Source organism: uncultured Actinobacillus sp. (assembly GCF_945915845.1).
Classification (GTDB): Bacteria; Pseudomonadota; Gammaproteobacteria; order Enterobacterales; family Pasteurellaceae; genus Exercitatus.
Map to the genome: position 1 here is coordinate 1 of NZ_CAMEFX010000001.1, position 57,671 is coordinate 57,671.

Here is a 57,671-nt window from a genome sequence, read left to right on the forward strand (position 1 = left end):
ATCTGCACCTTAATTAGTTGGTTGTTTAGTCCAACTTTTGGGGTGCAGATCATTTCACCGCACTTTTTTGCTCTACACAATCTCAACCGGTTTCACAATTTCACTTGGGTAACAACCTAGCACTTTCAAAAACGAGCTATATTCTTTTAACTCATTCAACGCCTGCTGTGTCGCTTCATTATGAATATTTGCCTCAATTTCCAAATAGAACATTTCTTCCCAAGGTTTTCCATAAATCGGACGAGATTCCAATTTGGTCATTTTAATTTGGTGCTTTTTGAACACCAATAACGCATCTACTAACGCCCCGGCTTTTTGCCCGGTTGTCATTAACAACAAAGTTTTGCTGGTAATTTGGGGGGAAACCGTTAAAGGCTCACGAGCGATTACAATAAAACGTGTAATATTATTTGGCTGATTAGCAATATCAGTTTTCAGCACTTTTAAGCCATATAAATGTCCACCATCTTCATTACCCAATGCGGCAATATTCGGTTTATTGAGGCTTGAAACCAACTCCATCGCATGGGAGCTGCTTTCGCAATATTCAATATGCACGCGATCTAAACGTCGAATAAATTGACTACATTGTTGAATCACTTGCGGATGGCTATAAAGTGTATCAATTTGGCTTAAATCATCTTGATCATTGACCAATACACAATGCTTAATCGGATAAGCTAACTCGCCAACTAAAGATAAGTCGGTATGTTGCAATAAGTCATAAACCTCATTGATCGATCCTGAAGTCGTATTCTCCAGTGGCAACACACCAAGATCTGCCTCACCTGACCGGACTTTGTCAAAAACCTGATCAAAGGAAGCGCAACTTAACTCAATAAATTGTTTTTGATAGCGATTAGCATAAGCTCGTGCGGCTAAATTAGAATAGGAGCCGCGTTTACCAAGAAATGCAATATGTACACTATTCTCACGTTGCTCATTAAGCTTATTCTGCAAGTAAGCCTGCTGTGTTAGAACCGAATCTTCGATAATGCGTTGGAAAATCTGGGTCACATATTGTGCATCAAGTTGATAATTTTCACTTTCCGCAAATTTCACTAGCTCTTGTAACAATTGCTGCTCACGCACTTCATCACGTAAAGCTTTTTGCGTGATTTCCTTACTACGCACAACATCATAAGCTAAACGATGACGTTCTGATAATAATTTCAACAAACTACGATCAATACGCGTAATCTGCTGACGAATTTCAGTTAAATCTAATGCCATAAGAATTCCTTAGGAAAAATAAGTGCGGTCATTTTAGCAGATATTTTTTAAAGTTGGCGCAAAAAACCGAACCTTTCGGTTCGGTTAGCCGGGTTATTTATAAATAATTTCCCCTTTCGGTTCAAACTTCGACGCATCAATTGGTGAGTTTTTCTCGAAGAAATCTTTTAATACATCCGCATCAATAAAGCCTGAATCCACATAGGTTGGGTGCGATTTAATATTCGGATAACCATCACCACCTGACGCGCTATAGTTTGGCACAGAAATACGGTATTTTTTGTCCGTACTTAAGGGTTCGCCTTTAATTTTGACATCAGTAACCGTTTTATTTTTGAAGTCAATGATCATGCTAATATCGCCTGTAAATTGCGGATAACCGCCTGAATCAACTTCTTTCAACGCCACCACATTCAAATAATCCTGTAATTCTTTGCCATTGAAATCCACATAGCTTACCGCATTACCAAATGGCATAACGGTTAACACATTGCGATAAGTAATATCGCCATTTTCAATAGAGGCACGAACCACGCCGGAATTCACAATCCCCACATCGGCATTCACACGTGAACGTTGTGATTCGGCAATTAAACGGCCTAAGTTCGTTTGTTGGAAACGCACTATATTACGATCGCCTTCCAACTTGCCTTTCGTTTCGCCCACTTTAACATTAAGCAGTTTACCGCCCTCATCTTGATAATGTTTTAATTTTGCGAGCAATGCTTCATCTTGTGGGATTTCTTCCGTGTAGTAACGATATTCTGTTTTACCGTCCGCCGTTTTAATTTTCTGTTTTAAGTTCACCGGAATTAATTGATAATTCACCAATTTGGTTTCACCATTTTTAAACTCAAAATCAGCCCGACCTAAGAATTTTCCCCATTCCCACGCTTGCATAATCCAAGTACCATTTTGGAAATCAGGGCGACAAGGCTGACCCGGTTTATAATCTTTAATCCATACCCCTTTCTCATCTACACAAACCGCATCATGACTATGGGCACCAACGATCATATCAAAGGCACCTTTATCTAATTTACGTGCCATTGACACATCGCCAGGTGCATTTGAACCAAAATTCCCATCATAATAATAGCCCATATGGGTCAACGCGATTTTGACATCAGGCTTTTCCGATTTATTTAAGTCAGCCAAAACCTTACGTGCGGTTTCTGTTGGATCATCAAAACGCACTTGGTTCATATATTCAGGATTACCCAATTTTGCCGTATCTTCCGTAGTTAATCCCACTACAGCCACTTTCAAACCATTTTTATTTAAAATCGTATAAGGTTTTACTAAAGGTTTCCCTGTTTTGGCGTTAAATACATTCGCCGACAATAATGGAAACTTCGCCCATTTTTCTTGCATATCAAGTAGTTGTAACGGATTATCAAACTCATGATTTCCTAAGGTTACCGCTTCATAACCAATTTCATTCATCGCTTCAATATCAGGACGTGCATTTTGCATATCTGATTCAGGTACACCCGTATTAAAATCCCCCGCATTCAATAAAATCACTGAGCCACCTTTGGCTTCTACTTCTTTCTTAATGCGATCAATCAATGTTTTCTGCGCGGCAAAACCATATTCACCTTTATCATTCGCCCAGAAATGACCGTGAATATCATTATTATGCAGCACGGTGAAATGATAGGTTTTATCTTTTTCATAGGCTTGCGCTGTGGCCGCCATTAACGCGAAAGAAAGTGCGGTGAGTTTGAGTTGTGTTTTCATGTTTTCTCCTTTAAACACTATCGAAAATTTGATGTATATTAGGGTCTTTTATTGAAAGATAAACAGCCCCCTAGAGTGCCATATATAAAATTTGTTTCGCTACGGTATTATCAATATTCTTATGCTCCCCTAAAGGCTGTGGACGATGTTCGGCGAGTTTTTGTAGCACCAGAGAAAATTGACTGTCATCAATACCTAAGTCGCTAAAACGCGTTTTTAAGCCCATTTGTTCAAAAAATTCTCGTGTCTTTTGAATGGCAAATTCTGCGCCTTGCGCGTTGTCACCTTGATAATTGAAAACACGCTGAGCCATTTGGGTGAGTTTCTCTCGTTTGTGTTCAATTTGATGAGTAAACAATGCCGGAACAATGATAGCTAAGGTTTGAGCATGATCCAAACCATAAACCGCTGTCAATTCATGCCCGATTGCATGCGATGACCAGTCGCCAGGCACCCCAACACTCAGAATATCATTTAATCCTTGCGTTGCTGCCCACATCACGTTGGCTCGTGCATCATAATCTATTGGGTTATCCAATAATTTAGACCCATCTTCTAACAGAGTTAATAGTACCCCTTCCGCAAAACGATCTTGAATTTTGCCGTTCACCGGGTAAGTCGCATATTGCTCTAAGGTATGCACAAAGGCATCCACAACCCCATTTGCCGTTTGGCGCGCCGGTAATGAAAATGTTGTTGTTGGATCAAGTATCGCAAATTGTGGGCGTATCAAATCAGAATAAAGTGAAACCTTATCTTGTGTTGCTCGACGACTTACCACGGCTCGATGATTCATTTCTGAGCCTGTTGCCGGCAAAGTCAAAACACAGCCAATAGGAAGTGCGGTCGAAATTGGGGCTTTTTTGTAAGGAATATCCCAGGGTTCACCATCAAAAGGCACGGCGGCTGCAATAAATTTACTACCATCTAAAACGGAACCGCCACCCACGGCAAGGATAAAATCTAATTTTTCTTTGCGTACCAACTCAACCGCTTTCATGAGGGTTTCATATTCCGGATTCGCTTCGATTCCACCAAATTCAATGTAAAAATGCGCGTTAAGTGCCTGTTGTACTTGATCAAATACACCATTCTTCTTAATACTGCCACCACCATAAGTTAATAAAATACGTGCTGTTTTAGGAATAGCAGTGGTTAATGTTGCGATTTGTCCTTTACCAAAATAGGCCTTCGTTGGAAGGTAAAAACTGAAATTACTAATCATATAATATCCTTAGCATCTCGGGGTAACTGCATATGTCGGTAAAAAATAAAAAAGCCATACCAACATGGTATAGCTTTTTATTGTTTTATCAATTAGATAAGCACTTGAGCTGCTGCCACATAACCTTGTGGCACTTCTTCTTTGTCTTCAAAAGTAACAAATTCCCAAGCTTCTTGGTTTTCTAATAATGCACGAAGCAATTTATTATTTAAGCCGTGACCTGATTTATATGCACTAAAATCACCAATAATGTTGAAACCGCACATATATAGATCGCCGATTGAGTCTAGCATTTTGTGACGGACAAGTTCATCTTTGAAACGTAAACCATCTTCATTGAGCACACGGTAGTTATCCAATACGATAGCATTATCCAAACTTCCGCCTAAAGCTAAACCTTGAGATTGAAGATATTCAATATCTTTCATAAACGCAAAGGTGCGTGCGCGACTGATTTGTTGCACAAATTTTTGTGCTGAAAAATCCAATGTGTATTTGCTTAATGATTTTGGAATAGCCGGATGGTTAAAATCAATCACAAAATTTAAACGGAAACCGTTATATGGCTTAATTTCTGCCCATTTATCTCCATCTTCTACACGGACTGTTTTTTTCACGCGAACAAATTTCTTCGCTGCATTTTGCTCTTCAATTCCTGCGTCTAATAACAAATAAACAAAAGGACTCGCGCTACCATCCATAATCGGAATTTCAGGCGCATCGACTTCGATAATGACATTATCAATACCTAAACCGGCTAAAGCCGCATTTAAATGTTCAACTGTTGAAATACGAACACCTTCGTCATTAACCAGTGCAGTACAAAGCATAGTATCACGTACTGCTTTGGCATCTGCCGGGAAATACACCGGAGGATTGAGATCAGTACGACAATAAACCACACCGCTATTGGCAGGTGCAGGACGCAGATTTAAAGTCACTTTGTTACCGCTATGTAAACCAACGCCGGTTACTTTAATACTTTGTTTTAATGTTCTTTGTTTAATCATAATTTATCTCTTACATAATCATGAAAGATTATGAACATATATTACTGATTATTGCCACGCAAAAATGCCGGAGTAAAACGATTATCTTTGTTCAACGAAGTCGGCGCCGTAGATTGAACTTGCTCAGGTTGAACAGGAGAACGCGGTGCTTCTAAAGTAGAATCCACATGCATCGTATCTGAACGAAGCGTTCTCGGTGGAAGTTGAGCTAATTCTTCGTTTGCACCAATTCCTGTTGCAACTAGCGTGACGCGAATCTCACCTTGCATTTCAGGATTTAAACTGGTTCCCACCACAACAGTCGCTTCTTCGGAAGCAAAAGATTTAATGGTATTACCAATAATTTCGTATTCATCTAAGCTTAAATCCAAACCTGATAAAATATTAACAATAACGCCTCGCGCACCGCTTAAATCCACATCTTCCAATAATGGACTTGCTACCGCTTCATTTGCCGCTTTTTCCGCGCGGCCATCATCAGTTTCCCCTTGTGCAATACCTGTCCCCATCATAGCACGTCCCATTTCTGACATAACGGTACTTACGTCCGCAAAGTCCACGTTGATCATGCCCGGAGTTGTAATCATATCTGAAATACCTGTTACTGCATTACGTAACACGTTATTAACGGCAGCAAAGGCATCAATTAATGAGGCACCTTTTGGTAATACTTTCTTTAATTTATCATTTGGAATAACAATTAATGAATCAACATATTGTGATAACGCCTTAATCCCTTGCTCTGCAAAAGACATGCGTTTTTTACCCTCAAATGAGAACGGTTTAGTTACAACAGCAACCGTGAGAATACCTAATTCTTTTGCCACTTGCGCAACAATTGGTGCGGCACCTGTACCTGTACCACCGCCCATACCTGTTGCGATAAAGACCATATTGGCACCTTCTAACATAGCGCGGATAGCATCACGATCTTCTTCTGCCGCTTTTTGTCCGACATTTGGATTGGCTCCTGCACCTAACCCACGTGTCACCTCTGCACCAATCTGAACCGTTTGTTGCACTTTACTTTTACGCAACGCTTGAGCATCTGTATTTACTGCATAGAAAATGATTTCACCATGTTCATCATTTGTTAATGAATCAATACCTAATTCTGCACCATGGTTTTGTAATTGCTCAACCATATGGTTAACGGCATTACCGCCACCACCGCCAACACCAACCACCTTAATCAGCGTGCGACCGACTTCATCATCATAATCATATTGTACAGGTTCAAACATTCGTATTCTCCGTGGAGTTAGATTTCCTAACGCTAAATATTTCTAAATTCTTTCTATTGTAGATTAAAAATCAAAATTTATCAAAATTCTGACCGCACTTTATTGCCAATTTTTTTCAATTTTTTCCAAATTGAACCCAAAACACCTTCACCATTCGCAACTTGAGCTAATAACGGCGTATTTTCTTCATCATTATGATGGGTATATTGTAACAATCCAAGCACTGTTGCATATTGTGGTTTACTCACATAATCCGTTAACCCCGTAATATTGAGTGGGCTACCAACACGAACATGAGAACCAAAAATTTCTGTAGCGCATTTCGCAATATCTTCCATTTGCGCGCCACCGCCTGTTAACACAATACCTGCGATTAAATCATTTTTGATGCCTTTCGAGGCTAACTCTGCCCGTAAAGCAACCAATTCGTGCTGAACCACACGTAACAAATCAGCATAACATTGCGATGTCACTTCCATAATTTGTTTTTTAGTGAACATTCTTGGTGAAGTCCCACCTAAACCTGCTACTTCGACTTTTTTCTTCGCAAAATGTTCCGCTAATTCTTCACTTGGACTAACCGCACTCCCATAATTAATTTTAATACTTTCTGCTTCATGACGAGAGGTTGTTAAACTTTGCGCAACGAAATCAGTAATATCATTACCACCATAAGGAATCACCTTGCTATAACGTAGCGCGCCATTAGTGTAAACCATGATATCCATTGAACCGCCGCCAAAATCAATCATGCAAACGCCTAATTCTTTTTCGTCTTCGGTTAACACGGAATAAGTTGAGGCAAGTCCGGAAAACACCACTTTATCGACTTTTAAACCACAGCTTTCTACTGCTTTTTGTAAATTATTCACCCAAGACTGATGACAACCGATTAAATGAACCTGCGCTTTCAAACGCACGCCCTGAAGCCCTAATGGACTTTTGATATTTTGCTGTTTATCAACGGCATATTCTTGTGGAATCACATGTTGTAAGTTTAGTCCATCCGGCAATTTTACTGATTTTGCGGTATTCATTGCATTATCAATATCATCTTGTGTCACTTCACCGCTGATAATCGGCACAAATCCACTCTCATTAATACTGTGAATATGCTCCCCTGTAATCGCCAAAGTCACCGACATAATGGTGCAATCCGCTACCGACTCTGCATTTTCAATGGCACGTTGAATTGAATTCACCACTGCAGAAAGGTCAGTAATATTCCCTTTATCAATTCCTTTAGACGGGCTACTTCCTACGCCCATAACATTGACCACCCCATCAGGCAAGACTTCGCCGACTACCGCGACAACCTTGGATGTACCAACTTCTAACCCAACAATCGTTTTTGATTCCACCATTTTTGCCATTTTGTTCACTTCACCGTTAACTTAATTATTTTTATTTATCAATAAAACCCACTGATGCCCCGACTTTATAACGTAAATCCACATAATCGATACGTTTGTTTTCAGGAATTTCAATTTGTGGATAAATCGTCACGAAATTATCAATTTTTGTTTTCCATTCCCCACGGCCCAGTTTTAGACGAATATCATTATCAAGCGTAATTTCCCACGCTCCACGTTCATCAATCGATACAGATTTTAAAGCCAACTTTCTCGACTCAAGTTCTTTATAAATTTTATACCATGCTTCAAGGACTTCTGAACTTTTATAATCAGGTCCAAATAAACGTGGCATAGTCGTATTTTTCAGCTTATCAGCAGGTAATTTAAATACCACGCCATCGCTCGATAAAAACTGATCACCATTCCAATAAGCAATGGGTTGATATTCTGATACCACAATACTCAAACGATTAGGCCAGATTTTTCGCACCACCGCCCCTTTAATCCAAGGCATGGATTGAATTTGCTCGCGAATCATATTCACATCTTGACCGAAAAAACCTTTTAGCTCCCCCATTTTCAAAATCATTTCGCGAATATCCGCATTGGTGGTGTACGATGGCGTACCTAATAAAGCAAAGGAACTAATCGGTTTATCATCAAGCTTTTCTAGCCAAGACTGCCAATTTGCATAAGCAAAATACATTATACCTACACATAATAACACAAGTATAGGCTTAATCTGAATGAGGCTTTTGGCATTAAAATCAAAGGATTTCGATTTTTTCTGCGAACTATTGTGCTTAATTACCGCCATTAAACACTCAACTCCAAAATTTTAGCAACCAGTTGCTCAAAGCTAATCCCCACTGTTGCCGCTGATTTCGGGAATAAACTATGGCTAGTCATGCCCGGGGTGGTATTCACTTCAACCAAACGGAAATTGCCTTGACTATCCGTCATCACATCAATACGACTCCAACCGCGACAACCCACGACTTCATAAGCTGTTTTGACTAATTTCTTCAATTCTTCCCAACGAGATTCAGCCATTGGCATTGGACAGACATACTGAGTATTATCCGAAATATATTTTGCATTGTAATCATAAAACTCGCCATCCGGAATAATTTGCACCGCTGGTAATACTTCCCCACCTAATACAGGCACAGTCAATTCATCACCCGCTAACCACTCTTCGATTAATACGGTATCATCATGAGTTAAAGCTAATTCTACTGCAGCTTGCAACTCTTCTACCTTATTCACCTTAGTTAACCCCACACTTGAACCTTCACGTGATGGTTTGACCATTAACGGTAAGCCAAGACGTGCAACTATCGCCTGCGGATCCAAATCAACAACCGTGGTTTTTGTCACAATTTCCATCTCTGCGATAGGCAATCCAAAACCTTTCCACAACATTTTAGTGCGCATTTTATCCATGGTTAATGCTGACGTCATCACACCACAACCTGTATAAGGTAAACCAATTTGTTCAAGCATGCCTTGTACCACACCATCTTCCCCACCGCGACCATGTAAAATATTAAAAGCGCGGTCAAATCCTTGCTCTTTTAGGGTCGCTACGGAGGTTTCTTTCGGATCAATAGGATGGGCGTCATAACCTTGGTGACGTAATGCGGCTAATACTGCCGCCCCAGAATTTAATGAGACTTCACGCTCTGCTGATGTACCGCCTAATAATACGGCAATTTTTTGTTGTTTTAATGGTTTCATTTTTATATTCCGTAAACTGTATTTTTCAATACGTAAAATGCAAAATAAATCAAATACTGTGATATTGGTAACACAGCCTACAATTATTCTTTTGTCCAAAGCTCTACAAGATGACGAGACAAACGACTGACATTGCCCGCACCTTGCGCCAAAATTAAGTCGCCATCCTGTAACACCTGATCCATAATCTCAGGCAATTGACTATGATCAGCCACAAAAATCGGATCCACTTTCCCCAAATTGCGAATTGAACGTGCTAAAGAGCGACTATCTGCCCCAGCAATCGGTGCTTCACCTGCTGCATAAACATCCAACAAAATCAACACATCCACTTGGGAAAGGACTTGTACAAAATCATCGAACAAATCACGTGTACGTGAATAACGATGCGGTTGGAATACCATGACAATACGTTTATTTTCCCAACCGGAACGCGCCGCTTGAATGGTGACACCCACTTCTGTTGGGTGATGTCCATAGTCATCCACCAGCATCACCTTACCGCTTGGACGAATAAACTCGCCTAGTTGGTCGAAACGGCGACCTGCCCCTTGGAAGTCCGCAAGTGCGGTCAAAATCGGATCATTTTCAATGCCCTCTTCCTTCGCTACCGCCAAAGCCGCTGTTGCATTAAGTGCATTATGTTTCCCCGGTACATTTAACAACACATGGATACGTTCACCTGTTGGGGTAATCACATCATAATGCCCCTGAAAACCTGTTTGCTCATAGTTTTCAATACGATAATCCGCCTTTTCACTAAAACCATAAGTTATTACTTGACGACCAACTTGTGGCACTAATTCCATTAACACCGGATCATCCGCACACATCACTGCCAACCCATAAAACGGCAAATTATGTAAGAAATTCACGTAAGTACGTTTCATCTCCTCAAAATCGCCGTGATAGGTATCCATATGATCCGGTTCAATATTCGTGACCACCGATACCATCGGTTGTAAATGTAAGAATGATGCATCACTTTCATCTGCTTCCGCGATAAAATAACGACTCGCCCCTAAATAGGCATTGGTTCCGGCTGATTTCACCAATCCGCCATTCACAAAGGTTGGATCAAGGTTCGCTTGAGTATAAATCATTGAAATCATCGCAGTAGTCGTTGTTTTTCCGTGTGTACCTGCAATGGCAATCCCATGACGGAAACGCATTAATTCTGCCAACATTTGCGCACGTTGAATCACCGGAATACGTTTAGTATGGGCTTCAACAACTTCAACATTATCCGATTTAATGGCACTCGAAACGACCACGACACTTGCATTTTGAACATGCTCAGCAGAATGCCCAATAAAAATATCTGCACCCAAAGAGCTCAAACGCGCCGTCACGGCATTTTCAGCAATATCCGATCCCGTTACTTTATACCCTTCGTTCAGCAACACTTCCGCAATACCGCCCATACCGGCACCGCCAATTCCCACAAAGTGAATTTGCTGAATACGGCGCATACTTGGCACAACCTGTCTAATTTTTTCTTGTTTTTGTTTCATTGTTTTATTCTCTTAAATTGAGCGCAAATCACACGCCCAAAAAATCAATTATTTCGCATTTTCAATAATCACTTCCGCCACACGTTGAGCGGATAATGGCGTGGACATCGCTTTCGCTTTTACTGCCATTTCCAGTAATTTTTCACGGTTTAAACCGGCCACTAAGTTTACCAAAATTTCAGGGTTAAGTTCAGCTTGTTCCACAATTTTTGCAGCGCCGGCATTGGCCAAATAAGTGGCATTTAAATATTGCTGACGATCTTTATGTTGGAAAGGCACAAAAATCGCCGGCGTACCGACCGCCGCTAATTCACACACTGTCAATGCGCCCGAACGACAAATCACCAAATCAGCCCAAGCATAAGCTTCAGCCATATCATCAATAAATTCCGTAATGTTAACCGCGCTTTCAACATTCACCCCTAACTCACGATAAAGTGCGGTGACGTTTTCCACACTTCCGGCCCCCACTTGATGACGTACTTCTAATTTATCCGCCAGTTGCGCGACCATTGGAGGTACGTTCTGATTTAATACGCGCGCCCCTTGACTACCGCCCACCACAAGAATACGCAATTTACCCTGACGTTCGGCAAAGCGTATTTCAGGGGCTGGCATTTGAAATAAATCTGCACGAACAGGATTCCCTACCACTTCCCCATGAGGGAATGCTGTTGGAAAGGCTTGTAACGTACGCTTCGCAATTTTCGACAGCCAAACATTGGTTAAACCGGCCACCGCATTTTGCTCATGTAAAATCACAGGCACGCCACATAATTTCGCAGCAATACCGCCCGGCCCCGACACATAGCCCCCCATTCCCAAAACAGCATCAGGTCGATAAGTTTTAATAATTTTACGGGCTTGCATGACAGCACGAAAAATAGCAAAAGGTGCTTTCAATAACGCTCCTAAACCTTTTCCACGCAACCCGGAAATTTGAATAAAATTAATTTTAATCCCATGTTTTGGTACAAGCTGGGCTTCCATACGATCCGCTGTACCTAACCACTGAATTTCCCAACCCTGTTGTTGAAGATATTGAGAAACGGCAATGGCAGGGAATACATGCCCCCCTGTGCCACCTGCCATGACTAATAATTTCTTGCTCATTTTCTACTTATTCTCATCTATATCATTAATCATCACGCAAATGTGCATGTCCACCACGACTGAGGCGATTTTCATGGTCAATACGTAATAACACCGCAATGCTAATGGTCATAATCACCAGACTCGACCCACCGTAACTCACCAATGGAAAGGTTAAACCTTTGGTTGGTAATAAGCCTAATGCCATACCTAAATTAACAAAGCCTTGGAAAATAATCCAAAAGCTAATTCCAAAAGCAAAAAAGCCTTTAAAACGTTGTTCTAACAGTAAACTTTCACGCCCAATTTTCATCGCACGCAAAACCAATGCCCCCAGCAAAAACACCATGACCAGCACACCAACAAAACCAAATTCTTCGCCAATCACTGCCATTACAAAGTCAGTGTGTGCTTCAGGCAAATACTCCAGTTTTTGGATAGAGTTTCCCAGCCCTTCTCCGGTAAACTCACCGCGACCAAATGCCATTAATGAGTTAGATAACTGGAAACCTGTACCATAAGGGTCTTTGAAGGGATCCATAAAACCTGTAATCCGCTTCATTCGATAGGCTGAAGATAAAACGAGTACCACAAATAAAAAGGCCCCCACGCCAATTAAGCCCACGAACTGCATAATATGTGCCCCAGCCACAAAAAGTAAGCCAAAGGTAATCACAAATAATACAACCGTACTCCCTAAATCAGGTTGCAAGATCAAGAAAATACCGAAGAAACCCATGACCATTAAAGGCTTGAATGCACTCAGTTTTTTGGACCGCACTTCATCGTAACGGCGCGTAAAATAACTAGATAAAAAACAAATTAACGCGAATTTGGCAAATTCTGCCGGCTGAAAATTAAATAGCCCCATTGGAATCCAACGGCGTGCCCCATTAATGGTTTTTCCCACACCGGGAATCAACACCAACAAAAGAAAAAATAAGGCGATACCAAACACCCATGCGTAGCGTTTTTCCCAACGAGCCATAGGAATTTTTAAGAAGAAATACAAAGTAACAAAGGATAACACCAAATAGACCGCATCCCTTGTGGCAAAATAGAAAGGATCATTATACAGGCGCGTTCCCACAGGAATAGACGCCGATGTCACCATAATAAAGCCAATAAAGAGCAAAATCACATACAACCAAAATAACCAACGATCATACAACAGATTACTGGGTGTGACCGTTGTCCAACGCTGCCAACTCGCTTTAAATTCTTCAAATAATCGCATGACTTATCCTAATTTCGCTAAACGCGTAAATTCTTCACCGCGCTTTTCAAAAGAAGTAAATTGATCCAAACTGGCACAAGCGGGTGAAAGCAACACCATATCCCCTGATTTTAATGTTGGACGTAAGGCATTAATCCCTTGTTCCATGGTGTCAAATAATTGGCTTTGTGGTGATAATTTCGCCAACGCCGCCCCATCTTGTCCAAAGCAATAACAGAAATAATTCGGTTTGTTAATAAGCTTAGCTAACTCGCTAAAATCCGCCCCTTTACCGTCTCCACCTAATAATAGATGAAGATTCCCCTCGACTTGCAAGCCGGTTAATGCCGCAACGGTACTCCCTACATTCGTTGCTTTACTGTCATTAATCCAACGCACACCCTTGTCAAAATGTGCCACTTGGAAACGATGATCTAAACCACCAAATGTACGAAGTGCGACTTGAATAGCCGGGGTTTTTACGCCTACCGCTTGAACCAGTGCAATCGAAGCCAAGGCATTCATATAATTATGACGACCTGTAATCAACATATCATCCACAGGCAAAATCATCTCCTCTTTTGCCATGAGAAACTGTTTGCCATTCTCCGTTTTTAACCAGTAATCCGCATCATGTTCACCAAAACTCAACTGTATCTGCGCACTTTGTTTATCGTCTTCAAGCGTTAAAGGATCTTCTGCATTTACAATCGCCGTTTTAGCATTGATATAAATATTGAGTTTCGCTTGACGATAATCCTCCAAATCTACATAACGATTCATATGATCTTCTGTCACATTCAACACCGTTGCAGCAGCCGCTTTTAGGCTGTAAGTGGTTTCTAACTGAAAACTGGATAACTCAAGCACATACAAGTCAAACGCTTCATCCAACAAGGACAAAGCCGGAATACCGATATTCCCCCCCATGCCGACACGTAGCCCATCTGCTTTTGCCATTTCCGTGGTCAAGGTCGTCACCGTACTTTTGCCATTTGAACCCGTAATCGCAATGACCGGTTTATCTTGTGCATTGGCTTCTCGAACAAACAGCTCAATATCCCCAATCACTTCCACGCCTTGCGCAAGTGCGGTCTGAATTTCAGGGGTTTTAACAGCAAGACCCGGGCTAATCACAATAGTATCCGCCCCATTGAGCCATTCTTGGTTTAAACCACCCGTATGAAGCGGAATATTTTCATCCAATTGTTCCGCACCGGCAGGATTAACACGCGTATCAATCACTTTAACTTTCGCTTGTTTTTTCACAAGGAAATCCACCACAGATAAACCTGTTTTACCTAAACCAATCACAAGGATATTTTTATCTTTATAGCTTGCCATTTTTTCAACCTGTAGATATGCAAAAGGGTGGGAATCTTCCCACCTACAAAATTAACGGAGTTTGAGGGTCACTAAGCCGAATAATACGAGCATCAAAGAAATAATCCAAAATCGGATAATTACCCGTGGCTCCGGCCAACCTTTTAATTCGTAATGGTGATGAATCGGTGCCATTCGGAAAATGCGCTTTTTACGTAGTTTGTAAGAGCCTACTTGTAAAATAACGGAAATAGTTTCCATCACAAACACACCGCCCATAATCACCAGTAAAAATTCTTGGCGAACTAATACCGCTAATGTACCTAATGCGCCACCTAACGCAAGGGAACCCACATCCCCCATAAACACCTGTGCCGGATAGGTATTAAACCAAAGAAAACCTAAACCTGCGCCCACAATCGCTGTACAGAAAATGACTAACTCTGAAGTCAAACTAATATACGGAATGTACAAGTATTTTGAAATTTCCACATTCCCTGTTGCCCAAGCAATAATCGCAAATGCCCCCGCCACAAACACCGTTGGCATAATCGCCAAACCATCTAAGCCATCGGTTAAGTTCACTGCGTTACTGGTTCCCACAATCACGAAATAAGCCAACACAATATAGAATAAGCCTAATTGTGGCATGACATCTTTAAAGAAAGGCACGACCAAGCGCGTCGCATCCGTATCTTTTCCTACAACATACATGCCTACTACAGCAATTAATGCAACCACAGACAACCAGAAATATTTCCAACGGGCAATTAAACCATCCGTATTTTTATATTTAATTTTGCGGTAATCATCCACAAAACCTACCGCACCATAACCTAATAAGACAAATAAACTAAACCAAATATAAGAATTCGTTAAATCGCCCCAAAGCAAGGTACTGATCGTAATGGTCGCCAAAATCATAATACCGCCCATGGTCGGTGTACCACGTTTTTGAAAATGGCTTTCAGGACCGTCATTACGCACTTCTTGACCAAACTTAAAAATCTGCAAACGTTTGATCATTTTCGGGCCAATCCATAATGACAATAACAACGCGGTCATTAGAGAAAGTACCGCTCGAACGGTTAAATAGGAAATAACATGAAAACTACTTAAATATTGCTCTAAATAAGATGCTAACCAAACTAACATTATTATTCCCCCTTAAAGTGAACAGTTAACAACTCAATAACTTGTTCCATTTTTTGGCTACGAGAACCTTTTGCCAATAAAACAACACGTTGATTTTCTTTTAATTTTTCTTCGATAAGTGCGATTAAAAATGCGGCCATTTTTTCTTTATCAGTAAAATGGTTGCCATTGCTAATCACACTGGAAAACTGACCGAAACTTGCAATGCAATCCAAATTCGCAGCTTTAGCGTGATCCGCCACTTGCTGATGACAGAATGCCGTATCTTCCCCCAATTCGCCCATATCGCCAACGGCTAAAATTCGAAATGCCCCATAGCTTTTCAACACATTAATCGCTGATTTCAAGGAATCTACATTGGCGTTATAAGTATCATCCAACAACAATAAATTTTCCTTCACTTGAATCGGAAATAAACGGCCTTTTACTTGGGAACGATGTTCTAACCCGGCTTTAACTTGTTCAAGGGTTGCACCCACATTCATGGCTAACGCCGTTGCTGCCAAAGCATTGCTCACATTGTGTGCCCCAAGATAAGGTAAATGAATTTCAATGCTACCGGTCGGACTATGCAACAAAAACTCTGCCCCTTGTTCACTCAACCGCACATTCTCCGCCCAATAATCGGCCGGTTGCGTACTGGAAAAAGTTTGGACTTTTCTCTCATCAATCTCCGCTGCCCAAAATGAAGGATAACAACAGTCTAAATTGAGAATCGCTACACCGTCTTCAGTCAAACCACGATAAATCTCGCCTTTCGCTTGCGCCACCCCTTCAATAGAACCAAACCCTTCCAAGTGAGCTGGTGCTACATTATTAACAAGGGCAACATTGGGATGCACTAAATTCGTGGTATAAGCAATTTCATTTTGATGATTTGCACCTAATTCGATAACGGCAAATTGATGTTTAGCTTCTAAACGTAACAAGGTCAAAGGGACACCAATGTCGTTATTAAAATTCCCTTGGGTAAATAACACGCTTTCAGGATTTTTTGCGGTTTGTTGCAAAATGGAAGCCGTCATTTCTTTCACGGTAGTTTTACCGGAAGAACCTGTCATCGCAACGGTTAAGGGATTAATTTCCGCTTTCACCCAAGCACCAAGTTGTCCCAAAGCGATACGCGTATCCGCCACCACAATTTGCGGCACAGGAATATCACAAGGATGCTCCACGACTAGCGCGATACAACCTTGTTCTACCGCTGCATTTAAATAATGATGGGCGTCAAATTTCTCGCCTTTTAAGGCAAAAAATAATCCATTTTGCGTTTGCCGGCGTGTATCGGTACTTACGTTCTCTACGGTGATATTTTCATCACCCAATAATTGCCCGTCTAAGATTTCGGCAAGTTTTTTTGTTGTTATTGTTATCATGACAAATATTTCTTCGCTGTTTCTTGATCAGAAAAATGGTGTTTTTCTGTACCAATAATTTGATAATCTTCGTGCCCTTTGCCCGCCACTAAAATTACGTCATTTTTATCCGCACTTTGAATGGCAGTTTTAATCGCGTCTTCACGGTTGTGAATAAATTGTACATGTTCAGGATGAGCAAAACCGGCTTTGATGTCCGCCATAATTTGAGCGGGATCTTCCGTACGTGGATTATCATCGGTGGCAATCACTTTGTCGGCGATTTTCTCTGCCATTTCTGCCATAAGCGGACGCTTACCACGATCGCGATCGCCCCCACAACCAAACAAACACCAAAGTTTGCCATGGCAATGAATACGCGCGGCATTTAAGGCTTTTTCCAAGGCGTCCGGGGTGTGTGCATAATCCACAATGACGGTGGGTTGATTTTCTGCCGTCATCATTTCCATTCGACCGCAAACCCCTGTGAGCTGTGAAACCGTGGAAGTGAGTTGCTCAAGCGAATAACCTAAGGCTAACAATGTGACAGTAACCGCCAATAAATTACTCACATTAAAGGCGCCGATTAAGCGGCTTTCCAACTGCCCGTTTCCCCAACTTGAAGCAAACGCAATATTCGCCCCTTTGTTGGTAAAGGAAAGTGCGGTTAATTTTAACCAAGTTTTATGAGTCGGCTGATAATTTGGCTGACAACTCACGGCAATCGCGTTAGGTAACTCGCTCAACCATTGCGCCCCGATTTCGTCATCGGCATTCAAAATTTGATATTGACCGGATAATTCGGTAAATAACCGTTTCTTCGCTTTGGCGTATTCTTCCATGGTGCCGTGATAATCAAGATGATCACGACTTAAGTTAGTGAATACTGTCGCAGCAAAATGTAAGGCTTCAACACGTTTTTGCACCAACCCATGAGAAGACACTTCAATTGCTGCAAAATCCGCGCCTTGCTCCACAAAATCAGCTAATGACGCCTGTATTTCAATGGCAGAACCTGTGGTATTTGCCGCAGGTTTTACTTGCCCAAACAAACCATTACCGATGGTTCCCATCACTGCCGGCGTTTTACCTAAAATCTGCGTCCATTGCGCTAAAAGCTGGGCAATGGTGGTTTTGCCATTGGTACCTGTCACGCCCACTAAGATCAAACGCTGAGAAGGATTATCATAAAAACGACCTGCAATGTCAGACAAATGTGCAGACAAAGCAAAGTAGGAAATCACCGGGATATTTTGCTGAAATTCAATCTGTAAATGTTGCGCGGGTTCATCACATTCCGCCAATACCGCTACCGCACCTTGTGCAATGGCATTTGAAATAAATTTTCGACCATCTACTGAATGGCCTTTGACCGCAACGAAAAGACAGCCAGGCGTGATTTCGCGGCTGTCTAAACTCATTTTGCTCAACTCAATTTGCTCAAGTTGGGGCTGAGCAAGCCCCAAAAGTGCGGTTAGTTTTTTCATTGTTTTTCCTATATTCTATTTTACCGCATTAGTTCAGTTGATTCGGGTTAGGCTGTTCATTGCGCCGAACAATACGCTTCGTGGTTTTCGTATTCTCCACCGGCACACCATCCGGCGTGATATTATAAGCACGCAATGCCGCGCCCATAATGGCAGAAAACACCGGTGCAGAAACCGCACCACCATAATATTGACCCGCTTTAGGTTCATCGATCAAAATCACCAACGCAAAGCGCGGATCCGTCACCGGCGCAATACCGGCGGTATAGGACATATATTTATCTACATAACGACCTTTTTCGATTTTTTTCGCGGTACCTGTTTTAATCGCAACACGATAACCTTCAACCAACGCACGTTTATTCTTAATCGCGACTTTTTCCATGATATTCACCACATCTCGGGTGATTTTCTCGGAAAATACGCGATTACCGATTACAGGCGGATCCACTTTGGTAATAGAAAGTGGGCGGTAAATCCCAAAGCTGCCTAAGGTCAAATAAGCACGTGCAATTTGAACCGGGGTCGCATTGATCCCATAACCATAAGAAACGGTCGCGCGCTCAATATCAGACCAACGTTTACGGTTCGCGTTTAAATAACCAATTTGTTCACCGCCTAACCCTAAATCCGTTGGTTTACCTAAACCTGCCGCTTGATAAGTATCCATTAAGGCGGAAGGAGGCATACGCAAGGCTAAACGGCTCACCCCACGGTTGGATGAATTAATCAAAATTTCATCAAGAGTTTGGCGATCTCGTGGTGCCACGTCTTTCACTTCTTTGCCGGTTAAAACAAGTGGCCCGGTATTAATGACTTCATCGCGGCGCACCACTTTATTTTGAAGTGCGGTCAAAACCACAAAAGGTTTTACCGTTGAACCCGGTTCAAAAGTATCGGTTACGGCTTTATTCCGCATTAAATCTTCAGAAACCCCTGTGCGCTTATTCGGGTTATAAGAAGGCGCATTCACCATGGCTAAAATCTCACCCGTACGCACATCCACTAACACCGCCGTCCCCGAGCTGGCATTATTTTCTGCTACCGCTTTTTTAATTTCGAGATAAACCATCGCTTGCAAATCTTTATCAATACTCAGGGTCACATTGTGTGCATCGTATTTCTTAATATTCGCAATATCTTCCACAATGTTGCCATATTTATCTTTACGATAAGTACGAGAACCTGATTTACCTACAAGCAACGAGTTAAAACTTTTTTCAATTCCCTCAATTCCATTGTTATCCACATCCGTAAACCCGAGCAAATGTGCGGTTTCTTCAGCACGCGGATAAAAACGGCGATAGTCGCTCGAAATGATCATGGTTGGCAATTTTAAATCTTGGGCATAATTTTTAATTTGCTCTGAAATTTGACGCGCCAAGACAATTTCACGTAATTTAGGCTTGCTTTCGATTTTAGAGACTAAATCCTTGTAAGACATGCCCAAAACTTCAGCTAAGGCTTTCCATTTTTCTTTATTTTTAGCAATGCCGTCATTTTCCAAAATCACTTTAGGATCGACTTTCAACTGGAACATCGGCACGCTAATCGAAAGCATTTGACCGTTGCGATCTAAAATAGAACCACGCGCGGATTTAATTTCTTGCACGCGCAATGAACGCTTATCCGCTTCATTGGTCAGTTCTTCTACATTCACAATTTGCACATAAGCCGCACGCGCAATTAAAGCAAATAAGCTCAGAAAAACAAAACCTAATGCCCAACGATAGCGTCCCTTTAAAAAGCTCGTTTCAAAGGTGATTTTAGGCTTATTCAGTTTCACCCCGCTATTTGGCGCAGAAGTCATTGGCTTACGGGGTTTCTTAGGCGCCGGATTGCGCTCGGAATTTAATTTCACCATAATCCCTTACTCCACAATCACCACTTCTTGTTCAGGTGTCACTGACACCATACCCAAGTTAGCTCTGGCAATGCCTTCAATCCGTGTATTATCACTTAATGTGGTTTCTTCTAATTTTAAATTCACGTATTCATTTTCCAGAGCTTGTTTTTCAAACACCAATTCGCCTTTTTCCGCCACCAGCATACGTGTTTGGTAGGTCACCCAAACGGTACTTACTGCCGTTACCGCAATAAGAAAAATTAAAACCGCTACCGTTTTATTCATTTCAAATAAGTCTTGAATAACCACATATTGCAGCGGATAACGTTCACTATTTGATAAAGGTTCAGCCATTATAATTTCTCCGCAATTCGCAATACCGCACTACGTGAACGTGGGTTCGCCGCTACTTCCGCCTCACTTGCTTGAATCGCTTTGCCAATGGTTTTTAAAGTGCAATGACGCTTAATTTGATCTTCACGTAATGGCAATCCTTTTGGCACATCCTCACCTTTGCTTTGCTTGCGCATAAAATGTTTGACCATACGGTCTTCAAGAGAATGGAAACTGATAATCGACAAACGACCTTGTGGTGCTAACACGGAAATAGCGGAATTTAATACTGTTTCTAATTCATCTAACTCAGCATTAATAAAAATTCGGATAGCCTGAAATGAACGTGTAGCCGGGTGCTTATGCTTATCTTTAAACGGTACCGCATTCGCAATGATTTCCGCTAGTTGTAAAGTGCGGTTAATCGGTTCTTCGTTTTTTTCTACCGCACTTTTGTTGTAATTCACAATCGCAGTAGCAATGCGTTTTGCAAAACGTTCTTCCCCAAAGGTTTTCAATACCCAAGCTAAATCATCAATAGAAACCTGCGCCAGCCATTCCGCAGCGGATTGCCCTTTGGTCGTATCCATGCGCATATCTAACGGGCCGTCTTTCATAAAACTAAAACCACGTTCTGCATCATCCAATTGCGGTGATGAAACACCAAGATCAAGCAAAATACCATCCACTTTGCCAATCAAACCTAATTTTTCACAAATTTCAGGAAGACGAGAAAAGCTGTTATGTTCAATATGAAAACGCGGATCTTGAATAGTTTGTGCTTCAGCAATAGCTCTTGGATCACGATCAATGGCAATTAAACGACCGTTTTCGCTGAGTTTAGAAAGGATTAAACGAGAATGCCCACCACGACCAAAGGTGCCATCAATATAAATACCATTTTCACGACCATCAACCAAAGCTAACCCATCAACAGTTTCGTGTAATAAAACCGTAATATGCTCAGGATGTGAAAATGTATTTTGGGCGTTCATATTAATAAACCGAAATAGACAAAATAAAAGGCTAAAAGAAATAAGATAATCTTTAGATAAGGCGGTGGAATTCACCGCTTATCATTTTTATAATCTAGCGTTATGCTAGTTTTGCTAGTGCCGCTGTTCTTATAATAGCTATAATGACAGCGTTTTTAATGCTTCAGATAAGGCAAATTCACCATTTACACCGCGGGCAATATCTTGCTCAATTTGTGTATTCCACTGTGCTTCAGACCAAATCTCAAACTTATTGAGTTGCCCCACCAACATAATAGATTTTTCTAATTTTGCATGCTGGCGTAATGGCTGACTTAACAGAATACGACCGGCGTTATCTAATTCGCATTCTGTCGCAAATCCCATCATCACGCGTTTTAAGGCATTTTGAACAGGATCTAAACTTGACAGTCCCAATAATTTTTGTTCAATTTCTTCCCATTCTTTTAAGGGATAAAGCAATAAACAAGGCTGGCGCGCATCGACCGTGCAAATCATCATCCCTTGATTTTGTTCCAGAATTTCAGGGCGATAACGCGTTGGGATCGCAAGACGACCTTTCGCATCTAAATTTACCGCTGAAGCCCCTCGAAACATGCCACTCTTCCAAAATGAGAATTGAACCCTGAAAAGTGCGGTCAATATGATAAGAATTTCTAAAATTTCCCACAAATTACCACTTTTCACCACTTTGGTGAGAATTTTATAATCTGAACGCTTAATATGCAAGCAGATTAAACGTTTGCTTACAAATCTTTACATTTCTATACAAAACGACAGGCAATCCATCCTAGTAATAAAAATTTTTCGCCCAAAAATAAAAACGCACCTTGAAAATTCAAAGTGCGTTTAAATTAGCGTCGATTTTAGTCTTGCGTTTGTTCTTCAGGTGTTAATGGTTTTAAAAACACAAAGAACGCCATCACGGCAACCGCTGTTGTCGCTACGCCGACCCAAAGTGAGGCATCATAAGAGAGGTTGAAGCCAATTGGCGCGTTAGCAATATAGCTTGTACAGACCATGGTCATAAAAATTGCCGGGATAGTGGTAATCCAATGGAATTTTTGATGACGGAATAAATAGGCTGAAGCGGTCCATAACATCACCATTGCGGTCGTTTGGTTTGCCCAACCGAAGTAACGCCATAATACTTGGAAGTCAACGGTTGAAACCCAATAACCAATAGCAAATAATGGAATTGCAATACTCAAACGTTTTGCAATATTGCGTTGGTCGATTTTTAAGTAATCGGCAATTAACAAACGTGCTGCACGGAATGCCGTATCGCCTGAAGTAATAGGCAATACCACCACACCTAATACGGCTAAGATACCACCAAATAAACCAAGCATCCCGATAGCAGAGTCATAAACGACTTTAGATGGCGTACCTTTCAAGGCTTCCATAAATGAGGCTTGATCATCGTAGAAACTTAACCCCACCATACACCAAATTAAGGCAATCACCCCTTCGCCAATCATCGCACCGTAGAAAATAAAACGGCCTTCTTTTTCATTTTCCGTACAACGTGCCATTAATGGTGATTGTGTTGCATGGAAGCCGGAAATCGCACCACAAGCAATGGTCACGAATAAGAGTGGCCAAATTGGCGTCCCTTCTTTTGGATGTAAGTTGGCGAAGAAATCCGCTAATTCCACTTCATGGCCTAATTTAGCCGTTACGGTTTGGAATAATGGAATCCCTTCAAAGAATAAACCAAATAACATGCCTAATGTCATAAACATTAACAATGCACCAAACAATGGATAGATTCGACCGATAATTTTATCTACCGGCACTAAGGTTGCGATAATGTAGTAAACAAAAATAACCGCGGTCCAAATAGCTAAAATGGTTCCTTTGGCTGCACCCGCTTCATCATTCACCGCTGCCGCACCAACAGAGCCTGAATTCATTAAATCGCTAGTAATATTAGTCAATAATGATGCCGGACTTGCCACAAACACCACACCAACTAACAATAGCAATAAAATAGCGAAGATATTCATCACATGTTTTGCAGGACGACCTAAGTATTTACCCGACATATAAGGAATACTCGCCCCACCGTTACGAATACTCAGCATACCGCTGAAATAATCATGTACCGCACCTGCAAATACGCAACCGAACACAATCCAAAGCATGGCCACCGGCCCATATAACGCCCCTAAGATCGGACCGAAAATCGGACCTGTACCGGCGATATTTAAAAGTTGGATTAACCAAATTTTCTTCTTCGACATGGGCACATAGTCCACGCCATCATTTAAGGCATAAGCCGGCGTTTCACGTTTTGGATTGATAACAAAGATTTTTTCCACAACTTTACTATACAAAAAGTAACCAAGCAGTAAAATTGCGACACAAATTAAAAACCACAACATGGGATTTTCCTTAATTAACGTTAATAAAATAACACCGCGGATATTTTAAAGAGCTGTTAATAAGTTGTAAATCCCCGACAATCTGTTTTCTTTCCGGAAATGTGACCAAGATCACATTACTTTTTATCCTTAGGCTCATCCTTAATAAGATTACCTTGCTCATCTGCTTTTACAATAGGTGTACAGCTGCGGCAAGCCCCATTATCCACACCCAAATCTTGACAAAATTCATGATATTTATTGAGTAATTTTTTGAAAAATCCTTCAGATTGTTTTTGTTCAGCCATGTTCTTTTAGTCCCCATTTTCTAACAAAGTTTTAACTTCTTGGCGACAACAGGATAACCAAGATTTCTTACCGCCATATGACGCATTGTCCCTCATCCCCCGGGCACAATAGGCCGCTAAGGTAGGACAATCGCCTTGGTTAGATTGTGCCACTAATCGCCGAATGGGCGCAAGGGTTGAAAATAAAGTGCGGTGAAAATCTGCAAAGTTCTGCAATAAACACCTATCTTGTACGTTTAAGTCCCAATCGATTTCTCTCGCCCCTAATTTCAACGCTAACGGATGGGCTGTTAAGACAAAATCTCGTGCAAAATAACCCGAAAGTTGTTGCGCAACATGTTGTCCGGCAGGGGAAATACCGCGTACAGCTAGGGCTGAATAACAACCACTACTCGCTTCTTTATGCTCACAGATTTGCACCAAAACAAAACCGCACTTTTGCCAAAAATACATTAATTCATCCGTATAACCAAAGCTCACCGAAAGAAAATCCACCTCTGCATCTTTAGCAATCCGCTCAATCAGCTTTTGCCCCAACCCCTGCTTCTGCCAATTCGGTTGTAGTGCAATACGCGAAATACGCAAGGAACGCAATGTACAGGCCAACGGAAAATGATAAAAAAATGCCAAAGATTGTGCCGCCAAATTGCCTTTGGGGCGGCGTTGGCCACGACAAATTTGTTCAATTAACACGTTATCCTGCATTCCCCCTTCTTCCATTAGCCATACACCACCGAGTAAATTCGACGCACTTTCCGCTACATAAAATTGCTGCTTAGGGGCATCCAATAAACGGCGCAAATCCAACGGCGAAGTACGATAGTGAGCCAATGTTAACAGCCCATAAAAATCTTGGATGCGTTGCACAATATGAGATTGTGAAACTTGGCGAAAAATGACCGCACTTTGCGGGTTAAAGGCAGGTTGAATTAAACGATCTTCGCAATCAATCAACAACAATTCATCAATAAATTGCTCCAATCTATCGCCTTCCGCCCAGCGTAATGGTTTGGTGAGTTCAAGATGTTGGAAAGTGCGGTCTAAATTGGCAAGAAATTTCAGCAAAAAACCTCGCCCCGTACCTTCATAGCTATGAATCGTCGTGGTGATCACAATATGTTTAAAGGTAGAAATCAGCTGAAACAATAAGGGCAAGGGCAACATGGCGGCTTCATCAATAAACAGCCAATCTTCACGAAATGGTTCAGGATCCTGCTTGATTTGAGCCACCAATTCATCAGGCGCAACAAAATTCAAGGGAATCGCGGCAAAATCTTGTAAAGTTTTCACCGCGCTTTTATTGGGTGCGGTGACATAACAACGTGATCTTAACTGTTTAATCAGCATACCTGCCAAGGCTGATTTTCCACGTCCTCGTTTTGCCGTAATAATATAAAGATCCGATTGTTGTTTGAGGATTTTACTGATGATTTGTGATTGTTCTGCTGTCGCCTGTAGAGACACAGTGCCGGTGTCCGTCGAGGCATTTGCCACAAATTTATCGGACACAGGCAGTGTGTCCCTACGATATTTTTCAATCAAATTCTCGAAATACGCGTTAAAATTCGGGGTTTCAATTCCTTGCTCAACGCCTGACCAACGCAAGCTATCCAAATCCCTTTGCTGATTTTCATCTAGCCACAACACCAATTCACCACCGGCGCGTAGCGTACCGACGGCAATCGCCAAGGCATCCAAATTCAATGTGGTTCGCCCATCATACAAAATCCAATCAAATTCCTGCCCAAGCAGATTTTTGGCTTGGCTAAAATTTTCAGGCGATAAAATCACCGCACTTTCCTTTAAATGCGAGGGAAAGTGCGGTGGATTTTGGTCATATTTTAAGGTTAAACAGCGTTCAGCTAACATTAGGGTCTGTTTATCTTTCAATAAAAGGCTGCGGCGGAGCTTATTTTTTGCCCAATCAAGGCAAAAAAACTGCCGTTTAGTCATTCTAAACAAAGTTTTTTTAACACAGAGTGGGCAAAAAAGAAGCCCGCCCCTTCGGGTTGTGCCTAAAAAAGCCATCGTCGTTGTTGTAAAACTTGTAAATAGTCCTGCTATTAACTGCGTTTTACGCCTAGCCGATGGCTTTTTTAGGCGACAACGCAGCTTTTTATTGAAAGATAAACAGACCCTATTCTTCATCGTAGGAATAAGGATCTTCAAAGCCAAGCCCTGTCATAATTTCCGTTTCAAGGCTTTCCATTTCTTCCGCTTCATCATCTTCAATATGGTCATAACCCAACAAATGCAAACTGCCATGCACCACCATATGCGCCCAATGTGCTAATAACGGTTTGCCTTGTTCTTGCGCTTCACGTTCCACCACTTGACGGCAAATAATCAAATCCCCTAACAAAGGCAAATCCACTTCTTCCGGACATTCAAAAGGAAAAGATAACACATTCGTTGGGCGATCTTTGCCACGATAAGTTAAATTCAATTCGTGGCTTTCCGCTTCATCTACAATGCGTATCGTAATTTCAGGTTCGATACTCTCCGCGCGTACTGCTTGCGTTGCCCAATGGGTAAATTGTTCAAGTGTTGGCAAATGCGTTTGATCTTCGCTCGCAATTTGTAAATCAATAATGACGTTTTGCATTTATTATTCTCTATCTCGACTTTGAATAATCAAAACATAGCCCGAATTCAGGCTAACTTCAATGGGTTTTCCAATAAATTCATTGCTCGAATAAATTTTCTTACTAAAAAAATTCTGTGCATTTAATTCATATTTTGCCCCAGTAATCGTCAATTTGTCATCAGACATAAAAGAGACATATTTCATTCCCTGAACAGGAAAAATTTGGTGCTTACCTGCTGGCGCATAGCTAATATGATTTTGTGTATTAACAAGGGAAATTTGCTGCATAAATGGCGCCAAGGCAGGTTCAGAAGGTAAGAAAACATTGGAAAATAAATGATCTAACCGTCCGCCAAATGCACCATAAACCGTGACCAACGCCGTAGGAAATCGTGCAAACACGCCTTTCAACGCCAATTCAGTATCAGTATCATTTTTCACGGTTGGCGCACTCACTATTTCTTTCGCACTTGCTCGAATCTTCATCAGCTCATTTTCTGTCACGCTGTCAAAATCACCCACAGCAAAATCCAGTGGCAAACCATTATCTAACAGCGCCAAACAACCGCGATCAATCCCAACATAATAATCGTAACCTTGCTCAATCGGCGAGAAATCCCCACCTGCAACTAACGCAATGTTCATGTTACTCACTCTTTTCTATCTCAAGTGCGGTTGATATTACCACAGTTTTTCACTCTGACTAGTTTTTCTGAAGTTCCTTTAAAAATGCCACAAAATGGCTTTTCTGCGATGGGGTTAAACTTGCCCAAACTTGATCAACTTCATCACCATTCCATTCAAAGTCATCCATACAATCCACAAAAAAATAACTAATCGGCGTTTTCAAAAAAGTGGCAATCGCCACTAAATGTGCCACATTGATTTTGTTTGTACCGCGTTCGTAGCGGGATAATTGAGGTTGAGTTAAATTCACATATTCTGATAGCCTTTCTGCAGTAAAACCTAATTCTCTGCGTCTCTTTTGAATTCGCTGTCCTACAAGACGATCAATTTCACTTGCCAATGGTTGCGCCATATTTTGCCTTTAAATTACTTATCATTGAAGGCATATTCTTTTTGATCTTATGCGTTGACTGAATAACTTACTAGGCATATAATTTAAATTACATTACTTTAGTCGCATATTTTAACCATTACATCTAAGGAATACTTTATGAAAAAACTGCTTTCTTTATTTGTTATAAGCTTATTTTTGACAGCTTGCTCAAATCAACCACATTGGCAACCTATTCAGGATAAATACTATCAAGCTATGGAAGAGCAAGATCGAATATATAATGGGAAGATAATGGATACATTATTAAAAGCAAGTGAAGAATTATATGCAACTAATACTTATGCTACACCTGAAGAGAAAAAATTAATTCATCTTGGTCAATTATTAATACGAGATGCCATCATGGAAGCTAAACAAGATATTCGAAATTATCCCCTTGAAAATAGTTTTATGAAAGCTTATAGACGTTTTGAATTAGTTAAACAAGGTAAGATTACTTTTGCTCAATCAGCTCAATTGGCTAAACGCGATGAAATAGAAACTCGTCAAGCACAAGAAGCAGCCGCTCGACAACAAGCAGCGTTTGAACAAGCACGCTGGAATACAATGACAAGACATATAGGGCAAGGATTAGGTAAAACACCGGCCCAAATTCATATGCAACAGCAAGGGCCGATATTCAGACAAACAAACTGTAACCCTAATTATAATGGTGGTTTCAGTTGTATGTCCTATTAAAAATGCAGGTCAAAAAATAAATAGGTAAATTTTGGGAAACAATCAAATGTCTGAAAAATTATTAACGTCATGGTCTCCGATTATTCGTTGGTTACTGCTTCCTATCGTCTGTATTCTATGCCCATTCATCCTATCGATAATATATGGATTATTATTTATGCCATATGAAGGACAGCTTATTTCTGATGGGCGAGGATATTATGAAGTAGGTGGCTTTGATGTTTATTGGTTTAGTTGCATACAGGCTTTTATCTTTGGTGCAGGTTTTGTACTTCCAATTATTTATTTAGCTCCAAGCCATACAAAAATGGTACTTAATATTGCAAAAACTATTTTGTTGTTTATTTTAATTGGCTTACTAATTTGGATTTTCACTCAAAATATAAGCTTTGGTTTTTGGAATACACTAAAATTTATGGGGATATATTTATGTATTTGTTTGGGGCTTTTTATTGATAAATTTATGGATATTGAAGACTAAAATTTCAAACTATACTGGTAGTTAGTTGTACTACATATTAGATAACTAGGAGAACATTATGTGTAAATTAGGAAAATTAATATTCCTAGCGGTTGGATTGGGAACGTCTGGTCTAGTTTCGGCTGATTGGGAATATGCTTCCAATACAGGACAATCAGAAACTGGAGATTTCCGCTATACACGTTGCTACTATAAAACTATGATGGGATTTGAGTTTGCTATTGTAATACAAGGATTTTGTCCAATATCAATTGAATTTGATCCCGAAACCCAACAATGGAGACAAAACTAAAAAGGAAAATTTATGACATATTTTAATAAACCTAGAAAAGTAAACTGGGATTTAAGCTCAATCAGACAAGGCTATAAAGCTAAGATATACCATTCAAATAACAATGTATGGCAATTTTCTGACAGCTCTACAGTTGAAATATTAGAAGTCGATAAAGAAAAACAGCTTGTAACATTTGATTTTTCAAAAAGATATGATCAACATCATATCAAAGATGACAATATAACGCCAAATTCAGGACTGTCGGCTAACACTGAAATATCAAATATCATCCATCTTCCTTTTGATTATTTAGCAGATGTTGTTGAGTAATTTAGCATTGCAAGTAAACTGATGACTATAACGAGCCGAATAATTCAATTATTCGGCTCATTCACTATTCACTATGGGCAAATCAACTCAAACACACCACATATCTCGTACTTCGTCCACCTGCCGCTGTTTTTTGTAGTAAGCCTTTTTCCACTAATTCAGTTAAATGTCTTGTTGCGGTGGCTTTACTGACCTTAGCGACTTTTTGATATTGGCTGGCGTTAATGCCATTTTCAAAGCCCATTTCGCCGCCGTCTAGCAGTCGATTTAGCACTTTCTTTTGTGCGTCCAATAATTCATCTTGTGCATGAATTTGCCAAAAACGACTTTTGGCTAAAGTGCGGTGAATTTTGGTGAGGTTTTGTTGCAAAGCTTGTTGTAGCACATCTAAAAACCAATCTAACCAAGCCGTGATATCTGATATGCCTTTTTGGGTTTGCTCCAAAACCTCATAATAGGCATTGCGTTTTTGCAAAATCACCGTAGAAATGGCGTATAAGCGCACCGTTTGTTGATCCGCTTGCGCCAAAGCCAGATCCGTTAATGCCCTTGTAATTCGCCCATTGCCGTCATCAAAAGGATGTAAGGTCAATAGCCACAAATGGCAAATACCGGCACGTAGCAAAGGATCCAGGTGAGTTTGATAACGACTTTGGTTAAACCAAGTTAAAAAATGGGTGAGTTCTTGTTCCAAATCAGAACGTGGCGGTGCTTCAAAATGCACTCTAGGACGATCTAAACGACCTGACACCACTTGCATAGGTTCATCACCACGCAACTGCCCAACCGAAATTCGCCCCAAAACCGATTTTTCGGGAAATAACCACTGATGCCATTGCAACAAACGTTCTAAAGTCAATTCTTGTTGCCAATTTTCTAAGACATCTAACATAATATTGCTGACACCTTCGCTACGATCTGTGATGGGATAAGGATTCTCAAGGCTAACGCCTAAGCGTTTAGCAAGGGAGGAACGTAGGGAAAAAGCGTTTAAACTTTCCCCTTCAATGGCAGATGAACTCAAGATATTTTCTAATAACACATTTAAACCGGATTGAGGAGCAAGCACTTGCCCCTGCGTTGAACCCAATAATTCCCCAAGCAATTTCCAACATTGGCGTAATTTAGGGGAAATTTGTTGCTCATCCCAACGAAAATCCGTCCAATTTTCTTGTTGCCAAATCCATAAGCCATGCTCAAATTGCATATTCACTCACCTTTGTTCCCCTAGAATGAGCCGATTATAAAAAATATTCAGCTCAAATTCAAAACAAAAATGAGCCGAATAATTCAGTTATTCGGCTCATTTTCTTTATTCGGGTTCGTGTATGGCTTTTTCTTCTTTTTCCAATCGTTTTTGTTCTGCTAATTTTTGTTTGCGTATTTCATCTTCCGCTTCCCATTTTTCATAGGCTTGGACGACTTTGGCGACCACAGGATGGCGGACAATATCTTGGCTGTCGAAGTAATTAAAGCTCAACTCTTTGACTTCAGATAACACTTCCATGGCGTGTTTTAAGCCTGATTTCTGGCTACGCGGCAAATCCACTTGGGTAACATCGCCTGTAATCACTGCTTTGGAATTAAAGCCAATTCGAGTTAAGAACATTTTCATTTGTTCCACGGTCGTATTTTGGCTTTCGTCTAAAATAATAAAACTGTCATTAAGCGTTCGACCGCGCATATACGCCAATGGTGCAATTTCAATCACATTACGTTCCATCAGTTTTTCCACGCGCTCAAAGCCTAACATTTCGTACAAGGCATCGTATAAAGGGCGTAAATAGGGTTCGATTTTAGATCCCAAATCTCCCGGTAAAAAACCGAGTTTTTCTCCTGCTTCTACCGCAGGGCGCGTGAGTAAAATGCGGCGAATTTCTTGCCGTTCAAGGGCTTCCACCGCTGCAGCCACCGCTAAAAAGGTTTTACCGGTTCCGGCAGGGCCAATACCAAAACTAATATCGTGAGTCAAAATGTTATGCAAATATTCAATTTGATTTTTCCCACGTGGCTTAATCAAGCCGCGTTTGGTTTTAATGGTCGTAGTGTAAACTTTGCTTTCAGCAGGTTCGTCTGCTTCTCCTTGCGCCAACATACGGCTTTCTTGAATAGCAAGATGCACGTCTTCTAAATCCAATTCTTTAATTTTACCTTTAATCGGCGCGGTTTCCACATACAAATCTTGAATTAATTTCACCGCACTTTTAATTAATTTTTCGTGGTGCGGTTTTGGTTTCTCATCATTTGTTTCTACTGTAAAATCAAAATTACGGCGAGAAATCGATAAGTTAAACTCTTTTTCAATCAGTTTCAAATGATCATCAAATGCGCCACAAAGTGATTGTAAACGCTGATTATCGCCAGGTTCTAGGGTAAAATGTTGAGAAAAATCGTTGTTCATAAATATCAGTTTGCCTGAATAACTAAGTATTTTTGTAAAATAATTTGACGGAAATTGTCACTCGTTGTTGCCCAATCCACGACATCCACTTTCCAAGGTAAGTTTGATTCAGAAAAGGCATCAACTAAATCCGCGTAAGTTTGTAAATCCAGCGGTTCAGCTGTGATCACGGCTAAATCTAAATCTGAATAAGGTTTAACATTACCATTCACACGTGAACCAAATGCCCAAACTTCATAAGTAGGGACATATTTCTGTAAAACCTCTCGCACAATGGCTAATTCATTATCTGTCACTAAAAGTGCGGTCATTTTTAAATACGTTTTTGCAAAGATTGAACAAGATATTTAGCTTCTTCTAAAAATTGAGGAATACTGGAAACCACTTGAATTGCCGTATTTTCATCATAAGTATGGCTTGTTCGGCTACGCATTTCTCGATAACGTCGCCAATCCGTCCAGTTTCCAAGCAGAAGCCCTTTTTCATTTCCTGTGCGGATTAAATCCTGAAATGACATACCATCAAACTCGGCCGGATTGGGTGATGTCTGCTCCAAATAACGTTTCAGCATTTTATAGCTTAATTCATAAGTGAATTCAAAACGTTGAATTAAACCATCGCGGATTTGCAAATCTGAAGTATCCAATTCATAACGAACAAGCCCCTCATCTAAACGCAAAACGGCATTTTTTAATGGTGTAATATCCAGTTTTTCCATATGTTAATCCAATTAAGCCGGCAACTCAGGGAACAACATTTTCACCACATCCAACGTTAATCTGCGGGATTTTCCTGCATAAGGGAAAATATGCATCATCATCATTGGGTTAAAATTGGCTTCAATCACGCCCCAAGATTGCAAATTCGGCTCAGCCGGCTTTTTCAAATCAGGGATAATTAAGTCCACACCACAAACCGCCGCGCCCATGGCTTTGGTGATACCAACAGCAAGTTGTTTGTAGCTGTCGTGCATTTCCTCTGTCATGTCAATACTGTCGCCGCCTGTGCTGATATTGGAGTTGGCACGTAATTGTACAAGCTGTCCTGCTGCAGGTACGCTGTCCACGGTTAAGCCTTGTTCTTTCAGTTGTAGCTGTTCAATGTCGCCTAAAGCAATTTTTTTCAATGGCGTGCGGCTGCCATCCCCACGTAATGGATGAGCATTTTTCGCTGCCACTAATTCTGCCACGGTAGATTTTCCGTCACCCGTTACATTAGCTGGCACGCGCAATAACACAGCCAACGTTTGATCGCCTAACACAAAGAAACGGTATTCTGTTCCCACAAGGTAATCTTCCACCATAATTTCTTTATCTTCACGGAAAGCGATTTCAACGGCTTTGGCAAAATCTTCGCGGTTGGTGACGCCTTGTTGGAAAATGGTAATGCCTAAACCAAAGTTGGTGGATTTTGGTTTAATCACCACAGCTTTACCTTCAAATAAAGCGTAATTGGCAACAGCTTGCTCAAGGCTGGTAAATTCGCGACTTTGCGGCACATTAAACTCGGCTTCTGCCAGCACTTTTTTGGTGACCACTTTATTTTCCATAATCAACGGTGAAATATAGCTGTCGTGGCTGGTCATATTACCGTTTTTCACATATTCAACGTGGTCGCCGAATTGCAAACGTAGAAATTGATCGTTTTCATCTAAAATCTCCATTTTCAAGCCTTTTTGGATCACATCAAACATTAAGGCTTGGGTAGATAATTCCATATTATTAAACGCCGTCAACATATAGAAAGTATCAAGGACATTTTGTTTGTAAACTCGCGCTAAATTTGCGCCAAACGCTTGGTATCCACCGGCTTTTTCAATTTCGTCCACTACGCGCGCGCCAAGGGTCAATTGTGGTTCAGCAAATGCAGCAAATTTATCTTCCGCAATTTCCACCGCACTTTCGCCGGCACCAATCGTTTCGAGCATATTCATCATCTCAGAAAGCAACATTTCCCCCTCAACAGCATATTGAGTAGGTTGACGTGGATCTTCCCATGCCACTTCCGCTAAACGCGCTTTTCCGATTTCCACCCCATCGCTATCCGCCGTTTCATCAATCCAAATCATTAACATAATGAAATAATGGATAAATTTCGCATCATCTAATGCAATACCGTTCGGTTCAAATGGGTTAAGATCAAATAAACGGAATTCCAAATATTGAATCCCTGTTTCCAAAAATTCACGGGCTTTTTTCGCACCACGCAAACGCACGTTTGAATAAAATTCTTTTTCTGCAATTAATTTGCCTGAATTGACCCAATGTTCCAGGGTTTCCACATATTGTGGAATACTGTCGAAAGAGACCTTAATTTCAGGCGCATTTACATAACCATATTGGCTCGAACGCAAACTACGCACATATTGATTCGGTTTTAATGGCGAACCGTCTTTAAAATAATTCGCATCGACCGTTGGCGTTGCCGCTAAAAGATATAACAGCACCCATTGATAACGCAGGAAATTTTTCGCTAATTTCAGATATAACGCATTCTGAAATTCTACCGCGCTTTGATATTTATCTTGTGTATTAAATAGAGCTTGGACAAACTCAGGAGCAAATTGGAAATTATAATGAATACCGCTTACCATCTGTTTGTACGCACCATAAGATGCGACTAAATGCTCACGATAAGCCACATCTTCAGGATTGTCTAACTGCGCCACTTTAATATCTTTTTCAGGCGGTAATCCTGCAGGCATACTCATAGGGAAAATATATTCATCTTCAGGTAAGCTACGCAACACGACTTCGTGAATGGTCTGCAACCAACGTAGTGTATCTTCAAGTGTTTTATTTGGCGGCGTAATTAATTCTAACTGGCTTTCCGCAAAATCCGTTTGGATATAAGGATGAAAAGAACGGTTGCCAAACACTTTGGGGTGCGCTGTAGTCACCACAGAACCCTCTTGATGAACACGTTGGCTTTCTTTTTCAATCCCAAATGAGCCTTGTTGGAATAATAAACCAAGGCGGTTATTTTTAATAATTTGTTGTAATTTCATGGTTAACTTCCTTATCAAAGGCTGCTGTTGAAAATAGCCTTACTTTATCATTGTTTGATAGTAATCGGCAATAATGTGATATTGGTACCCATCGTCCAACTACAGGGGCAAAATATTTTTCGCCCTAATAACATATAGAGAGAACAATGGGGCGAAAGATGTTTCGCCCCTACATCAACGATTTATGCATCGACAATAAAAAAAGTGCGGCCAAATTCGACCGCACTTTAGGTTGAAAAATGGATTATTTATATTCCACTACAATATCTTCCGCTTTGATGGTGTCGCCATAAATTGGTTTTAAGGTTTTTTCATAAGCGGCATTTAATACACCATCTTTACTTAATTTTTCCATTTCAGCACTTAACCACGCTAAAAGATCTTTATCTTCTTTGCGTACCGCACCTGCGATAAAGTCAATATCGCCTAACTCTTTTACACCCACAACAAAACCAGGGTTTTCTTTTGCCCATGCGAATAATAAGGCGTTATCATGAGCCAATGCATCGCCACGTCCATCACGTAAGGCTTCAAAGGTTTCTGTGTTTTGTTCAAACTTTAACAAATTAACATTCGGGAAGTTTTTAGTGAAATACGCATCCGCGGTGGTTCCTTTGTTCACTAACAGCGTTTTGCCTTCTAATTGTTTCACGTCGGTGATTGTACCATCTTTAGACACCACACCTAAAGCCACTTTCATATAAGGTTTGGCAAAATCTACCACTTCTTGACGAGCAGGTGTAACGGTGAAGTTCGCTAACGTAATATCTACTTTATTTGAGAGCAAATATTCCGCGCGGTTTGCTGCCTCGACTAACACAAATTCCACTTTGTTTTCATCGCCTAATAAATCTTTTGTTAAGGCCTTAGCAATTTCAACGTCAAATCCTTGGTTCTTGCCGTCTTTATCCACATAACCAAATGGCGGTTTATCACTGAATACACCAATACGAATTTTGTCTGCTTGTTTAATGCGTTCAATCGCACCGGCTTTTGGCGCATCATTATTGGCTGCGCTATTCTCTTTGTCGTTACACGCGGTGACGCCTAAAGCAAGAAGTAAGGTCACGGCTAATGTGGTAATTTTTTTCAATGCTTTCATAACATTTCCTTTTATGGTTAATGATGTTGTGTTGTTGAATTTGAAAGCATTATAAAAAGAAGCCTTGACCAAAAGGAAAGAACGATTTGCTATTTAATATGCAAATTTTGAATTAAACAAAAAAGACGAAATCATCCCCCAAAAAAAATCACCTGAAGTTTCTTGAATACCACGCCAATAGGGGTTATCCGAGCTCTAAGTCAACACAAACGCCAGTACAGCCCACGGTGTTTCATCGGGTTATTGTAAAGAATGTAAATTATTGTAAATTTCCTATTAAATTCATTGACTTAATGGCAGAGGGGGGGGGTAGAATCCGATTCTATTTGAGCCTTTAAATGGCCTATGTAGCCCAAAACTTCCCAAAATCAAAAGGTTTATAAGGCTAGCACTTATTTAGGAAATGGATGAGTTTAATTAAATAGGAATTTAAAACATGAATAAAATTTTTAAAGTCATTTGGAATCATACAGCCCAGCGTTTTGTGGTGACGTCAGAATTAACAAAATCGAATGGTAAATCATCAAGTACAGATAACCGTATTGAACCAACTAAAACATTAGTGGCATTAAGTGTTGCGAGTGCTGCATTATTAGGTTCTACAAATGCAATGGCAGCAGCGGCAGCGAATACCCCTATTTCTATTTCAGGAAATGATATTTATATTGCAAGTGATGCAGATGGAAATACAGCATTTGGTAAAAATGCTTATGCAAATAACCCGGCTAATACAGACGCTACATTATCATTAGCAATTGGTGCAAATGCTAAGGCATCAGGTAACGCAACAACTGCAATTGGTCGAGGTTCTGTAGCAACGGGTGACTGGTCTATGGCAATTGGTTCTGGTGCTGCAGCAACAGGTAGCAATGATGTTGCAATCGGTGAGGGGGCAAAATCTTCAGCAATATATGCTGTTGCTATTGGTAAGGGAGCGAATGCTTCTTCTGAAACAGCTGTCTCAATCGGTTATCTGTCAGAAGCAAAAAATGGAGTTGGAACTGTTGCGGTTGGTCGAAGTGCTATTTCTGATGGCAATCAGGCTGTCGCCATCGGTATGCAAGCTCGTGCAACAGGGGCGAACAGTACATCGATTGGCCAGCTCGCTGCAACTAATGCTGCAGATGCTATTGCAATTGGTACAAGTGCAGGAATTCTTCCTGGTGTTGGAGCATCAAGTGGGGATTCTTCTATCGCTATTGGTCGTAGCTCATTGGCTTCAGGCACACGTGCCGTTGCTCTAGGTCGTTCTACTTGGGCTAGGGGGCTTCGTTCTACCGCAATGGGTCAATCTGCAAATACAGAAGCAGACTATTCTATTGCTATAGGTAACAACGCAAACGTAACTGTTGCTACAGCAACAAACTCAATTGCTATGGGTAACTTATCAACTGTTTCAGGCTCAAACTCAATCAGTATTGGTCCGGATTCTAACGTAACAGGTAACTCATCTATCGCTATTGGTGTGGGCAACGTGGTTAGCGGAGATGGTGCCGGCGCATTTGGTGACCCATCAATTGTAGCAGGGGCAGGCTCATATACCCAAGGTAATGATAATGCGGTTGGTTCACAATCAAGCAACGTGGGCGCGTTTGGTAATAACAACCAAATTGGCGCAACAGCGACTTATGCAAATGGCAAACTACAAACAGCAAGCGGTTTAGCCAATGAAGTTGCCGTTGAAAACTCTCGCGTTGTCGGTAACAACAACTACATCACCTCAAGCAATACTTATGTCTTAGGTAGCAGTGTGGGTGTGAAAGATGATGGTTCGTTATTTACTTCAAAAACTGTCGAAAACTCCGTTTATTTAGGCAACGACAGCACCATTGCGAAAGGTGCGACAGTGGGCACGAAAAACCTCACAAAAGAGGATGTTGCAGGCACAACCACCACCGCCGGCGATGAGGGTACGGTTAAAACAGCCAATGTGAGTAGCATTATTTATGGCGGTTTTGCCGGTGATACCGCAAAAGGTGCGGTCACTGTGGGGTCAGCAGGCGAAGAACGTCGTATTATGAACGTAGCGGCAGGGGAAATTTCAAAAACCTCTACCGATGCCATTAATGGCTCACAACTTTATTTAGTGGCAAGTCATATTACTGACAATGCCCCATTCCAATATGTGGATAAAGACGGCAATCCTGTAGTAAAAATTGGGGATAAATACTATCCGGCAGGTACAACAACTGATGCTAACGGCAACATTGTGGATAAAGACGGCAATGCTGTACAACCTGTTGCAGACCAAGACAGCGTGGTAATTAAAGCGAAAGGCACTAACCCTGAAAACATCACGAATGTGAAAGGGAATTTAGACAATACCTATAGCGGTAAAAAAGACATTGATGGTAATGAAATAAAGCCAACAACAGAAGCTTCGCTACCTGAAAAATTTGACCCAACTTCCTCAAACTTTAATAAAGGAGTGCTTAACAACGCGGCAACCGTTGGTGATGTGTTAAACGCAGGTTGGAACTTGCAAGGCAACGGAAGTGCGGTCGATTTTGTGAAACCTTATGATACCGTGAATTTTATCAATGGTAAGCCAAAAAATGATGCTAAGCCTGTTGATACGTCAGATACGCAAGTGAACGTGATTAATCCAAGCGCGCCTAATAATACCAAAGGGGATGCCACTCAGTTAGGTAATGTGGCAGCAGGTACTGAAACCTTGAGCAATCCTGTGGATAAAGACGGTAACCAATTAGTAAAAGATAAGGATAATAAATATTATCCTGCCGGCACGGAGTTAAATGAAGATGGCTCAGTGAAGTCTGCAGATGCGAAACCGGTTGCAACACAACCTACGGAAAATGTATCTAATGCTTATAATGGATTAGCCGATTTAAATGGCTCTAATGCAACTAATGTCCTAACTGTTGCCGATGCGAAAAAATTAGGTTGGGTGGTTTCAGCCAGTGGTAATGATTATGCGGATGATGTGCGTAATGCAAACCGTGTGGATTTTGTCGGTAAAGATGGCATTAAAGTAACAGGCGAAACGACAGCAGCGGGAGTGCGTGAGATTACGATTTCGTTAGAGAAAGGCGAAGTGGCGAAATCGAATGAAAAAACCATTACCGTTGGTGGCGAGAAAAAAGATGTAGTTGAAGTGACCGATGATGAAGGTAACAAAACTTACTATGAGAAAGACAACATTGACCCAACAACAGGCAAACCAACAGATACCACAAAAGCATTAACACCTGATACTAATACTGAAGTAGAAAATAAAGGTAACGGCTTTGTTGATGGTAATCAAGTGGCGGATGCAATTCAAAAATCAGGTTTCTATGTGAGTAAAGAAACTGACGTAAGTGCGGTGGATTTTAATAACAAAGAAGAAAAAATTAACCCTGATGACAAATTGAAATTTGCTGATGGCACAGGAACAACGGTAAATCTTGGTACTGTGAAACAATTAGATGACAAAGGTGAAGTATCGACCACTACTGTGGTGAAAGTGGATATTGACCAAGGTACAATGGAAGTGGAAGACGGTAAGTTGGTTGATAAAGCCACTGAAACCGCCAAAGATGCCTTAACTCAAGCGGAAAAAGCCTTAACAGACTTGAAAGCCGATCCAAATACGACTGCAGAAGATTTAGTTGAGGCGGCTCAAAAAGTGATTGATGCACAGAAATTGTTGGATGATCTGAAAACTAAAGGTGAAGATGTTGTTAAAGCGGAAGCTGACTTAAAAACGGCTCAAGAGGCATTAAAAACCTTGAAAGCTGATGAACAGACAACACCTGAGCAATTAATTAAAGCCGCAAACGATGCGCTTGCTGCAGAAAAAGCCTTAGAAAAAGCGCAAAATAAAGTGGCGACGGTGCAAAATGTGGTGGATACGATTAACAAATCCGGCTTTAACTTGAAAACGTCTGCTACGGCGGAAGGTGAAAAAGTATCAGGCTCAGATGAGTTAATTAATCCAGGCGATGCAGTTGAAATGGTTGCAGGTAAAAACTTAACGGTGAAACAAGAAGCGGATGGTAAAGTCACTTTTGCAACGAAAGATAAAGTAGCATTTACCGAAGTGAAAGTGGGTGATACGGTGCTTAACGAAGGTGGTTTAACCATTAAGAATGGTCCAAGCATCACGGCAAGCGGTATTGATGCCGGCGACAAGAAAATCACCCATGTGGCAGATGGCGAAATTTCACCAACATCAAAAGATGCCGTAAACGGTTCACAATTATATAATGTGGCACAAAATATCAATAATCGTCTTGGTGATGTGAATAAACGTATTGATGATGTGGATCGTGCCGGCAGACGTGGTGCTGCTATTGCGGGGGCGATTGGTATGATCCCACAACCACATATGTCGGGGCGTTCAATGGTGGGCGCAGCAACCACAAGCTACCGCGGTGAACAAGCGCTGGCTGTGGGTTACTCTCGTATCTCAGATAACAGCAAGCACATTATTAAATTCAGCGGTTCATCAAATATGTCTGGTAAGAAAGACATGATGGTCGGTGCAGCTTATGGTTACCAATGGTAATCCGTGATTGCTGAATAAATAGAACAAAAGCAGGATGAAAATCCTGCTTAGATTGCTGACAAAGCTCATCTTTGGGAAACCACCTAGCACGAGCCGTGCTAGGTTCATTAAGCCCAGCCCCGCTGGGGCTGAAAAAAGAGCCGCAGAGCGGCTCAGATTAATTAACCCTATACGGCTCGTATAGGGTTTGTCAACGGTCTAAGCAGGATGAAAGTCCTGCCTTTTTATTTGGGCGTAGCGTGAACACTAAGTGGGATTGATAGAATTAAATATTCTCGAGAAAATCTGTACCGCGAGATTCATAATTTAAAATATTCAAAAATGTTTTGGCGCGGTCGGTGGTTGGGTTAACAAAGAAATCTTCAGGTTTAGATTGTTCTATAATTTCACCTTTGTCCATAAACACAATACGGTCGGCCACTTGGCGTGCGAAGCCCATTTCGTGGGTGACAATTAACATTGTCATGCCGTCTTTGGCTAAACCCAATACGACATCTAATACTTCACGGACCATCTCCGGATCAAGTGCCGCGGTGACCTCATCAAATAACATAATTTCGGGGTTCATGCAAAGTGAACGCACAATGGCGATACGTTGTTTTTGCCCACCTGACAATTCTCTTGGAAACGCGTTTTTACGTTCATATAACCCCACACGTTTTAAGAGCTCATCTGCTTGTTTTTCTACTTCTTCCCGTTTGCGTTTCTGTACTTTTAAGGGGCCGAGTAAAATATTGTCAATAACAGACATATGGGAAAAAAGCTCATAGCTTTGGAACACCATACCGATATGTTGGCGTGCATTAACCCAGGAAATATCCTTACCTAATTGTCCTTTCCCTTCTAGTATTAATTCACCGCTTTTAATTTCTTCCAATCCGTTAATACAGCGTAATAAGGTGCTTTTACCGCAGCCTGAAGGTCCAAGAATGACGACGACTTCACCTTTTTTAACCGATAAATCAATGCCGTGAAGTGCGGTCACATTTCCGTAGTTTTTAACCAATTTTTTAATTTCTAATAATGCCATAATTTAGTTGTCCCAACGATTTTCTAAATATTTTGAGAATAAAGACAGTGGATAACAAATCGCGAAATAAAGTGCGAAAATCACGCCGTAAATCCAAAGTGCCGCAGATGGATCGGTAAATAACGAGGTTTCGATAATCTGTTGCCCAATTTTAATGACCTCCAGTACGCCGATTAACATGGCTAAAGAGCTGGTTTTTACCATTCTCGTAAAGAGATTAATGGCACCGGGGGTCACGCGTTTTAAGCTTTGGGGTAATAAAATATAGATAAACGTTTGTGTTTTGGTTAAACCGAGGGCATAAGCCGCTTCCACTTGATGTTTTTCAATGGAAGTTAATGCACCACGAACTAAATCCCCCATTTCAGCGGTGCCCCAGAAGATAAACACCATAATGCAAACCCAGACACCATCAAGATGTGCACCAAACCATTTTGCAAAACCGAAATACACTAAAAATAAAATGACCAATAGCGGGATAATGCGCACAATTTCTAAATAGAGCTGACATAAAAAATGGACAGCTTTATTTTTACTTGTCATGATGACGCCCATGATCACGCCCAAAATACAGGCGAAAAAAACGGAGATAAAGGCGATTTGCGCAGTCACGGCTAAGCCACCCAGTAAGCGCTCTAAGTTTGAACCCTGAAAAAGTATTGTTAATCCCATTTTAAGCTCCATATTTTGCTTGGCGCAGGCGGCGTTCAAGGACGCGAATGTAAATAGATACCGGTAATAAAATAATTAAATAGAATACAACCAATAAAAATAAGGCTTCGTTCGTTTTATAATCCATACCGATAATATCTTTGGCTAAGAACATAAGTTCTGCTACAGCTACAGCACTGATGACGGATGTTTCTTTCATTAAGAATAAGCAGTTTGCGCCAATGGCCGGGGTTGAAATGGCAAAAGCTTGTGGAAAAATGACATAGCGAAATGCCTGAATTGGCGTTAACCCAATACTCAGCGCGCTTTCAATTTGCCCTTTCGATACGGCTTCCAAGCCGGCTCGGACAGCTTCTGCCATATAACTGCCACCGAGAAAAGCTAACCCGATAATACCGCACGTGAAACTATCTAATTTAATCCCCACTTTCGACAAACCGAAATATAAGAAGAAGACTTGAATGAGTAAGGGCGTATTACGCGAAAGTTCAATATAGATTTTTACGATCCATTGTAGTCCGCGCACTTTATAAACTAATACCACGGCACAAAGCACACCGATGATGATTGATAAAATAATACTCCAAAGGGATAACTGCAGCGTAAGTAAGGTTGCATCAATAAATCGAGGAATCGCGTCTAATATATATTGCCAATTCATAGTTCTTGTGATGGAAAAGAATAAAATAGCTTATTATAGGCACCGGTGTAAGCAAAATTTAAAGATCTTATGGTTATGTTTAATAACAAAATCCCATAAAAAATGACCGCGCTTTGAAAAAGTGCGGTCAATATTTTCAGGGTTATAAGGTGAATTTCCCTACACCTAATTCATCTTCTTTACGTGTACGTTGGATAACCGCTTGTGGTGATTGCACGACACGCAAACCCATTTCATCTTCTGTACGAACGACATCACCGCGCAGTGAGTTGGTGTAAACATCGGTGATTTTAATATCCACGAATTTACCAATCATATCAGGCGTACCTTTGAAATTGACGATACGGTTATTTTCCGTGCGCCCTGTTAATTCCATAATATCTTTCTTAGAGGGGCCTTCCACTAAAACACGCTGCTCTGTCCCCAGCATGGCACGACTAAATTGCAAAGCTTGGTTGTTAATGCGTTGTTGTAATAAAGCTAAGCGTTGTTTTTTCTCTTCTTCAGTGACATCATCCGGCATATCGGCTGCAGGTGTGCCTGGACGTGCTGAATAAACAAAGCTGTAACTCATATCAAAATTCACGTCCGCAATTAAATTCATCGTTTCTTCAAACTCAGCATTCGTTTCCCCCGGAAAACCTACGATAAAGTCTGAGCTGATTTGAATGTTTGGACGTACTCTGCGCAATTTACGAATAATCGATTTATATTCTAATGCGGTATGACCTCGTTTCATCATGGTTAAAATGCGATCTGAGCCGGCTTGAACCGGTAAGTGCAAGAAGCTGACTAATTCAGGCGTATCTGCATATACATCGATAATATCATCGGTAAATTCGATTGGATGGCTCGTGGTGAAACGTAAACGGTCAATGCCGTCAATCGCTGCCACTAAACGTAATAATTCTGCAAAGGTGCAGATACCACCATCATGTGTTGCACCGCGATAAGCATTAACATTTTGCCCTAATAAGTTAATTTCACGTACACCCTGCTCCGCTAATTGCGCAATTTCAAATAATACGTCATCTAACGGACGGCTCACTTCTTCACCACGGGTATAAGGCACAACGCAGTAAGTACAATACTTGTTACAGCCTTCCATAATGGAAACGAATGCGGTTGGCCCTTCCGCTTTTGGTTCAGGTAAGCAGTCAAATTTTTCAATTTCAGGGAAGCTAATGTCCACCACATTGCTTTTACCGCCACGAATCTGATTGATCATTTCAGGTAAACGGTGCAAGGTTTGTGGCCCGAAAATAATATCCACAAAAGGCGCACGTTCACGAATGTGTTCACCTTCTTGTGAGGCCACACAACCGCCCACGCCAATAATTAAATGTGGTTTTTCTTTTTTCCAAGTTTTCCAACGGCCTAATTGTGAGAACACTTTTTCTTGTGCTTTTTCACGAATTGAACAGGTATTGAGCAATAAAACATCTGCATCTTCAGGTTTATCCGTTAATTCTAAGCCGTGGGTTGATAATAATAGATCCGCCATTTTTGATGAATCATATTCATTCATTTGGCAGCCCCAAGTGGTGATATGTAATTTTTGCGTCATAATCTTAATCGGTTAAATAAAAATTCTTTAAAAATTTGGTCGGGTATTTTACAAGTTTAGGCGGGTGGTGGCTAGTTTTAATTTTCATCAATTCAACGTAGAATCTCATTAAAAATAGAAAAATAAAACCGCACAATGATTTCATCATCAAAAGTGCGGTTAACATATTAAAACATTTTAATTTAAGCCAGCTTTTTCTCAAGGGCTTTAAGACGTTTATTCATCTTATCAATGCCCATGGTGAGTGCTGCCGTTTTTCGCCATTCTTTGTTTGGTTGAGCAGGAATACCTGAGGAGTAAATACCTTTTTCCGTAATTGGCTGCATAATCATACTCATGCCTGTGATAATGGCTTGGTCGCAAATTTCCATGTGACCATTAATCACACTCGCGCCACCAATTTGGCAATAGCGTCCGACTTTTAGACTACCGGCTAAAATCACGCCACCTGCGATTGCTGTTCCTGTACCAATATGCACGTTATGAGCGATTTGGCAAAGGTTATCGATAATCACGTTATCTTCGATAACCGTATCATCTAACGCACCGCGATCAATACAAGTACAGGCGCCAATTTCTACTCGGTTACCAATCACTACGCGACCGGTTTGTGGAATTTTAATCCATTTACCACGTTCATTAGCATAGCCAAAACCATCACTACCAATCACCGCACCTGATTGAATTAAACAATCATCGCCGATCTGTACTTCGTGATAAATACTCACATTTGCCCAAAGTTGAGTGTTTTTACCGATTTTCGCATTTTTACCAATAAAGCAACCGGCACCAATCACCGCATTATCCCCAATCACTGCGCCATCTTCGATCACCGCATTGGCTCCAATCGATACGTTTTCACCTAAAGAAGCGCGTTCAGAAATTACCGCACTTGGGGCAATATCAGAAGCAGCTTTTGGCGTAGTATCCATATATTGAGCCAAGATTGCATAAGCCACATAAGGATTTTGTACAATCAATAAATTGGCATTCTCTGCACAAAATTCTACATCTGCCTCAGATACGACTAAAACACTCGCTTGTGCTTGTGAAAGATAGGGACGATATTTGACGTTAGAGATAAAGGTAAGTTGATTTGTGCTCGCGCGATCTAATGGTGCAATACTGCTCACTACAACATCGGCGTTGCCACGAATGGCACCGCCGACTTGCTCTGCTAATTCTTTTAAAGTATAAGAACGCATAAGTTTAATTTACCTTAGATTATTGCGCTTTTTTCTCTTCAGCTTTAGGCGCTTCCGGTAATTTACCACCGACGGCTTTTAACACATCTTCAGTAATATCTTTGCCATCAACAGCATAAACAACAGAATTTGCGTCAATCACGTAAGTATAGCCTTTTTCTTTCGCTAATTTGTTGGTTGCAACTTGGATTGATTCTAACAATTTAGCGGTTTCTTCACGTTCAGCATTTGCTGTTTCTTGTTGGAATTGACGAGCTTTTTCATCATGTGCACGCATTAATTTATTGATCTCATCTTCACGTTTTTTGATGTCTGCGCTACGTAAATTTTTGGCGTCTTTTTGTAATGCGGCAATTTTGCCATCAATGGATTTTTTGCTTGCAGCAAGTTTATCCGCTTCCGCTTTGAATTGTTTTTCTAAGCTCTGACCAATCGCTTCACGCTCCGGATGGTTTTGGAATACGACTGCGGCATTAACAAATGCGATATTTTCCTCTGCCATAGCTGAAGCTGAAGCAAAACCTAATGCTAAAGAAAGTGCAGTTGCTTTTACAAAGTTTTTCATTGTTTAAATTTCCTTATTAGTTGTTGATTGTTTCGTATTACAAACTCAATTTGTAATACGAGTGATTTTTCGACTACAAAGTCTTTAATAAGTTCCGATTAGAATGAACCACCAATGCTAAATTGGAATTGTTCAATATCATCTTCTTCATATTTTTTGAGTGGTTTAGCGTATGAGAATACCAAAGGACCAATTGGGGATTGCCATTGGAACGCCACACCTGCGGAAGAACGGATACGACTTGGATCACCATAATCCGGCAACATCGGGTAGCGTGATTTTTCTACATTAGACCATTTTGTATTCCATAAACTTGCGGCATCAACGAATAATGATGTACGCACGCTGTTTTGGTTTTTATCCGCCACAAATGGGGTTGGAATAATAAATTCTGCACTGGCGGTTGCCATCGCATTACCACCAATTACATCTCGACTTACTTGATCATAGTCACCGCTTTGTCCCATATAAATAGCATTTGGTCCGAAACCACCGTAAGAGAAACCACGAATGGTTCCGATACCACCTAAGTTATAGAGTTGGTAGAACGGCACGCGTTTACCATTTAGACCATCCGTATAAGCGGCACTAAATTTACCGGAAATAACCCATTTATGCTCACGATCTAATGGATAATAACCTTGAATATCTGTGCTTAATTTATAGTAGCGGTTGTCTGAACCCGGTGCAGTAACTACGCCGCCCACATTAACTTTTACCCCTTTAGTTGGGAAATAACCACGGTTTAAGTTATTATAAATCCAACCGGCAGAAATCGTATAATCGTGGGTTTTAAACGTCCAGTCATCAAATTCCATAGACTCACGGTAAAGATCACGCGTGTATTCCGGGCTAATGTCTTTTAATTTATTATAAGTATAACCCGCACCAATATAGTAGGAGTTATTTTCATTCACCGGGAATCCTAAGGTTAAATTTAAGCCGTAAGTCGTACGTTTATAAGAGGCCACGTTATCGTCTGTGCCTGTATTATCATAGGTTTGATAGAATACATTACCACCAAGACTGACTCCATCTTTGGTAAAGTATGGTTCGTTATAGCCTAAATCAACACTTGTCCCATAGTCGTTACGTGTTCCTGATACACTAATTGACGATCCCATCCCCAAGAAGTTATCTTGTTTTACACTCGTTTGATAGCTAAAACCACTTTCTGTACCGTAACCGATACCAAAGTTGATACTTCCCGTATTACGCTCTTTGACTTTATAAATCACATCAACTTCGTCATCCGTTCCTTTGACCGGCTCATTACGATATTCTACCGTTTCAAAGAAACCTGTACGGTCTAAACGTGTTTTACCTAACTCAACAAGTTGAGAGGATAACCAAGCCCCTTCTTGTTGGCGCATTTCTTGACGCAATGTGCTATCCGCGCTCACGGTATTGCCTTCAAAGCGAATTTGACGCACAGAATAACGGCGACCTGCATCTACAACATACGTAATTCCTACGGTTTTATTCACATCGTCAAAATCAGGCACCACATTAACTTGTGCCGTAGCATAACCTTGCTCAGCTAATTTCGCTTTGATGCCGTTTTCAACAGAACTAATTTCCACACGACGGAAAGTATCATTCAAACGAATACCGTCTAATAATGATTGCAACTCATTCTGCATACCGCCCACATTCCCCACGATACGCACACTATTGACCGTATATAATTCGCCTTCATTAACCGTAATTTTAACACGCGCTTCGGTTTTCTCATCATTAAGTTGAACATCTGTCGCAGTAATTTGCGCTTTAGGATAACCACGATCTTGGTAGTAATTGGTGATGGTTTCTAAATCTTTACCAAATTGTTCTTGAGAAAATTTAGCACCGAACAATTTCCACCAAGCATCTTCCGAAAGCTCCATTTGATCGGCTAAGCGCGAACCTGAAAAGGCTTCGTTACCTTCAAATGTTAATTCTTTTAATTTAGCAACATCATTTTCTTTAATATTAATTTTAACTTCTGCGCGATTATTCGGTAAGGTATTCACCACAGGCTCAACTTTAGCATTATAACGACCGGTTGACGCATAATGTGATTCTAAACTTTCAGCAAAAGCCGTTAACTTCGCACGGTCAAGCACACTTCCTACTTTAAAACCATTATTATCCAGATTTTCTTTTAACGCTTCTGTTGGAATGGTGTCATTACCCGAAATAACCACATCCGCAATAATAGGCAATTGCACCACAGAAATCGTTAACACATTACCATCACGAATAACTTGCACATCCTGATAGCCACGATGATAAAGTGTACGGACAATAGTCGCAATTTCTTCATCAGTTATACGCTTACCCAACTGAACAGGTAAACCGGCTAATACTTTACCTTCAGCCCCGGATTCCACGCCATCCACTCGAATATCTTGAACAACGAACGGTGCCGCATAAACACTGGTTGAACCCAATAATAAACTAGCAATTAAGAGTTTTTTCATTTTTAAATCACCTATAAAAGTGCGGTTAGTTTTTGCTGCGTTTTACAAACGCAAAAAATCATTGAATAAAGCAAAGGCAGTTAACGCTAACAACAAAGCCGCGCCAACTCGATAACATAATTCTTGCACCCGTTCTGAAACAGGTTTGCCTTTTATCCCTTCCACCGCCAAAAAGACTAAATGACCGCCATCTAGCACCGGCAATGGAAATAAATTCATCATACCCAAATTGACACTAATTAATGCCATAAAGCTTAAGAATGCAATCAAACCAAAACTGGATGAAACACCCGCGCCCTTCGCGATAGAAATAGGGCCACTCAAATTACTGAGCGATAAATCCCCTGTAAATAACTTGCCGATGACTTTGACCGTCAACGCAGAAAGCTGCCACGTTTTCTCTACCCCTTTCCACAAGGCGTCAAGAATATCATATTTTAATTCAGTTCGATAGATTTCATTTATTGGCTCAACCACAGGAGCAATGCCGGCAAAATAGCGTCCGTCTTTCATTTCAGGCGTTAACGCGACAGTCAGCTCTTCCCCTTGTCGCAACACCTGTAAATCCAAGGTTCCACCTTGTTGAATACGATCAACCAACGCCTGCCAATCCACAGGTTGCCCATTTAAACGCAACAGCACATCACCGACTTGCAAATCTGCACGTGCTGCCGGGGAATCTTTCACCACGGAAGCCAAGGTATTCGTCACTTTAGATGAAACCGGTTTAATCCCCAAAGAACCGAAAGCCGATTCTTTTTCAGGGTTAAAAGTCCAATTGCTCAAAGATAGCGTTTTTTCTTGGATACGATGTTCACCAAATGGCGCAACCGTTAAGGTCACTCGCTCATTCCCTAACTTGCTGGCGAGCAACAAATTAATACTTTCCCAATCATCGGTTTGCGTGCCATCAACCGCCAGGATTTGACTGTTGGGTGCAAGCTCTGCCATGGCGGCGATAGAATGAGGTTTTACTTCCCCAATCACCGGTTTAACACTCGGCATCCCCACCACGAAAATCACCCAATAGGCAAAAATCGCAAAAATAAAATTCGCTAATGGACCTGCAGCAATAATAAAAGCGCGTTGCAACACGGTTTTGCTGTTAAAAGATTGGGATTTCAACTCAAGCGGCACTTCTTCCGTGCGTTCATCAAGCATTTTGACATAACCGCCCAAGGGAATCACCGATAAGGCAAATTCCGTTCCCTGTTTATCCGTGCGTTTCCATAACACTTTCCCAAAGCCAATAGAAAAACGATGCACTTTTACACCGCACTTTCGCGCCGCCCAAAAGTGTCCGAACTCATGCACAGAAACCAATACGCCAATAACAACAATAAATGAAACAAGCGACCACAAAAAGGACATTATTTTTCCTTATAACACAAAGAAATAGAAATAGCTGAAAAATGGAACTGCCGCGGTAAGGCTATCAACGCGATCTAACACACCGCCGTGTCCCGGAATTAAATTGCTGCTGTCTTTAATCCCCGCTTCGCGTTTGAACATACTTTCCGTTAAATCGCCCAACACCGAAATAGCCACCGTTGCCGCAGAAAGTGCGGTTAAACTTTGAATATTTCCGCGCGTAAATAAGCTGTCTCCCGCAAAATGAATAAATAAAAACGCTAATACTGCTGCGGTTAAAACACCACCGATCACGCCTTCCCACGTTTTCCCCGGCGATACTTTCGGCGCCAGTTTGTGTTTACCTAATGCGCGGCCGGCAAAATACGCACCACTATCTGCCGCCCAAACTAAAATAAAGACATAAAGCAAGAGTTGTACACCATGCAACGCATCTGACACATAATTATCCAAACGCAAACTTAACACACCAATTACAAAAGGAATGAGAGTGTGAAAGGCAAAAATCGCCTGCAAGATCGGGGATTTACCCCATAATTTCGCCGATGTCGGATAGCTCACCACCAGCAAAAATGCCACGCCCCACCAAACCACAGCACCTAATAAAATCGGCTCGGCATGAGATTGGAAGACACGCCCGGCATTTAAATAATCCGCTTCGCTGAAAATCCATAAAAATAGAAATGCCGCCGCAACAACGGTGATTACAGCGCGCCAAAAGAAGGCTTTAACACGCGCAAATTGTGTCCATTCCCAAACACCCAATGTTGCCACCGCGCCTATCGCCAAAGCGAAATAGAATGGCGAAAATAAAAATAAAGCCGCACAAACGATTGCAATTAATACAATGGCAGATAAAACTCGTTCTTTAAGCAAAAGTAACTCCTTATTCAGAACCGCCAAAACGGCGCTCACGTTGTTGGAAAGCAAAAACTGCTCGGTTAAATTCTTCTTCGTTAAAATCAGGCCATAGCACATCGGTGAAATACAGCTCGGCATAGGCAATTTGCCAAAGCAAAAAATTACTAATCCGTTGTTCACCACTGGTACGAATTAATAAATCCACGGGGGGTTGCGCTTTTGTGACCAACATCTGTTGAAAAAGTTCTTCATTAATTTGTTCCGGTGCTAACTCACCGGCTTTAACTTGCCCGGCCAATTTTTGAGTAGCCTGCAAAATATCCCAACAACCACCATAGTTTGCCGCGATATTCACCGTCAGTGCGGTGTTATTTTCCGTTAATTTTTCTGCTTTGGCGATTTTCTCTTGCAGCTTATCGCTAAACTTCGATTTATCACCTAAAATCAATAACTTAATATTATTTTTATGCAACTTCTTCACTTCACGATCTAAGGCTTGCATAAATAATGTCATTAAGGCGGAAACTTCCGCTTCAGGGCGGTTCCAGTTTTCGCTACTAAAGGCATATAAGGTTAAGGATTGCACCCCAATTTGGCGGGCATAAGACACGGATCTACGCACTGCTTTCACACCATTGGTATGACCAAAAACACGCATTTTCCCTTGTTGTTTTGCCCAGCGACCATTGCCATCCATAATAATGGCAACATGCTTCGGAATATTATTTGGATTGAGTTCGTTCATTTTTTCTCAAAACAGTCAAAAATCAACCGCACTTATTGGCGGCCAGTAATGAGCAGAAATATAGCATAAGCCCCGATTACTGTCATTGTCTTTTACGATGATCCGCTTATTTACTCATCTTAAATAGCACACTATAATGCCCAAATACTTTTCTTTGATATAGGACGGAAAAATGCAGTTTTCCAAAATGCACGGATTAGGCAACGATTTTGTCGTGGTTGATGCAGTAACCCAAAATTTATTCTTCCCTGAAGAGGTCATCAAAAAACTCGCCGATCGCCATCGTGGTATTGGCTTCGACCAATTACTCATCGTTGAACCACCCTACGATCCTGATCTCGATTTTCACTACCGCATATTTAATGCTGATGGTAGCGAAGTTTCCCAATGTGGCAACGGCGCACGTTGTTTCGCCCGTTTCGTTACCATGAAAGGCTTAACCAATAAAAAAGACATCGCAGTAAGCACCGCTAAAGGCCGTATGATTTTAACGGTTAAAGATGACGGCATGATCCGTGTCAATATGGGCGAACCCATTTGGGAACCGAGTAAAATCCCTTTTATTGCCAATAAATTTGAAAAAAATTACATTCTTCGCACTGACATTCAAACCGTCCTTTGCGGCGCAGTTTCTATGGGCAATCCGCATTGTGTCGTGCAAGTAGATAATATTGACACCGCCAACGTAGAAGAACTTGGACCATTACTTGAAAATCACGAACGTTTCCCAGAACGAGTAAATGCAGGCTTTATGCAGATTATTAACCGTAATCACATCAAACTACGAGTTTATGAACGTGGTGCTGGTGAAACACAAGCCTGCGGAAGCGGAGCTTGTGCTGCTGCGGCTGTTGGTATTATGCAAGGATTGCTTGATAACACAGTTCAAGTGGATTTACCTGGTGGCTCTCTCACTATTGAATGGGCTGGAGAAGGACAACCGTTGTATATGACAGGTGATGCGACTCATATTTATGATGGCGTAATTAAACTCTAAAACGTAAATGTGAAAAGTGCGGTGAAATTTCGCCGTTCTTTTTACACTAAATTAACATTTCCCTCGCTACACTAATGTAAAACTCTCATTTTACTTTATTCTTTCTATGCCTTTTCACCATATATCTCAACAAATATTATAATCTTTCAAATAAGTTAATAACCTGGTCAAGTAAAATTCATATTTTTTGTGATCAAATTCAAATATTTACAATATTTTTGTATTTTTTTAACAAATTTTAAATACAATACATAGTAATTTTACAACCACTAGGAATTTTTTATGGCTTTTGCACTTAGTATTTTTCCAATTATTCTTTTAATTTACCTTATGGTAAAACGTAATGCCTTACCTTCTTATGTTGCATTACCTTGGATTGCTGTTGTTGTTTTGATGATCCATCTAGCCTATTTCGGCACAGATATCGCAACAATTAGCGCAAACGTTACTGCAAGTATTGTGGCGGTACAAACGCCAATTACTGTTATTTTTGGGGCAATTTTATTTAACAAATTCTCAGAAATGTCTGGTGTAACCAATGTATTACGTCGCTGGCTAGGGAATATTAACCCGAACCCTGTCGCACAGCTTATGATTATCGGTTGGGCATTTGCCTTTATGATTGAAGGTGCAAGTGGTTTCGGTACACCAGCTGCAATTGCTGCCCCTATTTTAGTTGGTTTAGGCTTTAACCCAATTAAAGTCGCCATTCTCGCATTAATTATGAACTCAGTGCCTGTTTCATTTGGTGCAGTAGGTACACCAACTTGGTTCGGTTTTGGTCCACTGAAATTAGGTGAAAATGAAATTCTAACGATAGGTTCAATGACTGCCTTAATCCATAGTATCGCGGCCTTTATTATCCCGCTCATGGCATTACGCGTTATCGTAAGTTGGAAAGAAATTCGCCAAAATCTTATGTTTATTTACATTAGTGTTTTTGGCTGTGTTGTTCCTTATTTAATAATTGCTCAGTTTAACTATGAATTTCCAGCATTAGTCGGTGGGGCAATTGGTTTACTCATTTCAGTTTTCGCAGCGAACCGCAATATTGGCTTAGTAAAAATGGAAAATCATTTGGATAGCAATGCAGTCACAACATCCCAAGTTATAAAAGCATTACTACCAACAGGTATGTTGATTTCTATTTTAATCATCACACGTATTCAACAATTACCATTCAAAGCTTGGATGAATGATACAACGACATGGTTTACAACACGTATTGGTTCATTGGGCGATTTTGAAATCAGTCATGGTTTAGTATTCAGTTTGAAAAATATTTTTGATACCCATGTGAATGCGAGTTATAAATTACTTTATGTACCAGCATTTATTCCATTTGTTATCACAGTACTCATTGTGATTCCACTATTCAGTATGACCTTCAAGCAAACAAGAGAAATTTTTGGTGACAGTTTACGTCGCACTAAAAATCCATTTATTGCTTTAGTCGGTGCACTTATCATGGTAAATCTCATGCTTGTTGGTGGAGACGCATCAATGGTAAAAACTATCGGTAAAACTTTTGCTGAAACCACTGGTGAACATTGGACATGGTTCTCATCTTATCTCGGTGCAGTGGGAGCATTTTTCTCTGGTTCAAATACTGTTTCAAATTTAACGTTTGGTAGTGTGCAATTATCTACTGCAGAAATTACAGGATTATCGACCGCACTTGTACTTGCTTTACAATCTGTAGGCGGCGCTATGGGGAATATGGTCTGTATCAATAATATCGTGGCCGTCTCTTCTGTACTTGGTACTAATAACCAAGAAGGCAATATCATCAAGCAAACTGTATTACCAATGTTTGTGTATGGCATAATTGCGGCACTTGTTGCACTATTTATTATTCCGTTATTCTTTAACGTATAAGATTATTTCCGCACGCTTAGTTGACTTAAGGTGCGGATCTCTTTTCTCATTTGGAGTGACTATGAACGTTAATTTTTACGTTACTTGTATCGCTGACATCGTAAAAGGCGGTGTAGCAAAAAATACGGTATTACTGCTCGAAAAGCTCGGTTGTAATGTCGTGTTCCTTGAAAAACAGGGCTGTTGTGGTCAACCGGCTATCAATAGCGGCTATGCAAAACAAGCCATCCCTGGGATGAAAAGCCTTGTCGAAACTTTTGAAGTGAATGATTATCCTATCGTAGCCCCGGCAGGCTCTTGCGTTTACGCCATAAAAAATTATCCTGAATACTTTGAACGCTTTGGTGAACCACAATGGGCAGAGCGTGCTCAAAAAGTTGCCGATCGCTTTCATGATCTTACTGACTTTATCGTCAATGTCCTTAAAGTGGAAAATGTCGGCGCACGTTTAACTGGTAAAGCCGTCTACCATCCATCTTGTAGTCTCACTCGCAAATTAGGTATTGTTCAAGAGCCTTTAACATTATTACAAAACGTTAAAGGTTTACAGTTACTGCCAATTCATAATCAACAGACTTGCTGTGGTTTTGGCGGAACGTTTTCCGTGAAAATGGCGGAAATTTCAGGCGAAATGGTGACTGAAAAAGTGGTAAATATTAGTGACGTAGAGCCTGATTATTTAGTTGGTGCTGATGTTAGCTGCTTAATGAATATTGCAGGACGTTTAAGCCGAGAAGGCAAAAATGTCAAAGTGATGCATATTGCCGAAGTATTAATGCAAGATGAGCAAGGAGTGAACTAAGATGTCTTTGAAAACTAGTGAGTTACCATTTAAACAACGCGTTGAAAAGCAAGTTCACAATGAAATTATGCGCCGTGCGGTAATCAAAGCACAAGAAACTATTGGCGCAAACCGCCAAAAAATGGTGGATGAACTCGGGCATTGGGAAGAATGGCGTGATCTGGCAAAACAAATTCGTAACCATGTATTAGCCAATCTTGATGCCTATTTATATCAATTAAGTGAAAAAGTAGAGCAAAATGGCGGACATGTTTTCTTTGCAGAAACCGCAGAAGAAGCCAATGATTATATTCTCCGCGTTGCTCGCGAAAAAAATGCGAAAAAAATTGTTAAATCAAAATCTATGGTCACCGAAGAAATCGGGATGAACCATATTTTAGAAAAAGACGGCATTAAAGTCGTTGAAACAGATTTAGGCGAGTATTTGTTACAAATCGTAGGTGATAAACCGTCTCACATTGTTGTACCTGCTATTCATAAAGATCGCCATCAAATCCGTAAAGAATTACATGAAAAATTAGGTTATAACGGGACTGAAAAACCAGAAGAAATGACAGCGTTCATCCGCCAAGTTATCCGAAAAGATTTCTTGGAGGCTGATATTGGCATTAGCGGCTGTAACTTTGCCGTGGCTGAAACGGGGTCTTGCTGTTTAGTCACGAACGAAGGTAACTTACGCCTTGCAACTACTGTACCTAAAACGCATATTGCCGTCATGGGTATGGAACGTATTGCGCCGACGTTCCAAGAAGTGGACGTGTTAATTACGATGCTTTGTCGCAGTGCCGTTGGGGCAAAATTAACAGGTTACAATACTTGGTTAACAGGCCCACGCCTTGAAGGCGAAACAGATGGTCCTGAAGAATTTCATTTAGTGATTGTCGATAATGGTCGTTCTCAAATTCTTGAAAGTGAATTTAAAGAAGTATTACGCTGCATTCGCTGTGGTGCTTGCTTAAATACTTGTCCGGCTTACCGTCAAATTGGCGGTCATGGCTATGGTTCAATTTATCCCGGTCCTATTGGTGCCGTTATTTCACCATTACTTGGCGGTTATGAAGACTTTAAAGAATTGCCATATGCATGTTCATTATGCTCCGGCTGTAACAGTGTTTGCCCAGTAAAAATCCCTTTAGCACAACTTATTTTACGCCACCGCGAAAATATCGCTCAGTCAGGGTTAACACCATTAGCAGAGCGCATTTCCATCAAAGGTTTTAACTTTGCCAATGCCCATCCAGCAATTTGGGATAGCAGTGTCAAAATTGGGGCTAAATTAGCAGGAAAATTTATCAAAAATGGCAAATCACCTATTCAAGCCGGTGCACTCGCAGAATGGACAAAAGCACGTGATTTACCACAACCAGAGGGTGAAAGTTTCCGTACATGGTTTGCTAATCGGGGGAAAAATTAATGACAATTCAAAATCGTGAAACATTTTTAGCAAGATTAGCAGAACGCATGGGGCGCACACTTCATACTGTACCAGATCCTATGCCTCAATTAGTAAATGACTACCCTACAACACGTTTAACAGATCGTACGCAAGCTCAACTGGCGCAAGAATTTATGGATTTTGCGAAAGTAATGATGGTAGATGTAGTCGAAACAACAGAAGCGAATGTTGTGGCGCAATTACTTGAAATTTGCGAAAAATATGGTGGTGGTGACATTATTTTAAATAATGACGAAAGACTGACAGAACTCGGTTTAACTCAGGCTATCGAAATGAATTACACCACGCATATTTGGGACAAAAATGCCAACACAGAGAATATCACTAAAGCAGAAAAAGCGAATATTGGTATTGTTCATGCCGAATATGGTTTATGTGAAAGTGGCGGTATTGTCTTATTCTCAAATC

The 57,671-nt window shown here is 40.9% G+C and carries 51 protein-coding genes (1 of these 51 running past the window's edge); 10 read left to right on the top strand and 41 right to left on the bottom strand.

The genetic code is table 11. From position 1 onward, the window contains the following. Window positions 1-72 precede the first annotated feature (72 nt). From Q0O89_RS00005 to Q0O89_RS00125, 25 genes are all read right to left on the bottom strand, one after another. Window positions 73-1,233: a chorismate mutase gene (locus Q0O89_RS00005; RefSeq protein WP_293729287.1), complete on the bottom strand. Its 1,161-nt coding sequence runs from the start codon at window positions 1,231-1,233 to the stop codon at window positions 73-75. A 93-nt stretch (window positions 1,234-1,326) separates the two neighbouring features. Further along, window positions 1,327-2,976, bottom strand: a complete 1,650-nt coding sequence (gene ushA / locus Q0O89_RS00010) for a bifunctional UDP-sugar hydrolase/5'-nucleotidase UshA (protein WP_293729289.1) — start codon at window positions 2,974-2,976, stop codon at window positions 1,327-1,329. A 70-nt stretch (window positions 2,977-3,046) separates the two neighbouring features. Beyond that, window positions 3,047-4,198 (bottom strand): iron-containing alcohol dehydrogenase, encoded by a 1,152-nt coding sequence (locus Q0O89_RS00015; protein WP_366516005.1) that lies wholly within the window; start codon window positions 4,196-4,198, stop codon window positions 3,047-3,049. Window positions 4,199-4,293: 95 nt separating this feature from the next. Further along, window positions 4,294-5,211, bottom strand: a complete 918-nt coding sequence (gene lpxC / locus Q0O89_RS00020) for a UDP-3-O-acyl-N-acetylglucosamine deacetylase (RefSeq protein WP_293729293.1) — start codon at window positions 5,209-5,211, stop codon at window positions 4,294-4,296. Window positions 5,212-5,252: 41 nt separating this feature from the next. Beyond that, entirely contained in the window at window positions 5,253-6,455 is a 1,203-nt protein-coding gene (gene ftsZ / locus Q0O89_RS00025; protein WP_293729295.1) for a cell division protein FtsZ, read from the bottom strand. Window positions 6,456-6,535: 80 nt separating this feature from the next. Beyond that, the gene (gene ftsA, locus Q0O89_RS00030) at window positions 6,536-7,828 is read right to left on the bottom strand and encodes a cell division protein FtsA (RefSeq protein ID WP_293729297.1); all 1,293 of its coding nucleotides are present in this window, start codon (window positions 7,826-7,828) and stop codon (window positions 6,536-6,538) included. Between the two features lie 31 nt (window positions 7,829-7,859). Continuing rightward, window positions 7,860-8,627, bottom strand: a complete 768-nt coding sequence (locus Q0O89_RS00035) for a cell division protein FtsQ/DivIB (protein ID WP_293729299.1) — start codon at window positions 8,625-8,627, stop codon at window positions 7,860-7,862. Beyond that, entirely contained in the window at window positions 8,627-9,550 is a 924-nt protein-coding gene (locus Q0O89_RS00040; protein WP_293729301.1) for a D-alanine--D-alanine ligase, read from the bottom strand. Before Q0O89_RS00040 ends, Q0O89_RS00035 begins: the two co-directional genes overlap by 1 nt. An 83-nt stretch (window positions 9,551-9,633) precedes the next feature. After that, window positions 9,634-11,064: a UDP-N-acetylmuramate--L-alanine ligase gene (gene murC / locus Q0O89_RS00045; RefSeq protein ID WP_293729303.1), complete on the bottom strand. Its 1,431-nt coding sequence runs from the start codon at window positions 11,062-11,064 to the stop codon at window positions 9,634-9,636. Between the two features lie 48 nt (window positions 11,065-11,112). Then, entirely contained in the window at window positions 11,113-12,177 is a 1,065-nt protein-coding gene (gene murG, locus Q0O89_RS00050) for an undecaprenyldiphospho-muramoylpentapeptide beta-N-acetylglucosaminyltransferase (RefSeq protein ID WP_293729305.1), read from the bottom strand. A gap of 25 nt (window positions 12,178-12,202) precedes the next feature. Continuing rightward, window positions 12,203-13,393 (bottom strand): putative lipid II flippase FtsW, encoded by a 1,191-nt coding sequence (ftsW, locus tag Q0O89_RS00055; protein WP_293729307.1) that lies wholly within the window; start codon window positions 13,391-13,393, stop codon window positions 12,203-12,205. A gap of 3 nt (window positions 13,394-13,396) precedes the next feature. Further along, a complete protein-coding gene (gene murD / locus Q0O89_RS00060; protein ID WP_293729309.1) occupies window positions 13,397-14,716 on the bottom strand; it encodes a UDP-N-acetylmuramoyl-L-alanine--D-glutamate ligase in 1,320 nt (439 codons plus the stop codon). Window positions 14,717-14,767: 51 nt separating this feature from the next. Next, on the bottom strand, window positions 14,768-15,850 hold the full coding sequence (mraY, locus tag Q0O89_RS00065; RefSeq protein ID WP_293729311.1) for a phospho-N-acetylmuramoyl-pentapeptide-transferase: 1,083 nt from the start codon (window positions 15,848-15,850) through the stop codon (window positions 14,768-14,770). A 2-nt stretch (window positions 15,851-15,852) separates the two neighbouring features. Further along, window positions 15,853-17,226 (bottom strand): UDP-N-acetylmuramoyl-tripeptide--D-alanyl-D-alanine ligase, encoded by a 1,374-nt coding sequence (gene murF / locus Q0O89_RS00070; protein ID WP_293729313.1) that lies wholly within the window; start codon window positions 17,224-17,226, stop codon window positions 15,853-15,855. After that, the gene (gene murE, locus Q0O89_RS00075; protein ID WP_293729315.1) at window positions 17,223-18,692 is read right to left on the bottom strand and encodes a UDP-N-acetylmuramoyl-L-alanyl-D-glutamate--2,6-diaminopimelate ligase; all 1,470 of its coding nucleotides are present in this window, start codon (window positions 18,690-18,692) and stop codon (window positions 17,223-17,225) included. The genes murF and murE overlap by 4 nt, the downstream gene beginning before the upstream one ends. A gap of 28 nt (window positions 18,693-18,720) precedes the next feature. Beyond that, window positions 18,721-20,502 (bottom strand): penicillin-binding transpeptidase domain-containing protein, encoded by a 1,782-nt coding sequence (locus Q0O89_RS00080; protein ID WP_273316809.1) that lies wholly within the window; start codon window positions 20,500-20,502, stop codon window positions 18,721-18,723. A gap of 60 nt (window positions 20,503-20,562) precedes the next feature. After that, window positions 20,563-20,892 (bottom strand): cell division protein FtsL, encoded by a 330-nt coding sequence (gene ftsL / locus Q0O89_RS00085; RefSeq protein WP_293729317.1) that lies wholly within the window; start codon window positions 20,890-20,892, stop codon window positions 20,563-20,565. Further along, entirely contained in the window at window positions 20,892-21,866 is a 975-nt protein-coding gene (rsmH, locus tag Q0O89_RS00090) for a 16S rRNA (cytosine(1402)-N(4))-methyltransferase RsmH (protein ID WP_293729319.1), read from the bottom strand. Before rsmH ends, ftsL begins: the two co-directional genes overlap by 1 nt. A 138-nt stretch (window positions 21,867-22,004) precedes the next feature. Continuing rightward, the gene (gene mraZ / locus Q0O89_RS00095; protein WP_135710806.1) at window positions 22,005-22,463 is read right to left on the bottom strand and encodes a division/cell wall cluster transcriptional repressor MraZ; all 459 of its coding nucleotides are present in this window, start codon (window positions 22,461-22,463) and stop codon (window positions 22,005-22,007) included. A gap of 269 nt (window positions 22,464-22,732) precedes the next feature. After that, window positions 22,733-24,253 carry a carbon starvation protein A gene (locus tag Q0O89_RS00100; protein ID WP_293729326.1) on the bottom strand — a complete coding sequence of 507 codons (1,521 nt, stop codon included), beginning with the start codon at window positions 24,251-24,253 and terminating at the stop codon, window positions 22,733-22,735. 116 nt (window positions 24,254-24,369) lie between these two features. After that, the gene (locus tag Q0O89_RS00105) at window positions 24,370-24,540 is read right to left on the bottom strand and encodes a DUF5363 domain-containing protein (protein WP_293729328.1); all 171 of its coding nucleotides are present in this window, start codon (window positions 24,538-24,540) and stop codon (window positions 24,370-24,372) included. A gap of 6 nt (window positions 24,541-24,546) precedes the next feature. Further along, on the bottom strand, window positions 24,547-26,409 hold the full coding sequence (locus Q0O89_RS00110; RefSeq protein WP_293729330.1) for a GNAT family N-acetyltransferase: 1,863 nt from the start codon (window positions 26,407-26,409) through the stop codon (window positions 24,547-24,549). Window positions 26,410-26,677: 268 nt separating this feature from the next. After that, window positions 26,678-27,145, bottom strand: a complete 468-nt coding sequence (gene ybeY / locus Q0O89_RS00115) for an rRNA maturation RNase YbeY (RefSeq protein WP_293729332.1) — start codon at window positions 27,143-27,145, stop codon at window positions 26,678-26,680. A gap of 3 nt (window positions 27,146-27,148) precedes the next feature. Next, window positions 27,149-27,772, bottom strand: coding sequence for a thiamine diphosphokinase (locus Q0O89_RS00120; RefSeq protein WP_293729334.1), 624 nt, complete (start codon window positions 27,770-27,772; stop codon window positions 27,149-27,151). Between the two features lie 58 nt (window positions 27,773-27,830). Further along, entirely contained in the window at window positions 27,831-28,166 is a 336-nt protein-coding gene (locus Q0O89_RS00125) for a helix-turn-helix transcriptional regulator (protein ID WP_293729336.1), read from the bottom strand. Window positions 28,167-28,304: 138 nt separating this feature from the next. Here Q0O89_RS00125 and Q0O89_RS00130 point away from each other — a divergent pair, with 138 nt between their 5' ends. Genes Q0O89_RS00130 through Q0O89_RS00145 form a run of 4 tightly spaced genes read left to right on the top strand, consistent with a single transcriptional unit; the run spans window position 28,305 to window position 29,971 of the window. Then, window positions 28,305-28,886, top strand: coding sequence for a hypothetical protein (locus Q0O89_RS00130; protein WP_293729338.1), 582 nt, complete (start codon window positions 28,305-28,307; stop codon window positions 28,884-28,886). 46 nt (window positions 28,887-28,932) lie between these two features. Then, window positions 28,933-29,367 carry a hypothetical protein gene (locus Q0O89_RS00135; RefSeq protein ID WP_276981114.1) on the top strand — a complete coding sequence of 145 codons (435 nt, stop codon included), beginning with the start codon at window positions 28,933-28,935 and terminating at the stop codon, window positions 29,365-29,367. A 58-nt stretch (window positions 29,368-29,425) separates the two neighbouring features. Further along, window positions 29,426-29,659, top strand: coding sequence for a hypothetical protein (locus Q0O89_RS00140; RefSeq protein WP_135710799.1), 234 nt, complete (start codon window positions 29,426-29,428; stop codon window positions 29,657-29,659). A gap of 12 nt (window positions 29,660-29,671) precedes the next feature. Further along, window positions 29,672-29,971 carry a hypothetical protein gene (locus Q0O89_RS00145; protein WP_135710798.1) on the top strand — a complete coding sequence of 100 codons (300 nt, stop codon included), beginning with the start codon at window positions 29,672-29,674 and terminating at the stop codon, window positions 29,969-29,971. 82 nt (window positions 29,972-30,053) lie between these two features. On the opposite strand, the gene Q0O89_RS00150 is transcribed toward Q0O89_RS00145, so the two are convergent. The 6 genes from Q0O89_RS00150 to Q0O89_RS00175 all read right to left on the bottom strand — a co-directional run bounded on the left by Q0O89_RS00150 (window position 30,054) and on the right by Q0O89_RS00175 (window position 36,481). Further along, window positions 30,054-31,178, bottom strand: coding sequence for a Fic family protein (locus Q0O89_RS00150; RefSeq protein WP_293729343.1), 1,125 nt, complete (start codon window positions 31,176-31,178; stop codon window positions 30,054-30,056). A 105-nt stretch (window positions 31,179-31,283) separates the two neighbouring features. Beyond that, on the bottom strand, window positions 31,284-32,372 hold the full coding sequence (locus Q0O89_RS00155; RefSeq protein ID WP_293729345.1) for a PhoH family protein: 1,089 nt from the start codon (window positions 32,370-32,372) through the stop codon (window positions 31,284-31,286). Between the two features lie 5 nt (window positions 32,373-32,377). Continuing rightward, window positions 32,378-32,683 carry a nucleotidyltransferase domain-containing protein gene (locus Q0O89_RS00160; RefSeq protein ID WP_293729347.1) on the bottom strand — a complete coding sequence of 102 codons (306 nt, stop codon included), beginning with the start codon at window positions 32,681-32,683 and terminating at the stop codon, window positions 32,378-32,380. Between the two features lie 2 nt (window positions 32,684-32,685). Continuing rightward, window positions 32,686-33,090: a nucleotidyltransferase substrate binding protein gene (locus Q0O89_RS00165; protein ID WP_293729349.1), complete on the bottom strand. Its 405-nt coding sequence runs from the start codon at window positions 33,088-33,090 to the stop codon at window positions 32,686-32,688. A 12-nt stretch (window positions 33,091-33,102) separates the two neighbouring features. Further along, a complete protein-coding gene (gshAB, locus tag Q0O89_RS00170) occupies window positions 33,103-35,379 on the bottom strand; it encodes a bifunctional glutamate--cysteine ligase GshA/glutathione synthetase GshB (protein WP_293729351.1) in 2,277 nt (758 codons plus the stop codon). A 244-nt stretch (window positions 35,380-35,623) separates the two neighbouring features. Beyond that, window positions 35,624-36,481, bottom strand: coding sequence for a cysteine ABC transporter substrate-binding protein (locus tag Q0O89_RS00175; protein ID WP_293729353.1), 858 nt, complete (start codon window positions 36,479-36,481; stop codon window positions 35,624-35,626). Between the two features lie 436 nt (window positions 36,482-36,917). On the opposite strand from Q0O89_RS00175, the gene Q0O89_RS00180 reads away from it, so the two are divergent. Continuing rightward, window positions 36,918-40,991: an ESPR-type extended signal peptide-containing protein gene (locus Q0O89_RS00180; RefSeq protein ID WP_293729355.1), complete on the top strand. Its 4,074-nt coding sequence runs from the start codon at window positions 36,918-36,920 to the stop codon at window positions 40,989-40,991. Between the two features lie 265 nt (window positions 40,992-41,256). Here Q0O89_RS00180 and Q0O89_RS00185 read toward each other — a convergent pair whose 3' ends face one another. The 10 genes from Q0O89_RS00185 to uppS form a co-directional block, all read right to left on the bottom strand. Next, window positions 41,257-42,021 (bottom strand): amino acid ABC transporter ATP-binding protein, encoded by a 765-nt coding sequence (locus Q0O89_RS00185; protein WP_293729357.1) that lies wholly within the window; start codon window positions 42,019-42,021, stop codon window positions 41,257-41,259. 3 nt (window positions 42,022-42,024) lie between these two features. Then, the gene (locus tag Q0O89_RS00190) at window positions 42,025-42,693 is read right to left on the bottom strand and encodes an amino acid ABC transporter permease (RefSeq protein WP_293729359.1); all 669 of its coding nucleotides are present in this window, start codon (window positions 42,691-42,693) and stop codon (window positions 42,025-42,027) included. A 1-nt stretch (window position 42,694) separates the two neighbouring features. Beyond that, on the bottom strand, window positions 42,695-43,354 hold the full coding sequence (locus Q0O89_RS00195; RefSeq protein WP_293729361.1) for an amino acid ABC transporter permease: 660 nt from the start codon (window positions 43,352-43,354) through the stop codon (window positions 42,695-42,697). A 142-nt stretch (window positions 43,355-43,496) separates the two neighbouring features. Next, on the bottom strand, window positions 43,497-44,921 hold the full coding sequence (gene miaB / locus Q0O89_RS00200; RefSeq protein ID WP_293729363.1) for a tRNA (N6-isopentenyl adenosine(37)-C2)-methylthiotransferase MiaB: 1,425 nt from the start codon (window positions 44,919-44,921) through the stop codon (window positions 43,497-43,499). 182 nt (window positions 44,922-45,103) lie between these two features. Next, window positions 45,104-46,126: a UDP-3-O-(3-hydroxymyristoyl)glucosamine N-acyltransferase gene (gene lpxD / locus Q0O89_RS00205; protein WP_293729365.1), complete on the bottom strand. Its 1,023-nt coding sequence runs from the start codon at window positions 46,124-46,126 to the stop codon at window positions 45,104-45,106. 19 nt (window positions 46,127-46,145) lie between these two features. Further along, window positions 46,146-46,691, bottom strand: coding sequence for an OmpH family outer membrane protein (locus Q0O89_RS00210; protein WP_293729367.1), 546 nt, complete (start codon window positions 46,689-46,691; stop codon window positions 46,146-46,148). A 98-nt stretch (window positions 46,692-46,789) separates the two neighbouring features. Beyond that, the gene (gene bamA / locus Q0O89_RS00215) at window positions 46,790-49,153 is read right to left on the bottom strand and encodes an outer membrane protein assembly factor BamA (RefSeq protein ID WP_293729369.1); all 2,364 of its coding nucleotides are present in this window, start codon (window positions 49,151-49,153) and stop codon (window positions 46,790-46,792) included. A gap of 42 nt (window positions 49,154-49,195) precedes the next feature. Next, on the bottom strand, window positions 49,196-50,524 hold the full coding sequence (rseP, locus tag Q0O89_RS00220) for a sigma E protease regulator RseP (protein WP_293729371.1): 1,329 nt from the start codon (window positions 50,522-50,524) through the stop codon (window positions 49,196-49,198). 9 nt (window positions 50,525-50,533) lie between these two features. Beyond that, the gene (locus Q0O89_RS00225) at window positions 50,534-51,400 is read right to left on the bottom strand and encodes a phosphatidate cytidylyltransferase (protein ID WP_293729373.1); all 867 of its coding nucleotides are present in this window, start codon (window positions 51,398-51,400) and stop codon (window positions 50,534-50,536) included. 10 nt (window positions 51,401-51,410) lie between these two features. Continuing rightward, complete coding sequence (gene uppS / locus Q0O89_RS00230) at window positions 51,411-52,130, bottom strand: polyprenyl diphosphate synthase (protein ID WP_293729375.1); 720 nt, start codon at window positions 52,128-52,130, stop codon at window positions 51,411-51,413. Window positions 52,131-52,302: 172 nt separating this feature from the next. Between uppS and dapF the strand changes: the two genes are divergently transcribed. The 5 genes from dapF to Q0O89_RS00255 form a co-directional block, all read left to right on the top strand. Beyond that, the gene (dapF, locus tag Q0O89_RS00235; protein WP_293729377.1) at window positions 52,303-53,127 is read left to right on the top strand and encodes a diaminopimelate epimerase; all 825 of its coding nucleotides are present in this window, start codon (window positions 52,303-52,305) and stop codon (window positions 53,125-53,127) included. A gap of 282 nt (window positions 53,128-53,409) precedes the next feature. Further along, window positions 53,410-55,005: an L-lactate permease gene (locus Q0O89_RS00240; RefSeq protein ID WP_273390967.1), complete on the top strand. Its 1,596-nt coding sequence runs from the start codon at window positions 53,410-53,412 to the stop codon at window positions 55,003-55,005. Between the two features lie 61 nt (window positions 55,006-55,066). Then, a complete protein-coding gene (locus tag Q0O89_RS00245) occupies window positions 55,067-55,807 on the top strand; it encodes a (Fe-S)-binding protein (RefSeq protein ID WP_273390965.1) in 741 nt (246 codons plus the stop codon). A 1-nt stretch (window position 55,808) separates the two neighbouring features. Continuing rightward, window positions 55,809-57,221, top strand: a complete 1,413-nt coding sequence (locus Q0O89_RS00250) for a LutB/LldF family L-lactate oxidation iron-sulfur protein (protein ID WP_273390963.1) — start codon at window positions 55,809-55,811, stop codon at window positions 57,219-57,221. Further along, window positions 57,221-57,671: the 5' portion of a lactate utilization protein C gene (locus tag Q0O89_RS00255; protein ID WP_293729384.1), read on the top strand. Its footprint extends 248 nt past the window's final position; the window shows 451 of its 699 coding nt (coding positions 1-451); the start codon lies at window positions 57,221-57,223; the stop codon falls past the right edge of the window. Before Q0O89_RS00250 ends, Q0O89_RS00255 begins: the two co-directional genes overlap by 1 nt.

Bases quoted from the DNA above. Each gene is read 5' to 3' on its own strand.
- Q0O89_RS00190 (WP_293729359.1), bottom strand. From the start codon at position 42,693: ATGGGATTAACAATACTTTTTCAGGGTTCAAACTTAGAGCGCTTACTG.
- Q0O89_RS00105 (WP_293729328.1), bottom strand. From the start codon at position 24,540: ATGGCTGAACAAAAACAATCTGAAGGATTTTTCAAAAAATTACTCAAT.
- Q0O89_RS00150 (WP_293729343.1), bottom strand. From the start codon at position 31,178: ATGCAATTTGAGCATGGCTTATGGATTTGGCAACAAGAAAATTGGACG.
- Q0O89_RS00240 (WP_273390967.1), top strand. From the start codon at position 53,410: ATGGCTTTTGCACTTAGTATTTTTCCAATTATTCTTTTAATTTACCTT.
- Q0O89_RS00175 (WP_293729353.1), bottom strand. From the start codon at position 36,481: ATGAAAGCATTGAAAAAAATTACCACATTAGCCGTGACCTTACTTCTT.
- Q0O89_RS00185 (WP_293729357.1), bottom strand. From the start codon at position 42,021: ATGGCATTATTAGAAATTAAAAAATTGGTTAAAAACTACGGAAATGTG.
- Q0O89_RS00140 (WP_135710799.1), top strand. From the start codon at position 29,426: ATGTGTAAATTAGGAAAATTAATATTCCTAGCGGTTGGATTGGGAACG.
- ftsZ (WP_293729295.1), bottom strand. From the start codon at position 6,455: ATGTTTGAACCTGTACAATATGATTATGATGATGAAGTCGGTCGCACG.
- Q0O89_RS00040 (WP_293729301.1), bottom strand. From the start codon at position 9,550: ATGAAACCATTAAAACAACAAAAAATTGCCGTATTATTAGGCGGTACA.
- Q0O89_RS00195 (WP_293729361.1), bottom strand. From the start codon at position 43,354: ATGAATTGGCAATATATATTAGACGCGATTCCTCGATTTATTGATGCA.
- Q0O89_RS00035 (WP_293729299.1), bottom strand. From the start codon at position 8,627: ATGGCGGTAATTAAGCACAATAGTTCGCAGAAAAAATCGAAATCCTTT.
- Q0O89_RS00155 (WP_293729345.1), bottom strand. From the start codon at position 32,372: ATGAACAACGATTTTTCTCAACATTTTACCCTAGAACCTGGCGATAAT.
- Q0O89_RS00125 (WP_293729336.1), bottom strand. From the start codon at position 28,166: ATGGCGCAACCATTGGCAAGTGAAATTGATCGTCTTGTAGGACAGCGA.
- Q0O89_RS00110 (WP_293729330.1), bottom strand. From the start codon at position 26,409: ATGTTAGCTGAACGCTGTTTAACCTTAAAATATGACCAAAATCCACCG.
- miaB (WP_293729363.1), bottom strand. From the start codon at position 44,921: ATGACGCAAAAATTACATATCACCACTTGGGGCTGCCAAATGAATGAA.
- mraY (WP_293729311.1), bottom strand. From the start codon at position 15,850: ATGTTAGTTTGGTTAGCATCTTATTTAGAGCAATATTTAAGTAGTTTT.
- murF (WP_293729313.1), bottom strand. From the start codon at position 17,226: ATGATAACAATAACAACAAAAAAACTTGCCGAAATCTTAGACGGGCAA.
- murE (WP_293729315.1), bottom strand. From the start codon at position 18,692: ATGAAAAAACTAACCGCACTTTTGGGGCTTGCTCAGCCCCAACTTGAG.
- ftsW (WP_293729307.1), bottom strand. From the start codon at position 13,393: ATGCGATTATTTGAAGAATTTAAAGCGAGTTGGCAGCGTTGGACAACG.
- murG (WP_293729305.1), bottom strand. From the start codon at position 12,177: ATGAGCAAGAAATTATTAGTCATGGCAGGTGGCACAGGGGGGCATGTA.
- Q0O89_RS00145 (WP_135710798.1), top strand. From the start codon at position 29,672: ATGACATATTTTAATAAACCTAGAAAAGTAAACTGGGATTTAAGCTCA.
- ftsA (WP_293729297.1), bottom strand. From the start codon at position 7,828: ATGGCAAAAATGGTGGAATCAAAAACGATTGTTGGGTTAGAAGTTGGT.
- Q0O89_RS00180 (WP_293729355.1), top strand. From the start codon at position 36,918: ATGAATAAAATTTTTAAAGTCATTTGGAATCATACAGCCCAGCGTTTT.
- Q0O89_RS00210 (WP_293729367.1), bottom strand. From the start codon at position 46,691: ATGAAAAACTTTGTAAAAGCAACTGCACTTTCTTTAGCATTAGGTTTT.
- Q0O89_RS00250 (WP_273390963.1), top strand. From the start codon at position 55,809: ATGTCTTTGAAAACTAGTGAGTTACCATTTAAACAACGCGTTGAAAAG.
- Q0O89_RS00120 (WP_293729334.1), bottom strand. From the start codon at position 27,772: ATGAACATTGCGTTAGTTGCAGGTGGGGATTTCTCGCCGATTGAGCAA.
- Q0O89_RS00005 (WP_293729287.1), bottom strand. From the start codon at position 1,233: ATGGCATTAGATTTAACTGAAATTCGTCAGCAGATTACGCGTATTGAT.
- bamA (WP_293729369.1), bottom strand. From the start codon at position 49,153: ATGAAAAAACTCTTAATTGCTAGTTTATTATTGGGTTCAACCAGTGTT.
- ushA (WP_293729289.1), bottom strand. From the start codon at position 2,976: ATGAAAACACAACTCAAACTCACCGCACTTTCTTTCGCGTTAATGGCG.
- Q0O89_RS00130 (WP_293729338.1), top strand. From the start codon at position 28,305: ATGAAAAAACTGCTTTCTTTATTTGTTATAAGCTTATTTTTGACAGCT.
- Q0O89_RS00100 (WP_293729326.1), bottom strand. From the start codon at position 24,253: ATGTTGTGGTTTTTAATTTGTGTCGCAATTTTACTGCTTGGTTACTTT.
- lpxC (WP_293729293.1), bottom strand. From the start codon at position 5,211: ATGATTAAACAAAGAACATTAAAACAAAGTATTAAAGTAACCGGCGTT.
- murC (WP_293729303.1), bottom strand. From the start codon at position 11,064: ATGAAACAAAAACAAGAAAAAATTAGACAGGTTGTGCCAAGTATGCGC.
- lpxD (WP_293729365.1), bottom strand. From the start codon at position 46,126: ATGCGTTCTTATACTTTAAAAGAATTAGCAGAGCAAGTCGGCGGTGCC.
- rsmH (WP_293729319.1), bottom strand. From the start codon at position 21,866: ATGAACGCCCAAAATACATTTTCACATCCTGAGCATATTACGGTTTTA.
- ybeY (WP_293729332.1), bottom strand. From the start codon at position 27,145: ATGCAAAACGTCATTATTGATTTACAAATTGCGAGCGAAGATCAAACG.
- ftsL (WP_293729317.1), bottom strand. From the start codon at position 20,892: ATGGCTGAACCTTTATCAAATAGTGAACGTTATCCGCTGCAATATGTG.
- Q0O89_RS00080 (WP_273316809.1), bottom strand. From the start codon at position 20,502: ATGACTTCTGCGCCAAATAGCGGGGTGAAACTGAATAAGCCTAAAATC.
- gshAB (WP_293729351.1), bottom strand. From the start codon at position 35,379: ATGAAATTACAACAAATTATTAAAAATAACCGCCTTGGTTTATTATTC.
- murD (WP_293729309.1), bottom strand. From the start codon at position 14,716: ATGGCAAGCTATAAAGATAAAAATATCCTTGTGATTGGTTTAGGTAAA.
- mraZ (WP_135710806.1), bottom strand. From the start codon at position 22,463: ATGTTTCGAGGGGCTTCAGCGGTAAATTTAGATGCGAAAGGTCGTCTT.
- dapF (WP_293729377.1), top strand. From the start codon at position 52,303: ATGCAGTTTTCCAAAATGCACGGATTAGGCAACGATTTTGTCGTGGTT.
- Q0O89_RS00135 (WP_276981114.1), top strand. From the start codon at position 28,933: ATGTCTGAAAAATTATTAACGTCATGGTCTCCGATTATTCGTTGGTTA.
- rseP (WP_293729371.1), bottom strand. From the start codon at position 50,524: ATGTCCTTTTTGTGGTCGCTTGTTTCATTTATTGTTGTTATTGGCGTA.
- uppS (WP_293729375.1), bottom strand. From the start codon at position 52,130: ATGAACGAACTCAATCCAAATAATATTCCGAAGCATGTTGCCATTATT.
- Q0O89_RS00160 (WP_293729347.1), bottom strand. From the start codon at position 32,683: ATGACCGCACTTTTAGTGACAGATAATGAATTAGCCATTGTGCGAGAG.
- Q0O89_RS00245 (WP_273390965.1), top strand. From the start codon at position 55,067: ATGAACGTTAATTTTTACGTTACTTGTATCGCTGACATCGTAAAAGGC.
- Q0O89_RS00165 (WP_293729349.1), bottom strand. From the start codon at position 33,090: ATGGAAAAACTGGATATTACACCATTAAAAAATGCCGTTTTGCGTTTA.